Origin of the sequence: Pontibacter harenae (genome assembly GCF_020907245.1) — a bacterium.
GTDB lineage: Bacteria > Bacteroidota > Bacteroidia > Cytophagales > Hymenobacteraceae > Pontibacter > Pontibacter harenae.
Genome location: NZ_JAJJWH010000006.1, coordinates 115344 through 166517 on the forward strand (window position 1 = coordinate 115344; position 51174 = coordinate 166517).

36 protein-coding genes (1 of these 36 cut by a window edge) are annotated in these 51174 nt (G+C 44.2%); 19 read left to right on the top strand and 17 right to left on the bottom strand.

The features are described 5' to 3' along the window. Both LN893_RS05205 and LN893_RS05210 read right to left on the bottom strand, forming a co-directional pair. Window positions 1–997, bottom strand: partial view of a catalase gene (locus LN893_RS05205; protein WP_229968740.1) — the 5' portion only. 509 nt of this gene lie to the left of the window's left edge; the window shows 997 of its 1506 coding nt (coding positions 1–997); the start codon lies at window positions 995–997; its stop codon lies off the left edge, out of view. Between the two features lie 116 nt (window positions 998–1113). Then, entirely contained in the window at window positions 1114–2232 is a 1119-nt protein-coding gene (locus LN893_RS05210; protein ID WP_229968741.1) for a BamA/TamA family outer membrane protein, read from the bottom strand. 264 nt (window positions 2233–2496) lie between these two features. Here LN893_RS05210 and LN893_RS05215 point away from each other — a divergent pair, with 264 nt between their 5' ends. Together LN893_RS05215 and LN893_RS05220 are read left to right on the top strand one after the other, a co-directional pair. Further along, the gene (locus LN893_RS05215; protein ID WP_229968742.1) at window positions 2497–5520 is read left to right on the top strand and encodes an amidohydrolase family protein; all 3024 of its coding nucleotides are present in this window, start codon (window positions 2497–2499) and stop codon (window positions 5518–5520) included. A gap of 86 nt (window positions 5521–5606) precedes the next feature. Next, on the top strand, window positions 5607–6926 hold the full coding sequence (locus LN893_RS05220; protein WP_229968743.1) for an amidohydrolase family protein: 1320 nt from the start codon (window positions 5607–5609) through the stop codon (window positions 6924–6926). A 64-nt stretch (window positions 6927–6990) separates the two neighbouring features. Here the strand turns inward: LN893_RS05220 and LN893_RS05225 are convergent, their stop codons facing one another. Further along, entirely contained in the window at window positions 6991–8052 is a 1062-nt protein-coding gene (locus tag LN893_RS05225; RefSeq protein ID WP_229968744.1) for an alkaline phosphatase D family protein, read from the bottom strand. Between the two features lie 396 nt (window positions 8053–8448). Between LN893_RS05225 and LN893_RS05230 the strand changes: the two genes are divergently transcribed. From LN893_RS05230 to LN893_RS05240, 3 genes are all read left to right on the top strand, one after another. Next, the gene (locus LN893_RS05230) at window positions 8449–9498 is read left to right on the top strand and encodes a flavin-containing monooxygenase (RefSeq protein WP_229968745.1); all 1050 of its coding nucleotides are present in this window, start codon (window positions 8449–8451) and stop codon (window positions 9496–9498) included. A 202-nt stretch (window positions 9499–9700) separates the two neighbouring features. After that, window positions 9701–10654, top strand: a complete 954-nt coding sequence (locus LN893_RS05235) for a hypothetical protein (RefSeq protein ID WP_229968746.1) — start codon at window positions 9701–9703, stop codon at window positions 10652–10654. A gap of 94 nt (window positions 10655–10748) precedes the next feature. Continuing rightward, window positions 10749–11231: an META domain-containing protein gene (locus tag LN893_RS05240; protein ID WP_229968747.1), complete on the top strand. Its 483-nt coding sequence runs from the start codon at window positions 10749–10751 to the stop codon at window positions 11229–11231. Between the two features lie 39 nt (window positions 11232–11270). Here LN893_RS05240 and LN893_RS05245 read toward each other — a convergent pair whose 3' ends face one another. From LN893_RS05245 to glgX, 3 genes are all read right to left on the bottom strand, one after another. Then, window positions 11271–11672 (bottom strand): hypothetical protein, encoded by a 402-nt coding sequence (locus tag LN893_RS05245; protein WP_229968748.1) that lies wholly within the window; start codon window positions 11670–11672, stop codon window positions 11271–11273. A gap of 109 nt (window positions 11673–11781) precedes the next feature. Next, window positions 11782–12345 (bottom strand): heme NO-binding domain-containing protein, encoded by a 564-nt coding sequence (locus LN893_RS05250; RefSeq protein WP_229968749.1) that lies wholly within the window; start codon window positions 12343–12345, stop codon window positions 11782–11784. 293 nt (window positions 12346–12638) lie between these two features. Continuing rightward, window positions 12639–14777 (bottom strand): glycogen debranching protein GlgX, encoded by a 2139-nt coding sequence (gene glgX / locus LN893_RS05255; RefSeq protein WP_229968750.1) that lies wholly within the window; start codon window positions 14775–14777, stop codon window positions 12639–12641. Between the two features lie 211 nt (window positions 14778–14988). Between glgX and LN893_RS05260 the strand changes: the two genes are divergently transcribed. Next, complete coding sequence (locus LN893_RS05260; RefSeq protein ID WP_229968751.1) at window positions 14989–15948, top strand: CvpA family protein; 960 nt, start codon at window positions 14989–14991, stop codon at window positions 15946–15948. Window positions 15949–15959: 11 nt separating this feature from the next. On the opposite strand, the gene LN893_RS05265 is transcribed toward LN893_RS05260, so the two are convergent. Next, window positions 15960–16241, bottom strand: coding sequence for a GNAT family N-acetyltransferase (locus LN893_RS05265; protein WP_229968752.1), 282 nt, complete (start codon window positions 16239–16241; stop codon window positions 15960–15962). 138 nt (window positions 16242–16379) lie between these two features. Between LN893_RS05265 and LN893_RS05270 the strand changes: the two genes are divergently transcribed. The 3 genes from LN893_RS05270 (at window position 16380) to LN893_RS05280 (ending at window position 20691) form a co-directional block, all read left to right on the top strand. Continuing rightward, a complete protein-coding gene (locus LN893_RS05270; RefSeq protein WP_229968753.1) occupies window positions 16380–17612 on the top strand; it encodes a multidrug effflux MFS transporter in 1233 nt (410 codons plus the stop codon). A 155-nt stretch (window positions 17613–17767) separates the two neighbouring features. Continuing rightward, window positions 17768–19303, top strand: a complete 1536-nt coding sequence (locus LN893_RS05275) for a gluconokinase (RefSeq protein ID WP_229968754.1) — start codon at window positions 17768–17770, stop codon at window positions 19301–19303. 71 nt (window positions 19304–19374) lie between these two features. Continuing rightward, on the top strand, window positions 19375–20691 hold the full coding sequence (locus tag LN893_RS05280) for a gluconate:H+ symporter (protein ID WP_229968755.1): 1317 nt from the start codon (window positions 19375–19377) through the stop codon (window positions 20689–20691). 191 nt (window positions 20692–20882) lie between these two features. On the opposite strand, the gene LN893_RS05285 is transcribed toward LN893_RS05280, so the two are convergent. From LN893_RS05285 to LN893_RS20680, 4 genes are all read right to left on the bottom strand, one after another. After that, window positions 20883–21125 (bottom strand): DUF3820 family protein, encoded by a 243-nt coding sequence (locus LN893_RS05285; RefSeq protein ID WP_229968756.1) that lies wholly within the window; start codon window positions 21123–21125, stop codon window positions 20883–20885. Window positions 21126–21159: 34 nt separating this feature from the next. Next, window positions 21160–21606: a GNAT family N-acetyltransferase gene (locus tag LN893_RS05290; protein WP_229968757.1), complete on the bottom strand. Its 447-nt coding sequence runs from the start codon at window positions 21604–21606 to the stop codon at window positions 21160–21162. 136 nt (window positions 21607–21742) lie between these two features. Continuing rightward, complete coding sequence (locus tag LN893_RS05295; RefSeq protein ID WP_229968758.1) at window positions 21743–22714, bottom strand: aldo/keto reductase; 972 nt, start codon at window positions 22712–22714, stop codon at window positions 21743–21745. Between the two features lie 189 nt (window positions 22715–22903). After that, complete coding sequence (locus tag LN893_RS20680) at window positions 22904–23383, bottom strand: DUF4168 domain-containing protein (RefSeq protein WP_229968759.1); 480 nt, start codon at window positions 23381–23383, stop codon at window positions 22904–22906. A gap of 682 nt (window positions 23384–24065) precedes the next feature. On the opposite strand from LN893_RS20680, the gene LN893_RS05305 reads away from it, so the two are divergent. From LN893_RS05305 to LN893_RS05315, 3 genes are read left to right on the top strand one after another with little or no spacing between them, the layout of a single operon-like run. After that, window positions 24066–24581 carry an LVIVD repeat-containing protein gene (locus LN893_RS05305; RefSeq protein WP_229968760.1) on the top strand — a complete coding sequence of 172 codons (516 nt, stop codon included), beginning with the start codon at window positions 24066–24068 and terminating at the stop codon, window positions 24579–24581. Continuing rightward, window positions 24581–25339: an LVIVD repeat-containing protein gene (locus LN893_RS05310; RefSeq protein ID WP_229968761.1), complete on the top strand. Its 759-nt coding sequence runs from the start codon at window positions 24581–24583 to the stop codon at window positions 25337–25339. Before LN893_RS05305 ends, LN893_RS05310 begins: the two co-directional genes overlap by 1 nt. Continuing rightward, complete coding sequence (locus tag LN893_RS05315) at window positions 25339–26046, top strand: hypothetical protein (protein ID WP_229968762.1); 708 nt, start codon at window positions 25339–25341, stop codon at window positions 26044–26046. Before LN893_RS05310 ends, LN893_RS05315 begins: the two co-directional genes overlap by 1 nt. Window positions 26047–26147: 101 nt before the next feature. Here the strand turns inward: LN893_RS05315 and LN893_RS05320 are convergent, their stop codons facing one another. After that, window positions 26148–27041, bottom strand: a complete 894-nt coding sequence (locus LN893_RS05320) for a YihY/virulence factor BrkB family protein (RefSeq protein ID WP_229968763.1) — start codon at window positions 27039–27041, stop codon at window positions 26148–26150. Window positions 27042–27261: 220 nt separating this feature from the next. Here LN893_RS05320 and LN893_RS05325 point away from each other — a divergent pair, with 220 nt between their 5' ends. Then, on the top strand, window positions 27262–28242 hold the full coding sequence (locus LN893_RS05325) for a Kelch repeat-containing protein (protein WP_229968764.1): 981 nt from the start codon (window positions 27262–27264) through the stop codon (window positions 28240–28242). Between the two features lie 176 nt (window positions 28243–28418). On the opposite strand, the gene LN893_RS05330 is transcribed toward LN893_RS05325, so the two are convergent. After that, window positions 28419–28670 (bottom strand): hypothetical protein, encoded by a 252-nt coding sequence (locus LN893_RS05330; protein WP_229968765.1) that lies wholly within the window; start codon window positions 28668–28670, stop codon window positions 28419–28421. A 457-nt stretch (window positions 28671–29127) separates the two neighbouring features. On the opposite strand from LN893_RS05330, the gene LN893_RS05335 reads away from it, so the two are divergent. The 5 genes from LN893_RS05335 (at window position 29128) to LN893_RS05355 (ending at window position 40591) form a co-directional block, all read left to right on the top strand. After that, window positions 29128–32370: a SusC/RagA family TonB-linked outer membrane protein gene (locus LN893_RS05335; RefSeq protein WP_229968766.1), complete on the top strand. Its 3243-nt coding sequence runs from the start codon at window positions 29128–29130 to the stop codon at window positions 32368–32370. Window positions 32371–32414: 44 nt separating this feature from the next. Then, window positions 32415–34181 (top strand): RagB/SusD family nutrient uptake outer membrane protein, encoded by a 1767-nt coding sequence (locus LN893_RS05340; protein ID WP_229968767.1) that lies wholly within the window; start codon window positions 32415–32417, stop codon window positions 34179–34181. A 21-nt stretch (window positions 34182–34202) separates the two neighbouring features. After that, window positions 34203–35054: an endonuclease/exonuclease/phosphatase family protein gene (locus LN893_RS05345; RefSeq protein WP_229968768.1), complete on the top strand. Its 852-nt coding sequence runs from the start codon at window positions 34203–34205 to the stop codon at window positions 35052–35054. A gap of 502 nt (window positions 35055–35556) precedes the next feature. Further along, the gene (locus tag LN893_RS05350) at window positions 35557–38436 is read left to right on the top strand and encodes a PAS domain S-box protein (protein WP_229968769.1); all 2880 of its coding nucleotides are present in this window, start codon (window positions 35557–35559) and stop codon (window positions 38434–38436) included. A 181-nt stretch (window positions 38437–38617) separates the two neighbouring features. Beyond that, entirely contained in the window at window positions 38618–40591 is a 1974-nt protein-coding gene (locus LN893_RS05355; RefSeq protein WP_229968770.1) for a tetratricopeptide repeat-containing sensor histidine kinase, read from the top strand. 451 nt (window positions 40592–41042) lie between these two features. Here the strand turns inward: LN893_RS05355 and LN893_RS05360 are convergent, their stop codons facing one another. The 3 genes from LN893_RS05360 to LN893_RS05370 form a co-directional block, all read right to left on the bottom strand. Then, entirely contained in the window at window positions 41043–42050 is a 1008-nt protein-coding gene (locus LN893_RS05360; RefSeq protein ID WP_229968771.1) for a PorP/SprF family type IX secretion system membrane protein, read from the bottom strand. A gap of 3 nt (window positions 42051–42053) precedes the next feature. Beyond that, complete coding sequence (locus LN893_RS05365) at window positions 42054–47885, bottom strand: T9SS type B sorting domain-containing protein (RefSeq protein ID WP_229968772.1); 5832 nt, start codon at window positions 47883–47885, stop codon at window positions 42054–42056. A 500-nt stretch (window positions 47886–48385) separates the two neighbouring features. Beyond that, window positions 48386–49255 carry an SDR family oxidoreductase gene (locus LN893_RS05370; RefSeq protein WP_229968773.1) on the bottom strand — a complete coding sequence of 290 codons (870 nt, stop codon included), beginning with the start codon at window positions 49253–49255 and terminating at the stop codon, window positions 48386–48388. A gap of 243 nt (window positions 49256–49498) precedes the next feature. Here LN893_RS05370 and LN893_RS05375 point away from each other — a divergent pair, with 243 nt between their 5' ends. Then, entirely contained in the window at window positions 49499–49801 is a 303-nt protein-coding gene (locus LN893_RS05375) for a hypothetical protein (RefSeq protein WP_229968774.1), read from the top strand. Between the two features lie 13 nt (window positions 49802–49814). On the opposite strand, the gene LN893_RS05380 is transcribed toward LN893_RS05375, so the two are convergent. After that, window positions 49815–50942 carry a T9SS type A sorting domain-containing protein gene (locus LN893_RS05380; protein WP_229968775.1) on the bottom strand — a complete coding sequence of 376 codons (1128 nt, stop codon included), beginning with the start codon at window positions 50940–50942 and terminating at the stop codon, window positions 49815–49817. Window positions 50943–51174 lie beyond the last annotated feature (232 nt).

Sequence of the window (51174 nt, forward strand, 5' to 3'; positions counted from 1 at the left end):
TTTTATCAGGAGAGAAGCTGATACCATCTACAATATGTGCAGGAGCAAAGGCAGCCTGTTCCACATGTGCAAAGTAGTTATCTGGATTTTCATTCAGTTCCAGTACACCTACATCGATCAAAGGGAAATCTTTCTGCGACCATACTTTGGTAACGTCAAACGGATTCCATTTGTAGGTTTTAGCCTCTTCCTCTGTCATGATCTGTACTTTCACAGCCCATCTTGGGAAGTCGCCTTTGTCAATAGCTTCTACCAAGTCGCGCTGCGCCTGATCAGGATCTTTGCCTTTCATTATTTCAGCTTCCTCAGCCGTGAAGTTCTTAATACCTTGCAGTGTTTTAAAATGGAACTTCACAAAGTAGCGCTCATTGTCTTTGTTGATGAAAGAGAAGGTATGGCTACCGAAGCCATGCATGTGGCGGTAGGAAAGCGGCGTACCACGGTCGCTCATCAAAATAAGCACCTGGTGCAGGCTTTCTGGGTTCAGGCTCCAGAAATCCCATACCATGGTAGCGCTTTTGCAGTTGGTATAAGGGTCACGCTTTTGAGTGTGAATGAAATCGGGGAATTTTTTAGGGTCTTTGATGAAAAACACAGGTGTATTGTTTCCAACAAGGTCCCAGTTACCGTCTTCAGTGTAAAACTTAAGGGCAAAACCACGTGGGTCACGCTCGCTGTCGGCACTGCCTTTTTCGCCACCTACGGTAGAGAAACGCAGGAACACGCGTGTTTCTTTACCAATTTCGCTGAATACTTTGGCGCGGGTGTATTGGGTAATGTCGTGGGTAACGGTAAAAGTACCGTAGGCACCGCTGCCTTTGGCATGTACCACACGCTCTGGTATACGCTCGCGGTTAAAGTGCGCCAGCTTTTCATGCAGAATGTAATCTTCTAATAACACAGGACCGCGAGGGCCAGCTGTCAATGAGTTCTCGTGCTCGTAGTAAGGTCTGCCAGATGCAGTGGTCAGTTTTACTGGGTTTTGGTTCTCACTCATGGTTTGGATATGTAAAGGAGTTTTTTTCTTTAGTGATATCCAAAAGTATAGCGAAGAACTATATCTATCAAATTGATAGTATTTATTATACTATAGAAATTAACTATGATAGATAATTAAAATGCTTCTCCGATCACAATATAAAAGTTGATGCCTTCAGTACCATAGCCTACATCGGTTCTGATATTTAGTTTTTGCTGCTGATTTAAGGCATAGCGTAACCCTCCTCCAAACGAATATTTTATATTAGAAAACGAAATGTCCGCACTTTTCTCAAACACATCGCCAACACCAGCGAAGGTTGCGGCACCAAAACGTTTGTAGAGCGGGAAGCGGTACTCAACTTGTGTTCCAGCAAAATTGTCGCTCAGGAAACGGTTCCTGGCATAGCCTCGCAATATGCCATCGCCACCAGCGGTTGCCATTCGCATAACAGGTACGGTTCCATTGTTTAAGTTAAGTACTGTATTCGTACCAATTACGTGGTTCGGCTTTAGCTGAAAGTACTTGCTAAAGGCAGTATTTAAATTGCTATAGTTAAAGTCTCCACCAAAAGTATTACCAAAGTTATACCCAGAAATCTCTAGCAATATACCTTTGGAGGCAAATGCAACATTGTCGCGGCTATCGAACAAAAAAATAGCACCAACGCCTGAGTTTACCCCACCTCTATAACCTGGCACTTGTTCTGTTAGCAAAATGCTTTGGCCTGTAGCTTCACCTGCGTCTGTTTGTAAGCCGAAATAGTTAGTGAGCTGGTAATCTATACCCGCAAAGGTATACCGCCCAACTTTTCGTAGTAAGCCCAACTTGGCATTTACATAAGAGTATTCGTATTTCTCCTCGTTTGCTGCTAAAGATTTGTTGCCTAGACCATAAAAGCGATCAGTGTATTTCCTGTGTCGCAGCTCTCCTCTAAGCAAATACTTTTCCTCCCTAGAAAACACTGACCAAAGCAGTTGCTGGTCCATCTGCTTGTTCAGGGTATAGTCTGCTAGCAGCCGCACTGTTGAGAGGCGGGTGTAGCTGGAGTCTCTTTTACTTGGCAGTTGCATGTAGCCAATTACTGCTGCCCCAACGCCAAGTCGTGTATCGGGTGTGTAATACAATACTGGAATCGGAATCAGTCCCTTTATCACTTTTGGAGCCAACATAGGAGAGGAGGCAGAATCTGGTGTTTGTGCCCATAACGAAGTGTAGCCACTTAGCAGCAGGCACAATAAGGACAACCACACCGAAGCAAGGTTTTTTTCATGGCACAAATAAAGAGGAAGAATAAGTTAAAGGACAAACTATCAGTTAACTATAGGTAATTTAGTGCTAAATACTAGTTTATATGCCGAAAGTGATAAATATATTATTAGGTGTGCTAACACAGATCTAGTTGGATATTTCTTCTAGTTATTTGGGCGCTAGTGAACTCAGATGGAAATAGATGGGTTTTTATGAATCTATAGTTATATTTGAATAACTAAACTAATCATACCTTAATCTATCTAATGAAGAAAATCTTGATCATTGCAGCCTGTCTTGCCTGGGGGGCATCGGGCCGTGTAATGGCGCAGGAGACTTTTCCGCGCAACGGCGTGTACGATGAACGTTCAGGCCTGGTGGCTCTTACGAACGCTACCATCCACTCCGATTACAAAACGGTTATTCCTAATGCTACCTTACTTATAAGAGGCGGCAAGGTAGAAGCAGTCGGCACAAACGTACAGGTGCCTGCTGGTGCCGTGGTAGTTGATGCGAAAGGTAAGCACATCTATCCAGGATTGGTGGATATGTTCACAAGCTATGGTTTGCCAGAGGCTAAAAGTGAACGAAGAGGATGGGGCTCGCCGCCACAGATGGAGTCGGAAAAGAAAGGTGCCTACAACTGGAACCAGGCTATCCGCCCTGAGACAAACGCAGGCGAAATGTTTAAGGTTAACAGCAAGCAGGCAGAAGAGCTTCGTAAGCTAGGTTTCGGAACCGTATTGGCTGTAAACCGCGATGGTATTGCACGCGGCACATCGGCACTGGTAACACTAGCTGAGAAACGTGAAAACGAAGTGCTGGTAATGGATAAAGCAGCAGCAGCCTTATCTTTTGATAAAGGAACTTCAACGCAGGATTATCCAAGTTCGCTAATGGGTTCTGTAGCGCTGCTGCGCCAGACGTACCTGGATGCACAGTGGAACATGCAAAACCCTGATAAAGAGCAGAACCTTTCTTTGAAAGCCTTTACAGAAGCCAATAAATTTCCGCAGATATTTGAGGCTGGAAATAAGCTGAATGTACTTCGTGCCGATAAGGTGGGAGACGAATTCCAGAAGCAGTACATTATAAAAGGTAACGGCGATGAGTACCAGATGATCAAAGAGATCAAAGCTACAAATGCTCCGCTTATTCTTACCTTAAGCTTCCCTGATGCCTACAATGTAGAAGATCCGATGGATGCACGCCAAGTGTCTCTGGACGATATGAAGCACTGGGAAATGGCACCAGCCAACGCAGCTTTGCTTCATAAGGCGGGGGTTGTTTTTGCCTTTTCTTCAGCAGAATTAAAAGATAAAAAAGACTTTTTGCCTAACCTGCGCAAAGCCATTGAATACGGCTTGCCAGAAGAAGAGGCTCTAAAAGCACTTACAGCTACGCCTGCTAAGTTATTGAATGCTGATAAAATAGTAGGTAGCCTAAACAAAGGCATGCTGGCTAACTTTATCATCACTACCAATAACCTGTTTGCAGATGATAACATCATCTTGGAAAACTGGGTGCAGGGCAATCAATACAAAATAACAGAGGTGCCAGCTGATTACAGAGGCGTTTATACCTTTAAAATGGGTAACGAGGCTGCTAAAAAGCTAATGATCTCTGGTACGCCAGAAAGACCCGATCTGAAAGTGATTGGCCAGGATACTGTTTCTGGAAAAATTTCATTTACAGGAAACCTGGTTACCCTATCTTTCAAAAAAGATAAGAAAAGCAGCAAAAGCATCCTTTTGAGCGGCTGGTTAGCTGACAAGAACCTGCAAGGCGAAGGTCAGTTGCCAGATGCCTCTACGGTAAAATGGACAGCTACTTTTTCTGAAGCGATGAGCCAAAAGGCTAGAAGAGACAGTACCAAGACAGCTAAGCCAGTAGCGCTTGGTAACATGATTTACCCTTTCAAAGCCTTCGGACAGGCTGAGTTGCCAAAGCAGGAGACAGTGTTGATTAAAAACGCTACTGTTTGGACAAACGAGAAAGAAGGCAAGCTTGAGAACGCAGACGTATTGCTGAAGAATGGTAAAATTGCCAAAGTAGGCAAGAACCTGAGCGAATCTGGGGCCAGAGTAATTGATGGTACGGGCAAGCACGTAACACCAGGTATTATTGATGAGCACTCTCACATTGCTCTGAACGGAGTAAACGAAAGCGCACAGTCAGTTTCTGCCGAAGTACGTATGGCCGATGTAGTAGACAGCGATGACATCAATATTTACCGTCAGTTAGCGGGTGGTGTAACAACTTCTCAATTGCTGCACGGTTCTGCTAACCCAATTGGTGGTCAGTCTGCTATCGTGAAGCTGCGTTGGGGTAAGAGCCCTGAGGAGATGCTGGTAGAGAACGCAGATGGTTTCATTAAGTTTGCCCTTGGCGAAAACGTGAAACAGTCTAACCGTAGCAATGCTAACATTCGATTTCCGCAATCAAGAATGGGTGTGGAGCAGGTTTATGTAGATGCTTTCCAGCGTGCAAAAGAATACGAGCAAAGCTGGAATAGCTACAACAAGCTGTCTAAAAAGCAAAAAGCAAACACGCCAGTACCTCGCCGTGACCTTGAACTGGATGCACTGGTAGAGATTCTAAACAACAAGCGCTTTATTACTTGCCACTCTTATGTGCAGTCAGAGATTAACATGATGATGAAAGTGGCTGATGAGATGGGCTTTAAGATAAACACGTTTACGCACATTCTGGAGGGCTACAAAGTGGCTGATAAAATGGCGAAACACGGAGCTGGCGGTTCTACCTTCGGTGACTGGTGGGCATACAAAATGGAAGTTAAGGACGCTATACCTTACAACGCTGGCATTATGAATAGCCTGGGTGTAGTAACGGCTATTAACTCTGATGATGCTGAAATGGCTCGCCGCCTGAACCAGGAAGCTGCGAAGAGTGTGAAATATGCTGGTATGAGCGAAGAAGATGCCTTGAAAATGGTAACACTGAACCCTGCCAAGTTGCTTCACCTGGACGACAGAATGGGTAGCCTGAAAGCAGGTAAAGATGCTGACGTGGTGCTTTGGAACGACAATCCGCTTTCTATCTATGCTAAGCCACTGAAGACGTTTGTTGACGGAATTGCATACTACGATTTGGAGCAGGACGAAAAAATGCGCGTTGATTTGGAAAAAGAGCGTATGCGCCTGATGCAGAAAATGCTGAATGCCAAGTCGGGTGGTGCCAGAACACAAACACCAACCAGAGGCAGAACAATGGTACAGCACTGCGAAGAAGTAGAGCAGGATCAGGACTCTCAGTACTATGCATATTAAGTAATTGTTTGTAGCTGGTTGTTCGATTGCTATAATACTACAGCATGTAACAATCAGCAAAAGCAAAAACCATCAAATCTAAAATCATGAAGATAACAAAACGATATATTGGTGCTTTTGTCGCTTTATTGCTAAGCATGCCTGCCTTTGCACAGGTGCCAGCTCCTGCGGCCAAGCAAAGTAAGCCGATGCTACTAAAAGGAGCAACACTGCACGTTGGTAACGGCACAGTAGTAGAAAACGCTGCTGTGGGTTTCGATAACGGTAAAATTACGTATGCAGGACCTGTGAGTGGTGCCAGCAGCCTAAGCAACTACGAGGTAGTAGATGTAACAGGGCAGCACATTTACCCAGGCCTTATACAGCCAAATGCCAGCCTTGGCCTAAACGAAGTTGAAAGTGTGCGTGCCACCATAGACTGGCGAGAAGTGGGAGACTTTAACCCACATGTTCGCTCTGTAGTTGCTTATAACACTGACTCTGATATTATACCAACAGTGCGTGCCAATGGTGTGTTGATGACACAGGTGGCTCCTATTGGCGGTACTATAGCAGGTTCGTCATCTATCGTGCAGTTAGATGCCTGGAACTGGGAAGATGCCATTGTAAAGGCCGATGAGGGTATACACCTTAACTGGCCGTACATGCTTATACAAACGGGTGGTACCGTTAACCCAAGGTTAGCCAGCATGGGTGCTCGCCGCCAGGAGACTCTGAATGAATTAGAGCTTTTGCTGCGCGATGCTGCTGTTTATAAAAACCGAAAGCACGATAGCGAGAACCTGAAATTAGCTGCCATGACAGGCCTGTTCGATGGTTCTAAGAAGCTGTACATCCACACAAACTCTGGTAAGGAAATCATCGAAAGCGTAAACTTTGTTAAAGAGCGTGGCGTGAAAGATGTTGTAATAGTGGGTGCACGTGAGGCCTTGGCTGTCGTAGATTTTCTGAAGGCGAATAACATCTCTGTTATTTATTCTGGCGTGCATGCTTTGCCAGCACGTGCCGAGGAAGATGTAGATATGCCTTACAAAACCCCATATTTGTTGCAGAAAGCTGGCATTCCTTTCGCTTTAGACTATGACCTGAGTATACATGGTATCCGCAACCTGCCTTTTATAGCTGGTACTGCCGCTGCTCATGGCTTGGATAAAGAACAAGCACTGGCTGCTGTTTCGCTTAACACTGCTAAGATTCTGGGTGTAGATAAGCAAGTTGGATCTGTGGAAGTTGGTAAAGATGCTACACTAGTAGTTTCTACAGGCGACCTGCTAGATATGCGCACTAACAACGTAACAAAAGCTTTTATTCAAGGCCGTGATGTAGACCTTAATACAAAGCAGAGAGTACTGTATGAGAAGTTTGATGGCAAGTACAAAGCCCAGGCTAAACCATTAGCTAATTAAGCTATCCTATTTAGAAACAAAACAGGCTGTCAGAAATAACAGCCTGTTTTGTTTTAGGCACCTGTTATAGTTCAACTCGGGTATGTTTCTTAAAATCTTTCCTTGGAAAAACCACCTTCTCTTCCAACCAAACTTTGTTTCCTTCTCCTCTGATCTGCATTGTAACAGTTGCGGTATCCTCAGCCCAGGCAATATCAAGAATACCGAAGTTGAGTTCGCCAACTTGTTCTCCCACACGGTAGCTGTTGCCGGTTTTCTTTGCACGGCGGTGGTGTGTCATACCACTCGATTTAATTTCGTAGAGAGGATAAGCATAGCCTTTCAGGTTTATCTTTGATAGTTCGCCAACATGGCTGTCTCCTGTTAATAAAATGGGTACGGCTGGTTTGGTTTGCTCTATCAGTCTGAGTAGGCGGTTTCTGGCTACAGGATAATTAGACCAGTTTGTATAGCTGAGGCCATCGGGAAGAACCTGCAGGCCGCTTGCAATAATGTTCACCTGTGCATCGCTGGCAGCGAGTTCCTGTTCCAGCCACTGCCATTGTGCTTTACCTAGTACATCTGCAAATGGGTTAGGCAAATACAAGCCGAAAATATCTAGTAGAGGATCTTTAAAGTAGCGTACATCCAGCAGAAAGATCTTTATTTTATGTTCTCCTGCACCTAAGGTGTAACTACGGTAAGTTCCCTCTTGCTTTCGAATAGGCGCATCTCTAGGTTCACCCATAAAATCCAGAAACAACCGCTGGCTCTCTGCTTTCTTATCAAACCGCCTGTCCGAGTTGTCATAGCCAAAATCATGATCGTCCCAAGTGCCTGTAATGGGAGTGGTACTAAGAAGTTGCTGATACGGCTTGTGCTGTAGTTGCTTCTCATACTTCTTTTTCATTACCTGCATGTCTTTCGTATCGGCATAAATGTTATCTCCTAGCCAGACCCACAAATCTGGTTGAGTGGCAATTATAGCTGGCCATAATGGTTGCAACTCATCCTGGTTGTTGCAGGAGCCAAAGGCGATGTAGGTATGAGAACTATCTGCGTTGTTAGTTACAGTTCGCTGAAAAGCAATAGTTTGAGTAGCTGAGAGAAGCGAGAGGATAAAGAGTATCAGAATCTTAAAGCACATGTGGCCCAGCTTTGATTAGTATCTAGGGTTTTTACTAGATCATTGGAAGTAAAGGTTTCGACAGACTTTCTATATAGTGGATGAATGCATGAATCTCAGGTTAAAATCTGCAGCATTCTGCGCATCGGATACATAAGTCATTGGTAGGGTAACGAAAAAGCCCTGCTTTTGCAGAGGCTTTTGATGGAGTTTTAAATTTGATAACTAAGGAGACAAAAATGGTTTTACTTGAAGAAAAGCGGATTATGTTCAGCAATCAATCAAATTAGATGAATACGGATAACTTCTCGATAAAGAGGAATTTATTTTAGAAACCAACGCTATACCTTTGTGCAGGCAACAAGCCTATGCTACTAAACCTAGCTCTAGCCCATAAAACTAGGTAGAGCCAGCACTATGGAAAAAGAAATAAAAGAGTTTGAAGCTATCGTGGTCGGTGGGGGACAGGCTGGTCTGGCGATGGGCTATTATCTCAGGCAACTACATAAGCAATTTGTTATTTTAGATGCAGGAGAGAAAATAGGCGCCTCCTGGCAAAACCGCTACGACTCTCTGAAGCTTTTCACACTAGCGCCTTTCAATGGCTTGGCTGGCTTGCCTTTTCCTGGCAAAAGAGATTATTTTCCTTCTAAAGATGAGGTGGCGCAGTACCTGCAGCAGTATGCCAAGCGCTTTGAGTTACCTGTGGTTCTGCAGCAGAAAGTGACAGAAGTGCGTAAGCAGGGTAGCCAATATGTAGTTAAAACTGCTGACGAAACATATACCGCTGCTCAGGTTATAGTTTGCACAGGCGCTTTTCATGTTCCGTTCATACCAGCTTTCAAAAAGCAAATAAATCCAAACATCAAGCAACTGCATAGTGCTGACTATAGACGACCATCGCAACTGCTGCCAGGCAAAACATTGGTGGTGGGTGGCTGCAATTCAGGCTTCCAGATAGCGGAGGAACTGCTAATGGCTGGGCAGGAGGTTTATTTCTCCTTTAAAGGAAAGTTAATCGGCGGCAATACCAGTGCCCTTTTCTTTACATTTTTGTTTAATTCCGGTTTGCTGTCCTGCTCCAAGTATAGCTGGCTCGGTAACAAGATTCAGAAGCGGCAGGAGCCAATCATGAGCAGCAATCTGGATGCTGTGCTGCAACACCCAAAACTGCACCTGACTGGTGCTGCTCTAGGTGCTACAAAAGTGGGCATAATATGTGAAAGGGGAGTGATCCACGATGTGGAAAACAATATTTGGGCCACGGGTTATACTTCAGATTTTTCCTGGATAAAGCTTCCTGTATTTGATATGCTGGGCAAGCCTGTGCAGCATAGAGGAGTAACACAAAGCGAAGGTCTTTACTTTCTGGGTTTGCCCTGGCTGCACAGTCGTGGCTCTGGTTTACTAGGCGGTGTTTCAAACGATGCAGCTTATATAGCCAAGCATATAGCTGCTCACTTTTAAGTTTTATCAGTTCAAAACTCGGCTTTTCTGTCCTGCCATTGCCTGTATAAAAGCAGCTTTGGAGATGAAAGCGTTTTATGTAGCGTTGTGGTATGTTATGCTTTTAAATACGAATGGCGTTGTATACTTCTAAATAAAGGCAAACACTGTAGCCTGATGCACGTTTATAAGTATAAAGTTGAAACTATAAACTACTAAAGCTATGAATAGAAACGAGCAGTATTACGACAGATATGATCGAGACAAAAGGAATCAGGACCAAAAAAATGATCGTGACAGCCGCAAAAACTTATCTAATTACCTGAGCCGCTACGAAAGCCGTGGAAACTACTACGGAATGCCATCAGAAGATTATGAATACAGGAACGTACGAAGCAGCGAGCGCAGTGATTACGGCAATCAGACTTCTGGTCCTGTTTCTGTTGGCTATAATGCTGGCAGCAACCCAAGGTCTGGTGGAAATATCAATCAGTATAACAACCAGAACAGTTATGGCCGTGATCGTGATGACCGCGAAGATTATAACTATAACCGCTATAGCTCAGGCACACAGCAAGGCAACAGAGATAACGACGACCAATACCGCTACGGCGACCCTAATCCCTATATGAACAATAATCGCAACGGAGGCTATGAACGTACCCGTGGCACTGGTTGGGGACAAGAAAGCAATAGAGGAGATAACGATAACGACCGCTATTCCCGCCAAGACAATAGCTATACGTATGGTGGCCAGGGCAGAAGATACGACGACTTCGGCCGTGATGAGCAAAATAACTACGGGCACCAGAATGGCTATAACAAGGGCGATATTGATATGTATAACGACCGTGGTGACCATGACTATGAGCGTATGAAGCGAGACCATAGCTTTGGCAACACGCGCATGAGCAACTACTACGACCGCTACGACGAGGAGAGTGATGATTTCCGTTACAGCGGACGTATTCAAGACTCAAACGACAGCAGGAGCCAGCAAGATAACTATGCCACAGGCATGTATTCTTCTAACAGAGCCTACTTAAGCGATCAGGATTCACAAGACGATCAGTATAACAACAATTCTAGCAAACTCGACCGCAGACACAAATCAGGACCAGATTACTCTAAAAGTTCTTCTATGAGTGATTATGGACGAGGCGAGTTTAGAGGCTAGCGTCAATCTATTAAAAGCAAGAAGCCCGTGGTATAGCTGCGGGCTTTTTACTTTTTGGCTCTAACTGCGTATTACTACCACAAACGGAACTATCATGCTTAAAAAAATATACTTTCTACCGCTTCTTCTGGCATTGCTGCTGAGCGCCTGCACAGCTAAAGTTGCTACTACTGCTAACCAATCAGAAACTATTCTGGATGCTTATTGGATATTGCTTTCACTGGAGGGGCAGAGTGTGCAGCGCCCAAATAATACACAAACAGCTTACATTCGCTTTCAGGAAAACGACAACGACATAACTGGCTTTACGGGATGTAACAGGTTGTACGGAAAATATGAACTAGCTGGGAGTGTAAACGCTATACGCTTAACAAACCTAAATGCTGCAGAAGTAGCATGCAATAACTCAGAGCAGGAAGCGAAGATGCTGCGCCTGTTGCCGCAGGTAACTACCTACAGCATAACTGGCGATTTACTTACTTTATATGCAGGCGGCGGTAGAGCAGTAGCTACTTTCAGAACAGGTGCTGAACACATGGTTACTACACCAGCCCCTGTTCAAAGCAATCAAGATTAGTTGCAGCAGACTAGCTGACCTAGTGCAGTCAGTATACTTTTAACCTTTTCTAAGGAGCAGTTCATTAAACTTCTCTAGCAGCGCGATATACTTCTGTTGCAGCACAATCAGCTCTGCTTCACATTCTTTCAGAGAGCGGGGCTTTTGTTGTGGCTCAGGCTCTCTATCGAAAGGCAGCAGCAGGTTTTGGCTAGGGGGTGCTTGTGTAGAAACCAATTCTTTCTTTACAGTTTTACTCAGATTTGGAAATTCCTTTGAGAAGTCGTGGTGGATCACTTCGCCCAACTTTAAAATAAAGCTGTAGGGAATACTTGCCTCCTTAAACTTATTGTACAGCGTTTTTCTGCTGATCCCCATTCTTTCAGCTACCACACCTACGGCTAAACCACTTTCTTTTATAGCCTCTTTTATTTTTTCTCCTCTGTGTATAGTAGCTTTCATGTGCCGTATGTTTTACCTGTTTCTGTGTAATGCGGGTGCAAGTATACAAAAATTGGTAACATACGTAGCTATTTGTGTAAAACTAAGCTAAAAGCACGGGTGCTACTGGTTACGCAAACTCAATCCTTAGCTGTACACGCTCTGCATCGCGTGGAGTAACAGGTGTAACCGTTACGATGTCACTTTCCTGAAAGTACTGCGCAATGCCCTTGATAATACCGATGGCTACACTCGCCATCCTGCGCTTAGAATGGTAGTCAATAATCAGGAGCTTGTTGCTTACCTTAGATACAGATAGTATAGGAGGGTTTGTTCTACTATCCTCCCTTCTTACAGCACCATGCATTACAGCCTCTGTGTACTGAAGCATCTGAAAAGTTTTCCATTCAGGGTTTAGGTGCTTTCGGTAGATTAATAGCAGGTCTGGCACCAAAAACCGTCCGAAACTTTCCTGTAGTTCATCCACAGAGAGTCCTGTTAATTCAGAGGCTGTCGATACAATAGTCTGTAACTCTTTAGTAGGGTACATCCCATGCATCTGGTACGTTTCATGGTTTATACCTGCGGTATCTAACAACTTAATCCATGTACTGAAGTCGTAGCTGCTCTCTACAAATCTTTTTAAAAATACAAAGATGGAGCCATGCATTTTATCTTCTGTATTATTCGTCATTGTACTAATGCGGGTATACGGTAACTGTTGGTTGGTAAATAAAGGGCAATTTAAGCCTGAGAAGTTGAGGATAAAAAGTTTTTGCCAAATTTCGGATGCTGTATTTTAGTAGTTTTGTACTTGCTGATATACCTTTTTGGCTTCATTATTATTAGCTAAGTGGGTTAGCTTCGTGTAAGAAACACACAGTTAGTTATTTATATATTGGCAAATGTGCAGCAGTGTGCCTGTGCAACAATAGTATAAAAAGATGAGGTTAGGTATGCGATGGCTACCTAACCTCATCTGTAAGATTATGATTTTTGTTTTGGATGGCGCATTAGAACAACAGAACGACCTTCCACTTCTATGTCATCTCCAGGGTTATAAGTCACTCCTTCGTCCTCCACACGGTTCTCGCTGGTGTCCAGTGTTTTTATCCATGCGGTACCATACGGTTTAGGCGGTAATTTAAACTTCAGGGGCTCATGATAAGCGTTGAATATCACATAAAAGCTGTCGTCTATGATCTGTTCACCTTTAGGGCCTCTGGAGTGCAAGCCACGCCCATTCAGGAATACTGCCAAAGACTTTGCATAGTCATGGTTCCAGTGTTCGTCTGTCATTTCGGTGCCTTCTGGCAAGAACCAGCCAATGTCTTGTAGTTTAGTGCCTTTTATAGGCTGCCCCTGAAACCAGCGGCGTCGGCAGAAAACAGGATGCTCTTTGCGCAGCTTTATCAGTTTTCGGGTAAACTCCAGCAATTCTTTGTCGGCTTCTGCCCAGTTTAGCCACGAAATTTCATTGTCTTGGCAGTAGGCGTTGTTGTTACCGTTTTGGGTGCGGCTTATCTCATCACCCGCCACTATCATCGGCACACCCTGCGATAGCAGGAGTGTCGTAAGGAAGTTTCGTTTCTGTTTTTGGCGAAGCGCCAATACCTCTGGGTCGTCGGTTGGGCCTTCTGCACCACAGTTCCAGGAACGGTTATGGCTCTCTCCGTCGTTGTTATCCTCCCCGTTCGCCATATTGTGCTTCTCATTGTACGATACAAGGTCGTTTAGCGTAAAGCCATCGTGAGCTGTTATAAAGTTGATACTGGCAGTAGGGCGGCGGTAGTCGTCTTGGTAAAGATCCGAACTTCCTGTAAAGCGCTCGGCAAACTCGGCGAGCATACTGTTTTCACCGCGCCAGTAGTCGCGCATACAATCGCGATACTTACCATTCCACTCGGTCCAGCCAGCAGGGAAATTACCAACCTGATATCCGCCTTCGCCCACATCCCAGGGCTCTGCTATCAGTTTAACCTGAGAAATAATAGGGTCTTGGTGAATGATGTCGAAGAAAGAGCCTAGTTTATCAACTCCATGCAACTCGCGGGCAAGGGTAGAGGCCAAATCGAAACGGAAGCCGTCCACATGCATTTCCTGAATCCAATAGCGTAAGCTGTCCATAATCAGTCGGAGAACACTCGGCTGATTCGAGTTCAGTGTATTGCCTGTGCCTGTGTAGTCCATGTAGTAGCGCTGGTTGTCTGCAACCAAACGGTAATACGAGGCATTATCTATTCCTTTAAAAGATAGTGTTGGGCCCATGTGGTTTCCTTCACCTGTATGGTTGTAAACCACATCCAGTATAACCTCTATACCTTCTGTGTGTAGGGCCTTTACCATGTTTTTAAACTCCGTTACCTGCTCGCCAAGCGTGCCCGTGCTGGAGTAGCGTACATCTGGAGCAAAAAAGCCGATGGAGTTGTAGCCCCAGTAATTTGTAAGTCCTTTTTCTGCCAGGTATCTGTCTGTAATAAAGTGGTGCACTGGCATCAGTTCTACCGCAGTAATACCCAAGTCTTTAAAATATTGTATGGTTACTGGGTGAGCCAAAGCGGCATACGTTCCCCTAATTTCCTCAGGAATATCGGGGTGCTGCATGGTAAAACCCTTAACATGCGTTTCGTAAATGATTGATTTATAATAAGGAATCTTGGGTGATTTGTCCTTGCCCCAATCGAAATTAGGATCAATCACTACAGCCTTTGGTATAAAAGGTGCGCTGTCAGTTTCATTAAAGCTAAGGTCCCCCTCTGGGTCGTCGAATTTATAGCTGAACAGAGAGTCGTGCCACTCAATGGTGCCTGATATAGCCTTGGCATAAGGATCTATCAGAAGCTTGTTCGGGTTATAGCGTTGGCCGTTTTCTGGCTCATAAGGCCCGTGCACACGGTAGCCGTATAGCTGTCCAGGTTTTAGGTCTGGCACATAAGCATGCCAGACCTGGTGCGTCCGTTCTGTCATTTTAATCTTGTCCGACTCAGTTTCAGACTCTGTTGAGTCGAAAAGACAAAGTTCTACGCCGGTTGCGTTGTCAGCATAAAGTGCAAAATTTACTCCCTCTCCGTCCCAGGTGGCACCAAGTGGGTATGGACTGCCAGGGTATACTGTCGATGTTTTCATATATAAATAAGCAGGCTCGCTAAAGCTGGTTTTAAGTTAGTTGTGTACTATTTTAAATCCTCCTCATGTACGCATATCTTTTTAAAATGATATGCCTGTTTTCAAAACAAAATGCTGTAGTGCAAAGAATCAGTGAGATTCAAAATTTAAAAACAAGCTTTAGCTGTAGCTCTGCTATAATTCGTAGTGAAAAAAGTAATACAAAACGGATATGATTAATTTGATAGATATACTTTTTGTCATAGTTATAGTGGCTAGCATTGTGTCTGGGTGGCATCGCGGTTTTTTGCTGGGCATGCTCGACCTGGTGCGTTGGGTGGGTAGCCTGCTGCTCGGCTTGCACTTTTACCCGCAGGTAGCTGCGTGGCTACAGCATGTGGTAGACTGGAGCGAACTTTGGCTATTGCCAGTCTCTTTTATACTCGTCACCATTGTGGCAAGCATCCTAATCCAAAGCCTCGGCGATTTGCTTCTGAAGAGAGTGCCAGCGCATGCACATCAGACAAAAGAAAATAAGGTTTTTGGTACAGTGCCTGGCTTGTTCAACGGCTTTATAACAGCTGCCATTATTGCTATATTGCTTATGGCTTTTCCGTTGCCAGAAGGTATGGAGCGAAGTGTGCAGAACAGCAGCCTTGCAAATAGGTTTGCTTCCTATACCGAGCAAATAGAAACAGCGGCGGCACCCATTTTTGAGAAGGCAGCGCAGCGAACCCTGAATAAGCTGACGGTAAGCCCTGGATCGGATGAGTTTGTGGAGTTGCCTTATAAGGTGACGGATGCCAAACCAAGGCCAGACCTAGAGGCGCAAATGCTAGAGCTATTAAACGAAGAACGGGTGGCAGAAGGGCTACAACCTTTGGAAATGGATACAGCGCTTACGCGAGTGGCACGTTTGCATTCTGCAGATATGTTTAGCAGAGGTTACTTTTCACACTATACACCCGAAGGCGCTGATGCTTTTGACCGCATCAGGAAAGGGAACGTGCGCTTCAGGACGGCTGGCGAAAACCTGGCCTTGGCTCCAACGCTAAAAATAGCCCACGAAGGACTGATGGAATCCCCTGGACATAGAGCAAATATTTTGCGCCGTCAGTTTGGTAGAGTAGGTATAGGCGTGCTGGAAGGAGGCAGGAGCCAACTCATGATTACCCAGAACTTCAGAAACTGAAACAGCTAACCTTATATCTTTAGCAGACTTTTGTACTCGTCGTGTTGCTCAACATATTTAGCCACGACAGGGCATGTCGCAATTACCTTCAGGTTGTTGCTTTTGGCATATTGCATACCTGCTTCAATCAGTTTATTGGCTAAACCTTTACCTCTTGCTGCTACAGGTACGTAGGTATGCGTAAAGTCCAAAGTATTTTCGGCGGGAGTGGAGTAGGCTAGTTCTGCGTCATCTTCACCTAGCGCGACAGTAAACTGCTGGTACTCCTTATCGTGTGTTACAGTTGTTTCCATAGTTGTTTATGCTTGAGGCTTTTGTTACGCATAATCCATCGGACGGTTTATGTCAGTTAATGTACGTACACCAATTATTGGCAAGATATAAGTCCAAGTTTAAACAATGGTGGTATCTTTGCAGCTTAGTTTTTGAAGATGACAGGTAAACAACATTTCATACTTATACTTATTCTTGGATCGTTATGTACTATCAGTCCTTTTGCTATTGATATGTACCTGCCAGGCTTTCCTGCCATTGCAGCCGACCTCGGAACAACCATTGAGCAGGTTCAGCTTTCCTTAACAAGTTATTTGATCGGTATTTCGGCTGGCCAGTTGCTCTACGGCCCCTTGCTCGATCGTTTTGGCCGAAAAACGCCACTATATGTAGGACTAGCTATTTACATTCTGGCCTCTGTAGGCTGTGCCTTTGTTGATTCGATAGATACCTTAATAGCCATGCGCTTTTTGCAGGCTGTGGGTGGCTGTGCAGGTATGGTGGCAGCACAGGCACTGGTGCGCGATATTTTTCCTGCTGATAAAACGGCTCAGGCTTTTTCGCTTCTGACCTTGGTGATAGCGGTGTCGCCTATGATTGCACCTACAGTAGGAGGCTATGTAACAACAGCCTTTGGCTGGCATGCTGTTTTTATTGCACTGGCAGTTATCACGGCTTTTATTATGCTGGGCGTATACTTCTTTCTGCCAGAAGGCAGACAGCCTGACCCAACTATTTCTTTGAAGCCGAAACCCGTGCTGAACAATTTCCTGATTGTGTTGAAGCAGCCGCAGTTTCTTCTGTATATGTTGGCGGGTGGTATAGCCACAGCAGCGCCCTTTGCTTATATAGCAGGTTCCGCCGATGTGTTCATGAACATTTATGGGGTTAGCGAACGGGAGTACGGCTGGATTTTCGCTATTCTGGCGTTTGCGATGATTGGTTCTACGCAGCTAAACCATGGACTACTGAAGCGTTATAAAAGCGAGCAGATCGTGAACTTCACCCTCTTTTACCAAACAGCCGTCGGAATAGTATTGGTAGTAGGTAGCTGGTACGGTTGGTACGGCAAGTACAGCCTTATTGTACTTATGTTTATCTTCCTAACGGGCCAGGGGCTGACAAATCCAAATGCTACAGCACTGTCGCTGGCACCTTTCAGCAGGTATACTGGTAGCGCAGCTGCTTTGATGGGAAGTTTTAGAATGGCCATGGGTGGGTTAATGTCTGCCGCTATAAGTGTGCTCCATAACGGTACCACCTTACCTATGGTAAGTGTTATGATGATGTGCGCGGTTAGTGGCCTGATTATCCTTCAGATTGGCAAAGGCACCATCCGATACAGAGCCAGAAGGAGAGTAGTGGAAGAAGATAATTCCGTTTTGCTATAACGAATTATATCAGCAACGCCTTTCATAAAACCCGTCAGTTAGCTAAAACTGGCGGGTTTTTATTTTAACCCAACTCCGTGCTGCTTTCATCTGTATACATTAATCATTATCTTAAAATCTTAAACTCACAATTAGCCTAAAACTCGCTACAATACATGGTGCAGCAAGCTGTAATTGGTATAGACATAGGTACAACCAGTACCAAAACAGTAGCTTTTAGTACAGCAGGTAAAGTCCTCTTCCAGCAAACGGTGGAGTATCCTACAATTACGACCGACAGCGGCCTTGCAGAGCAGGACCCTGAATTGGTTTTCAGAGCAGTACTGGAGTCGCTGCGCGTGGTATTAGGGCAACTGCACATCGGGAAGTTTGCAGTAGAAGGTTTCAGCTTTAGCAGCGCCATGCACAGCCTTATTGCTGTAGATGAAGCGGGAAACCTGCTTACCAACTGCATTATCTGGGCCGATACCCGAAGCAACAGTTATGTAGCCGAACTTAAAGACACCGAAGTAGGGAGGGATATTTATGCCAGCACAGGCACACCGCTACACCCTATGTCGCCCTTGCTTAAGCTGTGCTGGATGAGAGACCATTTAACTGATGTCTTTTACAAAGCTGCCAAGTTTATAGGTATAAAAGAATATGTGTGGTATATGTTCTTTGGCGAGTACGTTACTGATTATTCTATCGCTTCGGCCACAGGCTTGTTTAATATTTATACTTTGCAGTGGCATGCACCAGCTTTAGAAGTGGCAGATATTTCCGCAGAGAAACTTCCGACTCCTGTACCCACCACCCACACCTGCCGAAACTTAAATCCTGTTTTTGCCGCTGAGTTAGGCCTTGCCGCCGATGTGCCGTTTGTTGTAGGTGCCAGCGATGGTTGCCTTGCTAATTTGGGTACTGGTGCCATAAGATCAGGGCACACAGCGGTAACTATCGGTACGAGTGGGGCCATTCGGGTGGTGTCAAACAAAGCAGCCACCGATCCGCAGGGTAGAATATTTAGCTACATACTAACCCCAGGTCATTTTGTGCTGGGTGGTGCCGTGAACAACGGAGGGGTGGCTTTACGCTGGTTTCGTGATAATTTTGGAGAGACTGAAATGGTAGAGGCACTAAAGCAGCAGGTTAATCCTTATGTGTTGCTTTGCAACGAAGCCGCTACGGTGCCAGTTGGTGCCGATGGCCTTATTTTTCTGCCTTACCTGTTAGGAGAACGGGCACCTATCTGGGACGCAAATGCCCGCGGATGCTTTTTTGGAGTGCACCTGAACCACAAACGGGAACACTTTATCAGAGCTTTGCTGGAGGGCGTCATCTTTAGTGTGTACAGTGTGGGTAAGGCTTTAGAAGAAACAGTAGGACCAGTATCTGTTATTTATGCCAGCGGCGGCTTTTCCCGTTCTGAAGTATGGGTACAGATGCTGGCTGATATTTTCAACAAGAAAGTTTTGTTAGCGGAGACGCCAGAAGGTTCTGCTTTTGGGGCAGCCATAATGGGTATGTATGCCTTGGGCATCGTAAAAGGCCTAGAAGAGGCAGAGCAGATGGTGCACATTACCAGAACTTTTGTGCCTAATGAAGCAGTGCACCAACAGTATCAGAAAAACTTTAGCATATTTGAAGCACTCTATCCTAAGCTAAAGGATAGTTTCAGCCAGATCAGTAGTTTGCAGGCAGAAGAGTAGCGAGACAGTGGCAGAAGGCATTGGCTGCACGTTTTATAGTTCAATCAGTTTAAGATCCTAACCTATTCCTCATGTCTCTATTAATTGTTGTTGCGGGTATACTTATCCTGCTGCTCCTAATCCTGGTTTTTAAGCTTAATACGTTTATTTCTTTAATTGTAGTAGCGCTTGGTATAGGCATTGCCGAGGGAATGGCCGTGAGGGATGTGCTGGCATCGGTGCAGAAAGGTGTAGGAGATACCTTAGGCTCCTTGGTGCTGATCTTGGGTTTCGGGGCAATGCTGGGTAACTTGGTGTCGGAAACAGGGGCTGCCCAGCGCATAACATATGGACTGATTAACCGCTTTGGCAGGAATAATGTGCAGTGGGCAATGGTGCTGACTGGATTTGTAGTCGGGTTACCCATGTTCTATAATGCTGGCTTTATCATTCTGATGCCGTTGGTTTTCTCAGTGGCAGCCTCCGCAAGGGTTCCTTTGTTATATGTCGGTTTGCCAATGGCGGCATCTCTATCAGTTACGCATGGTTTTCTTCCGCCGCACCCTGGCCCTACAGCTATTGCTGTTATGTTTGAAGCCGATATTGCCCTGACTTTACTCTATGGGCTTATCCTGGCTGTGCCTACCATCATTGTAGCAGGGCCTTTGTTTGGGCGTCTCCTCAAAAATTTTGAAACCTCTCCTCCAGAGGGCCTTTTTACGGTAAGGCAGTTTTCTGACGAAGAAATGCCAGGTTATGGCGTGAGTGTTTTTACGGCGCTTGTGCCAGTGCTGCTTATGGCTACGGCTGCTGTTATTTCCTTAGTGCTTCCTCCCACATCTTTTATAAGAGAAGTATTTGAGTTCATCGGTGACCCTGTGATGGCGCTTCTGATTTCGGTACTGGTGGCTATGTTTACCTTAGGCTTGAACCGAGGCAGAAGAATGGAAGAGGTTATGAAACTTTACACCGATTCCATTGCAGGCATTGCCATGATTCTGCTGATAATTGGCGGAGGTGGTGCCCTGAAGCAGGTACTGGTTGATAGTGGTGTTAGCAACGTGGTGGTGGGGATGATAGAAGGCACCACTCTATCTCCTTTATTTCTTGCCTGGCTAATTACGGCATTGCTGCGAGTGTGCCTGGGTTCAGCTACGGTAGCAGGACTAACGGGAGCTGGTATTGCATTGCCACTGCTGGCTAGCACTGGCGTAAGCCCTGAGTTAATGGTGTTGGCTATAGGCTCAGGTAGCCTTATGTTCTCGCACGTAAACGATCCTGGCTTCTGGATGTTCAAAGAGTACTTCAACCTAACGCTTCCTCAAACTATAGCTACTTGGTCTATTATGGAAACAATTGTTTCTGTGATGGGGCTGATTGGTGTGCTGGTGTTGGAACCGTTTGTGTAAAGGCTAAATAAGGAATTACAGATATTTAGGCAGTAAAAACTATAAAAACAGAAAAGGCTCCCGTAAAACAGGAGCCTGATCCGATATCGAAAATTAACTTTTCAACTTTTAGCCATTCATTATTACGGTAGAAGTTGATGCTTGGTTTTAGGTTTCTTCAAAATAATTGAAATATTTTTTACTCTGCGGCGTTACCTATAGTTCTGGTTACGTTTAAGTGGCTCCAGCAAATGTTCCAGCCCGTTAGTTTTTATTTCAAAGATGGTAGCCAACTGCATACCAAGCTTCCCCTCAGGAAAGCCCTTGCTATAAAACCATTCGAGGTAGGAGACAGGCAAATTGCAGAGAATAGTGCCTTTATACTTGCCAAACGGCATTTTCATCTTCACGAGGTCTTTCAGAATATCTGAATTTGGTTGGTTGGGTTCTGCCATAAATTTTAATGCTTTATACTTTCTTATGGCTGCCTCAGGCCTTTATCATGTGGATGTGGTCAATACCGTCCTCATCATAAACTTCGCTGGACTGCTCAAAGCCAAACGATTCATAGAACTTCTTGGCATATAATTGTGCGCCTATTTTGATCGGACCTTTACCAAATAAATTGTAGCAGGCATCAATGGCGTAATCTACCAGTTGTTTTCCAACGCCAGTACCTCTTACCTGCATGCTGGTTACTATTCTGCCAATCGACATTTCGGTATAGTACAAGCCTGGTGGAACTAGCCTTGCTGTTGCCACAAGAGTATTATCCTGGTAAAAGAGAATGTGGTGGCATTTCTGGTCTTTATCGTCCATATCCAGGAAAATGCAGGTTTGCTCTACTACAAATACCTCGCTGCGCAGCCGAAGCATGTCGTAAAGCTCGGTAGGGGTAAGGGAATTAAAATCTTTACAGATCTTTGTGAGTGCCATGTATAACTGTTCTTTTTATGCTAAATTTCAAGAGTGCCCTAGTTACTAAAAAGAAGCTTAAGAACCATCTATAAAATCAAAAAGCCTCCGAAAGTATAAATTTCAGAGGCTTTTTGATTTGATAATACTAACGATCTTACTGCGACCACTCTGTTGGTTCCCGATCCCAGCGGTGCTGCTTTAGCTCTTCCAGTAGTTCAGTTGGTAAGCCTTTGCCGTCACTGGTGCTTAGGTTAGCTTTAACGTGGTGTTGCTTGCGCATACCTGGTATAGTGGTGCCAATGCTCTTATTGCTGAGTATAAAACGTAATGCCATTTCAGCCATGGTCATGCCTTCTGGTACCAAAGGCTTCAGGCGGTCGGCGTGCTCTACGCTAGAGTTCAAGTTTTCGGGCACAAAATATGTGCTGCGCCAGTCGTCTTCAGGGAAAGTGGAATCCTTCGTCAGGTTACCCGTTAGTGTACCTTCATCGAAAGGCACACGGGCAATAATGCCTACATCCAGTTTCTCACAAAGCGGAAATAACTTGTCTTCTGGAGCCTGATCGAAAATGTTATAGATTACCTGCACGCTGCTGATGTGGCCAGTCTGAAGCGTGTTCAGAACATTTTCAGGTTCCCAGCGGTTTACGCTCACGCCCATGTGCTGAATTTTTCCGTCAGCTTTCAGCTTTTCTACCGCACGCTGCCACTCCTCATTTTCTGCCCAAGCATCTTCCCACACATGAAACTGCTGCAGGTCAATGGTTTCCACGCCCAGGTTTTTTAAGCTCTTTTCAGTATACTCTATAATATGATCTGCTGGAAAACAATCTTCTAGTTTACAGTCTGGCTTAGATGGCCATTTAAAGTTCTTCGGCGGGATTTTGGTGGCAACATACAGGCGCTTGTCCTGCTGGCGTTTCAGTAGCCTGCCCAGAATCTGCTCGCTCAGGCCAGCCCCGTAGCCCCAGGCAGTATCAAAAAAGTTGCAGCCGTTTTCTACGGCAATGTCCAGCGAGCGGTCAGACTGCTCTTCATCAGAACCAGTCCAGCCTGCCATGCCCCACATGCCGTAGCCGACCTCGCTTACTTGCCAGCCCGTACGGCCAAATCTTCTATATTCCATAAGTTTTCTTTAGAGTGAAATTGAAAATGTGAAAAGTAAATATAAGAAATCATCTGCTCAATAGCAGGTGCTGTGTACACGTATGAGAGCCGTTAAGGCTAGTCAATTTTGTAATGTCTATCTGGTGCAACAATAAAAAAAGCTTCGGTCCATCAGAACCGAAGCTTTTTTTATTGTTGCTATCTCAAATTACTGTTGTATGATTGCTTGTACTTTTGCCTTTACTTCTGGGTCTTTTTCGTAGGCTTCCAATATCTCTTCATATCTTTCTACGGTAAGGCCTTCTGCTTCAATGGCATCATCTACTTCTTGCTTAGCTGTTGGTTGCATTTCTACAATCTGCTGAGCTGCATTGTTGAAAGAAGTCATTTCTTCTTCACTTACTTCCAACTCATCTATTGTTTGCTGTCGGTGTGCCTGTGCAATCTCGTTGAACCTGCTCACCTCCAGGTCTTCTTCTTTAATGATGTCAATCATTTCCTGTTGGTGCTCCTTGGTAATGGAGGCCGTTTTTGCATTTGCTTTTACAAATTGCTGCAACTCTTGATCGGTAAAGTTGTTTTGCTGCTGCGTTGTTTCTTGTTGTGTTGGAGTAGCCTGTTGTGCAAATGCTGCAGGACCAAAGCAAAGTGCGGCAACTGCAAAAACAGGTACAAAATTCCTTTTCACTTTCTTCATTAATACCATAAGGAAGGATCTTGAATTGGGTTGAAGGTTAAAAAATTGATTAAGCTTGGCTTGAGCCACAGGAGGGTATTAACCTCTATAACGGAGATAAACAAAGAACGTTTTCTCCTGAAGGCTGAAAACACCTGTGTTGTTATACGGGAACAAAGTTAGAAAAGGCTACAGCTGTATATTTATAGGAAAATCTTAGGCAATGGTTCAGATCAATATTTATTAACTACTGCTTTGAAAATTTAACCAGCCCAACCCCTCCCGAGTTACTCTTGTAGGAAAGCATACAGGCTTACTCATCTTGCCTTTACACCCCAGACTTATGCTTCAAGTTTTCAACTTGGAGCTTTTCATGAGGCAAGTTTTCAACTTGCGAATCAGGATTAAAGCTTACATACCTCCGCCTTTACTAACTGACCTTATGTACAACCACAAGTTACGCTATCGCTAAACTTGCGGCATATTTTGTTTTTCAATACAAGATGAGTTACCCAGAGGGGAGTTTTCTGCCGTTACCAATTCTCCTCCTCGGAGGGTTAGGGGTAGGGCCACAGCTAAGGAAGTTATTCAACTTTTAGTATTGCAAAGTGAGCTGAAGATTCAGTATAACTAATATGGTTTTCTAGCTTAAAATTATTAATTTTAGTAAAGGATATGTAACAAACGAAGCTGTATGAAAAAGTTCTATCGTATTCTGTTGTTCGGGCTAATGCTACCGTTGCTTACAGCATGTCCTGCCCCCGATGATTTCTGGGGTTATACAGCTTACCAGCCCATCTTAATGAGTCGAAGCCAGTTAGAAACCTCGATTCTTAGAAAAGAGCCCCAACCAATTGTTAACCCAGGAAAGCTGTACCGTTTTCAGCACTACATTTTAATAAACGAGAAGTACAAAGGTGTACATGTTATCGACAATCAGGATCCAAAGTCGCCGCAGAATATAGCCTTCATACAGGTGCCTGGCAACATAGATTTTGCCGTAAAACAAAACGTACTGTATGTAGATAATGCAGTGGACTTGGTGGCTATAGACATAAGCAATCCGCAAGACATACAAGTTGCTAAACGCATACGCTTTGCCCTGCCGCCGCTTTCGCCTCCTGATAACCTCTCGGGGGACGTTGATATGGGAAATGTACCTGCTGATGCAGTTGTAGTAGGTTGGGAATTAAAGCAAAACAAAGAATAATGAGGAACTTACTACATATTACAATAGCTGCTTTTGTTGGAATATGCTTGTTTGTGTCTTGTACCGACAGTGATAGCAGTATGCCTGCCCCAGGTGGTTCGGAAGTAGGTACAGGTGGCTCCATGGCACGTTTTACCATAAGCGGTGACTATCTGTATACTGTTGATAACTCTTCTTTAAATCTTTTTGACATAAGCAGCCCCATAAACCCGCAAGCGAAAGGCGAGGTGCATTTGCCTTTTGGGGTTGAAACCATCTTTCCTTTCCAGGACAAGCTATTTATAGGTACGCAAACGGGTATGCATATTATGAGCATACAAAATCCTGCCGCACCAAAACACATCTCTACCTACGAACATGTGGTAAGCTGCGACCCTGTTGTGACGGATGGGGAGTATGCTTACATCACACTCCGAAGCGGAACTACATGTCGGCAGGCTGTAAATCAGCTACAGATTGTAAGCCTGGAAGATATAACCCAGCCTAAATTGCTAACGCAGTATGATATGGTGCAGCCAAAAGGCTTGGGCATCGACAACAATAAGAACTTGTTTGTGTGCGACGACGGCCTAAAGATGTACGATGCTACGGATGTGATGTCGTTGCAACTAAAGCAGCATTTCAAGATTGATGCGTACGATGTAATTCCGTACAACAACCACTTGCTGGTGGTTGGCAGCGACGGCTTTTACCAGTACCAATACACAAACGAATCGCTGGAACTGCTGAGCAAAATAGCAGTGGAACCAGGTTTATAATGTTCAACTATAATCTGGTCATGTTGCAGAAGTTTTTTTGCCTCGCGCTTGTGTGTGCTTTTTCTGCCCTTTCATTTTTTGCCTCCGCTCAGTCTGACACTGCTCGTGTTAGAAACTACAGCCTAAAGTTTAGTCCGCAGCACCTGATCTTAAATGGTGTGCACCTGGACCTGGAGAAAAGATTGGAACCGCACGGGTATCATAGCCTAATACTTTCGCCGCGCTTCTACTATGGGAATACTCAAAACATTGACGGCCTTTCGAGGCGCTCTAATGAGGAAAAAGACTGGGGAGAAGTGTCTGGGTACGGGGCAGCGGTGCAGTATCGGGTTTACCTTACCAGGCCTGCAAAACCTACTGGTGAACAATTTTACACCTCCTTCGGCATTAACTGCCATCATTTTAAAATAGATTTTGTGAGGCAAGGATGGGTAGAGGAAACAGCTGATGATGGTTTGCTTTATTACAGGTACAAAGACAGGTCTTTCACTGAAAAGGTTGACAGGTGGGGCGGTGTGATTTTGTTAGGTGCACAAGACCCTGTTATCTCCGATAGGGTGGTATTGGATGCATATGTTGGTTTGGGGTATAAAAGCAGCAGCATTGAAACTGACTACACCGAACCACGCTATAACTATAACCTGCTGGACTTTGGCTTTACAGGCGCACACCTACTTCTCGGTATGAAACTGGGAATTGCTTTTTAGTTTATCCCATATTATAAACGTTGCGGCTAAGCTATGTTTATAATATGTTTGCTGGCATCTAACTTAGGGAGTTCCTATCTTATTAATTTTCTTTGCTAGCTTCAATCGTTTTTATCTGCTATCTCGTTTGGCTCTATTTGCCTGCCACTATTATTGGCATAGGCTTTTGTTACTTCTGCTCCCAGCATTAGGATGATAGAAGAATAAAATACCCACAACAACACAATTACCAAAGAGCCAGCAGCCTCATAAATGCCCACTACTTTTATACTTCCTAAAATGTAGTTGATAATCTGCTTTCCGATCATGAAAAGGATTGAGGTGATAATTCCTCCAGCCAGTGCGTCTTTCCAGGCAACTTTTGCATCTGGTAAAACCTTAAGTATGGCAGTAAAGAAAGTCAAGACAACAGCCAGGTAGAAAACTGTGTTCACTGTTCTGATGGCAGGGGTAAGATACTCCTCGAACAGGCTTTGAAGTTCTTCGCTGTAAAGAGCTATTACTGTATCTAAAACAAGGCTTAGCAACAGCAAAAAGCCTAAACCAACAACTATAGCTAGTGTGGCAATTCTGTATTTCAGCAGTTTTAAATAATTAACCTTCGGCTTTACCTTTACCTGCCACACAGAGTTGAGGGCTTTCTGAATGATAAAGAAGATGATTGTGGCACTTTTAACAACAACAGCAACAGCTATTAAAATGCCCCAGAAGCCAGCAGGAACCTCGGTTGCGTTTTCTAAAACGGTGTCAATCTGGTTTGCTGCTTCGGTGCTTATTAAGCTTTCTACCTGCCCCACAATTTGATTTCGCACACTTTCTTCAGAGAAAAAAGAAGAACCTACCAACGTAAGTATAATTAGTATGGCTGGAAGCGAAAAAATAGTAAAAAAAGCGATGGCAGCACTGTAAATGATGGGTTCTCCACGCTGAAAATTCTTTTTAGCGTCCTTTAAGATGTCCCAGGTTTGTTTAAAAAAGTTCTTTATCCACAACATGCACTCTTGTTTTGTCTTTTGTAGGTTGTTGAAATAACGCTCAAAGAGCAGATAAGTTAAGCTATGCAGGATGGTAGCGTTTTTTTAAACCAAAGTGACAGGCAAAGCCTATGCATGTTTTAGTGAAGACGCTTTGTTATGTTGCTAATGCATGAACGAAGCAAAAACGGGAACGTAAACAAAATTGTACCATTTCTTTTTACAATTTAACTATTAAGCTATGAAAAAACATTTATTGTATCTGTTGGCCATACTTCTGGTCAGCACTTCCTGTAAGGAGACGCTCTGTGAAAACGACATTTATCCTTTCTGTGAACAGGAAGAGGAGCCTGTAACCCTAGGTACTATAACTGAAAAGGGAAAATCTCCCTCTGGGATTCACGCTGTAGTTTTTTCTTTGCAAGGCAAAGGCTACATGGCCACAGGAAGTTTAAGGTTTCCGCCTAGCGATGGAGGTGCAAACCAGCTAATCGCTTATAACGCATCTGAAGATAAATGGACAAGGATGGCAAGTATGCCTGACAGGGGTAGATTGCGCGCCGTTGGTTTTGCAACAGATACGAAAGGTTATGTAGGTGGCGGGAACACAATAACAGGGCATGATGGAAATACCTTTGTGGTTGGAGATTTAAAAGATTTCTGGGAATATGATCCTAAACAAGATAACTGGACCCAGAAAGCGGATTTGCCAGGAGGGGAAGGAAATTACGATGTGGGGTTCAGTATATTAAATAAAGGTTATGTGGCAAAGGATAACAAGTTATGGGAGTACCATCCTGGCTCTGACACATGGGTATTGAAAGGAGACTTCCCCTTCAATGCTAGAGTTGAGATGTTCATTATAGGTCCGCTTGCCTATGCAGTGGAAGAAGGCAAACTTTGGGAGTATAATCCACATGTAAATAAATGGAGGGCTCGGGCTGACTTTCCTGGAGGTGGTGCTTCTACTGCCTTTTCTACGACCACAAAAGGATATGTAATAAACGGATATGCTATATGGGAGTATAACCCCTACAGCAACAAATGGTATGAAAAAGTGGGAACACCTATCATCGGAAAGGATTCTAATATACCGCCTCAAGGACAGCCAAATGATATATACCCAGACTACGCTTTTGAAGTAGATGGTAAAGGATATTTTGGCCTTTACTACCGTGGAGGGTTTGCGGAACACTTCTATGAATATGATCCTAATAATTAGCCTTACCACAGGATTATAACAGCTAAAGAAGCTTTGAAGTACTTCAGTTGCTGTACAATTGTTGTTTAGCGTGCAGTAAAGTTAAGCTATGGCGCTTACAACAGTAGAAGCTATGCAAAGCCAAACGCATATAGTAAGTCTTTGCAGATATAAAAAAGAAAAGCTTATTTGGAAAGCTATACGCTTGCAAGCATCTTGGCCTTTACCTTAACAGGCTTGCCATCCAAAGCTTTAAATGTTTCATTTAAAATTCGAATCGAGAAGCAGCTTGTTTTTCGGTTCGAATTTTTGTTTTGTACCTTATTTATGGCAACTCCACGCTCATTGCTTAGGTTCGTTGCCCAGTCCTTTACTTGAACTTCATCCTGAACAGAAAGATCTAAGCCTTTGATGGAAGCATATTCCTTAACAGTATAGTAATAAGACATAGCTGTATATAGATAAAGGTTTATGTTGCGACTCCTTACGTAGGATTGTAAAAAAGGGTTTATGTTTTTTTTGCGTGTAGGTTAACTATGAACGCGTTAACTGTGTTAAGGCTAGCTAAAACGTTATATTTCCTCTCGATAGCCTATTCTTCTTAGGCTCATAACAAATGTGTTTTCATAGTGGCGCCATAAATAAGTTGTTGCTGTTGTGTTAAGATACCCTTCGCCAATTCCCTCATAAATAATACTTCATTCATCTTCAGAAAACATTTAGGTAAAGCTAAGGCGCTTCCTTTGTGACGAAGCAAAGTTCTTGTATTGCAGTGGGAATATTTCATGTCTTCACACAGAGTTTTCTTATGGTTAATCAACTAAATATCTGTATAGGATGAGTTCAAAACTACCAATCAAAAGCAAAAGAGGATATCGTAGCAGATGCTCTTTATTACTGATGGCCATGCTTGGTCTGACATCGCTAGAAGGCATTACAGGTGGACAGGAGGCATTCGCTAGCAACCTGAAAAGTCTGCGGATGGCCGATAGCTCTAAACAGGATGGGCCAGTAACGGGGCAGGTAAAAGATGCATCAGGTCAGCCGTTACCTGGCGTGTCTGTAAGCCTGAAAGGTACAGCTACTGGAGCTGTAACCGATGCTGAAGGCCGTTTCACCATCAACACCACAGGTGTTTCGCAGCCCGTGCTGGTTTTCTCCTACCTAGGCTTCACAACGCAAGAAGTAAGCATCGGGGGCAAAAGTACTTTGGAGGTATCTTTAAAAGAAGATACGAAGAGCCTGAATGAAGTGGTAGTGGTAGGTTACGGTACCCAGAAAAAAGTAAACTTAACAGGGGCTGTAGATCAGGTAACGTCTGAAGTGCTGGATAACCGCCCGCTACCTAACCTATCGCAGGGGCTGCAGGGGGTAATACCAAACCTAAACCTGGTGCCAACCGACGGCAAACCTATACAGTCGCCGAGCTACAACGTGAGAGGTACCACATCTATAGGCCAGGGTGGTAGCGCTTTGGTGCTTATTGACGGTGTACAAGGTGATCCTAGCTTATTAAACCCGAACGATATTGCCAGTATCTCTGTGCTGAAAGATGCTGCTTCTGCCGCTATTTATGGAGCAAGAGGAGCGTTTGGAGTGGTGCTCATCACAACTAAAAATCCTACTAAAGACCGAACAAGTGTTACCTATTCGGCTAACCATTCTATCAAAAGCCCGACAGCTGTTCCAGATTATGTAACTGACGGATATACATTCTCCAAGTACTTTAATGAAGCCTGGAGTGCCTGGAACAATTATTCGCAAACGCCACAGAATGCAAACAAAACCGTAAGGTTTTCGCCTGAATATTTAGAGGAACTGGAAAGGAGAGCCAATGACCCAAGCCTGCCGAAGGTAGAGGTAGGACCGAACGGGGAGTACGTTTACTATGATAACACTGACTGGTTTAAGCATTTGTACAAAGACCGCAACAGTGCCACGGAACATAATATCTCGGTTTCAGGTAGCAACGGAAAAGCCAGCTTTTATGCCACTGGCAGGTATTACGGTCAGGAAGGCTTGTTTAGGTATAATTCCGATGATTATAAGATGTATAACTTCCGAGCGAAAGGTTCTGTAGAGCTTTTCCCGTGGTTACGCATTGATAACAATACCAACTACTCTAAAATGACTTACCATAACCCACTGAATGTGGGTGAAGGCGGTGGCATCTGGCGTAACATAGCAGACGAGGGGCATACCATGGCACCGATGTTTAATCCTGACGGCACACTTACTTATTCTGCTGCTTATACAGTAGGTGATTTTTGGTACGGCAAGAACGGTATCGATATGAATGAGCGTGAGATCAGGAACACGACTGGTTTTACGGCAAAGTTACTTCAAGACAAGTTCAGAGTAAACGGCGACTTCACGTTCCGGAACATCGATAATGATGAGACACAGATACGCGTACCAGTGCCTTACAGCAGAAAGCCAGGGGTAATTGAATATGTAGGTACCAACACCAACGATATACAGGAGAGGTTCCGTGAGACGCAGTACATTGCAACAAATGTGTACAGTGAGTACGAGCCAAACCTAAGCGATGTGCATTACTTCAAAGTCATGGCTGGTTACAACTATGAGCAATCGACGCATCGGGCGCTACGAACGCAGCGTAACGGGCTTATTTTTGAGGGAGCCAAAGATATTAACCTGGCGTTGGGCCAATCTATCGGCACAAACGGCGGTTGGGAAAGATGGAACATTATGGGTGGCTTTTACAGGCTGAACTATGCTTTCAAAGACCGCTACCTTTTTGAAGCGAACGGTCGATACGACGGTTCTTCTAAATTTCCTGAAAACGAACGTTTTGCTTTCTTCCCTTCTTTTTCTGCAGGTTGGAGGCTTAGCAACGAACCATTCTGGAAAGTATCTCCCGATTTAATCTCAGAACTTAAGTTCAGGGCTTCCTATGGCTCTTTGGGTAACGGAAACATCGGTTCTTATGCCTTTCAGGAGCAGTTTAGTATTTCGCAGTCGGGTAGGGTGCTAAACGGCATCAGACCGCAGCGCACAAGCCAGCCTGGTGTTATTCCTGATGGTCTTACCTGGGAAACCTCTACTACACAAAACATTGGCCTGGACTTAGGCATGTTCTCAAATCGCCTCACATTTAACGGCGATGCCTACATCCGTAAAACCACCGATATGTTTACAGTAGGCATGAGCTTGCCAGCTGTGTTCGGTACTGCTGTGCCTAAGGGTAACTATGCCGATTTAGAAACGAAAGGATGGGAGCTATCTATGAACTGGCGCGATATGTTTACGGTAGGTGCTAAGCCATTTAACTATGGCTTAAGGTTAACCTTAGCAGACTATAAAGCTAAAATAACAAAGTATAACAACCCTGATAAGAAACTGAGCGACTACTACGAAGGGCAGACGGTAGGTGAAATATGGGGCTACGAAACTGCAGGCTTCTTCTCTTCGCAGGAGGAAATCGAGAATTCTCCATCTCAATCTTTGATTAGAGCCTCTACCAGTGGCCAACTGCTGCCAGGCGATATCAGGTTTGCAGACCTGAATGGTGACAATGTGATCAACAACGGCGACAACACGGTTGCTAACCCAGGAGACAGAAGAGTTATCGGTAACTCGACGCCGCGCTATACCTATGGCGTGAAACTGGATCTGGACTGGAATAACTTCTTCTTCTCTACCTTTATGCAAGGAGTTGGCAAGCAGGACTGGTACCCTGGTGGAGAGGCCAGTACATTCTGGGGCCAGTACAACAGACCTTACAACAAGTTGCCAAAGTGGCATTTAGATAACATGTGGTCAGAAGATAATCCAGATGCTTACTTGCCAAGGTTAAGAGGTTATGTAGCCCAGAACGGTTCTGGAGAACTAAGGCAAGAGCAGACAAAATACCTGCAGAACGTGGCGTACATCCGCATGAAGAACATCCAAATCGGTTATATACTCCCTCAGTCGCTGATTGGCAGAATAGGTATGAGCAACGCGCGTGTCTTCCTGTCAGGAGAGAATCTTTGGACATGGTCGCCGCTTTACAAAATAACCCGTGATCTGGATGTGGAAAGTATAAACGGCTCTGATAGAGTGCTTACCAATGGAGGCAGCGGTAATGGCTACAATTATCCTACCCTCAAAAGTGTAACCATGGGCTTATCCATTGGCTTCTAAATCACAACCATCCTAAAAAGAAGATTGATTTAAATTAAGATATCATGAAGAAACAGTTATTATGGCTTATCTTTTTTTGCGCTGTGTTCTCCAGCTGCGAAAAACTGGACCAGGCCCCTATGGCTACAGCTACTAAAGAAGCTGTATTCAGCAGCGAAAAAGGTCTTGAACTTTACGCCAATTCATTTTACGATGTGCTACCTAGTGCCAACGACGTGCACAGGGGAGATGCCATGTCGGACTACGCTGCCAGAACCCAAGTACCTGATTTCCTGAGAGCAGGTGCTTTTGGTCCACGCCAGAGCTCTGGCTGGAATTGGGATCAGCTCCGCAACATCAACTACTTTATCGCTAATTGCAACGACCCAAGCATCGCTCCTAGTGTAAGAGCGCACTACATCGGCATAGCAAGGTTTTTCAGAGCCTGGTTTTATTTTGATAAAGTAAAACGCTTTGGAAATGTGCCTTGGATAAACAAACCTATGGGAGTAGATGATCCTGCTTTGTTTAACGAGCGTGACGCTCGTACCATGGTGATGGATTCTGTTTTGGCAGATTTAAATTACGCCTGCGCCAACATCAACACCACCAACGATAATACCCGCAGCCTGATTACGAAGTATGTGGCTTATGCTTTCAAATCAAGGGTTTGCTTGTACGAGGGCACGTACCGCAAGTACCACGATGTGATGGCCAATACGGCTGATAAATGGCTGACGGAAGCTGTTTCGGCTTCGGGAATGGTGATGGAGAACGGCGGTTTTAACTTAAATACAGCAGGAGGTAGTGAAAACGCTTACCGCCAGTTGTTCATCAACCCAACCCCTGTCACTTCGGAGATTATACTTTCAGCAGTGGTAGACCCTAACCTGAACGTGTTTAACGATGCCAACTGGTGGTGGACAAGTGCAACCTATGGTGCAAGGGTTAGTCTGATCAGAACTTTTGTAAACACTTACCTGAAACTGGATGGCACTCCTTTTACCAGCACACCAGGTTACGAAACGATGGTATTTGCCGATGAGGTGAAAGGCCGCGATAAAAGATTGCAGCAAACTATCCGCACAGGCAACTATAAAAGAATAAACGGTGGTGCCGCAGAACCTGCTCCTCCTATTTTCTCTTATACCTACACAGGTTATCAACCAATAAAATGGACACTAGACGACATGTTCTATGATGGAGGTAGCAGGAACATTAACTCTATCTCTATTATACGCTACGCAGAAGTGCTGCTAAACCACGCAGAAGCAAAAGCTGAACTAGGAACTATGACCGATGCAGATTGGGCGACTACGATAGGCGCTTTACGAAAACGTGCTGGTATCTCGGGTGGCACAGAGGCTAAACCAACTACGGTTGATTCATACTTGCAGGCTAATTATTTTCCGTCTATCTCTGACCCTGTACTACTGGAAGTGCGCCGCGAGAGGGGTATAGAACTGGCTTTGGAAGGGCTTCGGTTTGATGATTTGGTAAGGTGGAGGAGAGGCGAACTGATGGAGATGGAGTGGAACGGCTTTTATGTACCTGCCCTTAACCAACCAATAGACTTGAATGAAGATGGAGTGCTGGATGTTAGCTTCTACAAAACCATGCCTGCTAACCCCGTGGCTGGTGTTACTTACATCAATGTTTCTGAAACTATAAGCGGAGGTGTAAACCCACAGCAGTTGTCAGAAGGTAGCCACGGAAAGCTAACCTGGCTGAACAATATACCTAGAAATTGGGAAGATAAACATTATCTTTATCCTATACCTGAAACAGATAGATTAATGAATCCTAAGCTGGGGCAAAACCCTGGATGGTAACATAAGTAAATAACCTGTATTATGAAACTAAAGTATCTATTACTTTCACTCTTAGTAGTTTGTAGCATTGTAAGTATGGCGCAGGCGCAAAAGCTTTTGGTTGGCAGTTACAACGTTCGGTACGATAACCCTAACGACACAGGCAATTTGTGGAAAGACAGAGCACCTGTTGTGGCATCGTTGCTGCGCTTCCACGATTTTGATGTGTTTGGAACGCAGGAAGCGCTAAAAAACCAGTTAGATGACATCAACAACGCGCTACCTGAATACGCACGTTATGGCAAAGGCCGTGACGACGGAAAAGAGAAAGGCGAGCACTCCGCTATATTCTATAAGAAGGATAAGTTCAAACTACTCGATAAAGGTGATTTCTGGCTTTCAGAAACACCAGACAAGCCTTCGTTAGGTTGGGATGCTACCTGCTGCAACCGTATCGCCTCCTGGGTGTATTTGCAGGATATGAGTAGCAATAAGAAGTTTTACTTTTTTAATGTACACTACGACCACCAGGGTGTGCAGGCCCGTAAAGAAAGCAGCAAATTGCTGCTGAGCAAGATTAAGGATATTGCTGGTAAAGAACCTGTCATCTTAACAGGCGATTTTAACGGAGACCACAACAGCGAATGGTATCAGACGGTTGCCAACTCTGGCGTGTTGAAAGACACCTATAGAGAAGTAAAAATGCCTTACGCCAGCAACGCCTCTTTTAATGGCTTTGGTAGAAAGACGGATGGGAATGAAGTTATAGACCACATCTTTACCACCGGTAATTTCAAGGTTAACAAGTGGGGCATCTTAACCGATACGTACCACGGCAAATACCCGTCAGATCATTTCCCGATTTTGGTGGAACTGAATTACGCTAGTAAATAACTAAATAAGGACCTATCTATAAAAGAGGGGCTGCCGTGGCAGCCCCTCTTTTATTATGCTGTTTTGTAACGTTTTCTGTTTACACATAGTCTGTTTTTTGATTCGTTGATTATAAAAGAAGGTCTCTTGTTAGTAATGTTAATTGTAATATTTAAACAAAATATATTTTAAAGGTGGTAGTGATGCTAAATTGCAAGGTTCCATGTTTTGGGTTGGTACTAATTTAAGTAAATTGTTTTCATTTATTTAGGCTTTTCTATTGCTGATTTACCTAAGATGTGTTTATTTTATGGACTTTATGTGCCACGACTCTGATTTATAAGCTTTCGTGTGTTATTATAAATTTTCTAATAAGTTGAAACCTTTTTATAGCCATGTTTTATTTTGGTTAAAAACGGTGGTGGCTGAAAGCGGCCGTTGAACGATGATGTGTTTTTTTGAGGAGCAGGGAACATCCCTGAAATAGATGGTACAGGACCGAAGTATTGGGTTTTACGAGAACATGATAAACTGTTCTCTGGACATGATTTGCACCATCGATTGTAGCGGCTATTTTACTTATGTAAGTGCCGCTAGCAAACGCATTCTAGGTTACGATAGCGTAGAAATGATTGGCCGTAACTTCTTAGACTTTGTTGTGCCAGAAGACAGAGTCCGCACTCGAGAAATGGCTCATAAAATTCTTTCAGGTCTAGAAACTACCATCTTCGAGAATAGCTACATACATAAGTTAGGTCATGTAGTTCCTGTTTTGTGGTCTTCGGCTTGGTCTGAAGAAGATGGCGTTGTGTTCTGTACAGGGCGTGATGTAACAGAACAAAAAGCTTTATTGCAAGAGCGGGACGAAAGGGAGAATATTTTTCAAGCACTTATTGAGCATGGAGAAGATATGCTCGCACTTGTCGATCTAGAGGGCCATTACACTTACAGCGGAGGGGCTGCTTTACGGGCACTCGGGTATAAGCCAGAAGAACTTGTTGGTATTAACGCTTTGGATCATATTCACCCAGAGGATGTTCCTAGATTAACAGAGGCAGTGGCCTTAATATTAAATAGCGATGGCCATGTAAGTAAGCAGGAATACCGTTACAAGAACTCATTTGGTGAGTGGCGGTGGCTTGAAACTGTGCTTAGCAATCAGATGGGCAATCCTGCCATAAAATCTTTAGTAGCAAGCTCCCGAGATATAACGGAGCGTAAACACCATGCTCAGCAATTGCAGGAGAGTGAGCAGCGTTTTAGGTCTTTATTTGAAGATAATCCAGATGCGGTGTTTATTGAGAATAAAGAAGGGATAGTACTTGATGTGAATTGTGCTGCTGAATCTCTTGTGGGTTTGCCTAAAGCGGACATAGTAAATTGTCCGTTGGTTGCTTTTGTTCCAGCAGAAGTGGGAGCCGTTTGTCTGGAGCAATTACAGTTAGCTTTTGAAGGGCAAACTGTAAAGTTTGAGATGGAGTTGCGGCATGAGGTAGAAGGGGAGAAGGTGCTTGATATTACCAAAGTTCCTGTTAAGGTAAATGGTGCTGTTGTAGCGGTTTACTCTATCGTGAAGGATGTTACGGTGGTGGCCAAATATCATAAAGATGTAGAGGAGCATGCCCGAAAGCTGAATACTGTTTTAGAAAGCATAACGGATGCTTTTTGTACGATTGACAAAAACTGGAACTACACTTACGTTAACAGCGAATATGAAAAACTTACCCAAAGTAGCCGATACTATTACTTGGGGAAGAGTTATTTTGAAATGCATCCAGATTTCTTGAACAGTGTATTTTATAAGCAATACCTGTTTGCAATGGAGACTGGAAAGAGCCTTGATTTCGAGGCTTATTCACAGGAAGTAGATTTGTGGCTGTCTGTAAAAGTCTTTCCTTCAGAAGAAGGGCTATCTATTTACCTTAACGACATTACAGAAAAAGTAAAAACGCAGCAGGAACTAGAAAAGCTGTCGTTGGTGGCAAGTAAAATTACAAGTGGCGTAATGATTACCGATGCCGACGGCGTTACAGATTGGGTAAACGAGGGTTTTACCAACCTTACAGGCTATGGCTTTTCTGAAGTTGTTGGCAAATACCCAGGCTCCTTTTTGCATGGGCTTGAGACAGATTCTGAAACAGCGCAAAGAATTGTGGCAAAGCGAAAGCAAGGCAAGCCCTTTTCCGAAGAAATCCTTAACTATACAAGATCAGGAGATAAGTTGTGGCTGTTATTGGACTTTACTCCAGTGCTCGACGATGATGGTAAGGTTTCGAAGTTTGTCATTATCCAAACAGACATCACTGAAAAAGTTGAAGCGAAACAAGAGCTTCAAAAACTTTCGCTTGTTGCTAGCAACACAACCAATGGGGTGCTAATTACAGGTGCAGACAGAAGAATAGAGTGGGCGAACAAAGGGTTTACCAACTTAACAGGTTACAGCCTGGAGGAAGCGGTGGGCAAAAGAGCTTCTGAACTGTTGCACAACAGTAAAACAGATGCAACAGCTTTTGAACTAGTGAAAGATAAAATGATACAGGGAGAACCCGTGTCATTCGAAATCTTGAACTACACGAAAAATGGGGATGAAGTGTGGATGTCTGTTCAGGTAAACCCTATCCATGATGAAAGAGGAAAGCTGGTAAACTACGTTACCACGCAAACGGATATCACCGCTATAAAGAAGTCGGAGTTAAAATTGTCTCAGCTAACCCGAGACTTGTATAAGCAGAACAGAGATTTGCTGCAGTTTACCTATATCGTTTCCCACAACCTTCGGGCGCCTGTTGCAAATGCTTTAGGGCTTACAAACTTATTGACCAGGGTCGACAGGAATTCTGAAATCTTTGAGCAGTTTTTAGAAAAGCTTAAGTTTAGTGTAAGCAGGTTAGATACTATTCTAAAAGACTTGAACACGATCTTGACAATCAGAGACAGTAAAGACACTTTGTACCAGGAAAAAGTTGACCTGTGGGTTAAGTGCAATCAGGTGATGGAGAGCCTGCAGGAGTCGTTAAAGGCTTGCGGGGGAGAGGTGCAGATGGATATAAACGAAGGTACTTATGTGCAAGGCAACGAGGCCTTCTTGTACAGTGTTGTTTATAATCTGCTATCCAATGCTATTAAGTACAGGTCACCTGAGCGCCCTTTGCAAATATGTATTAAGAGCTATGGCAGCACTGGTTTGGGTACATTTATCTCTTTTTCTGATAATGGCTGCGGCTTCGATATTAGCAGAGTCGGGAAAGATGTTTTCAAATTGTATAAAAGGTTTCATGTGCACACCGAAGGCAAAGGTATTGGACTGTTTCTGACGAAGATGCACCTAGAAGCTATGGGAGGATACATTAGTGTAAACAGCCAGGTAAACGTGGGAACAAGGTTTCTGGTGCTTTTGAAATAGAACTTTTATGGTGTGTATTTGTTAGCCCATAAAGATACAAATTTTACATGTAAACAATGAGCAGCTGTTTTTGCAGAACCTGAAAATGCATGCAAAATGTTGACCATTACAAAATGGGATGCCTTAATCCTGGCGGTATAGCTACATGTCTTTAAACTTACAAAGTACCAAACCAACCAGAATGAGATTTACTCTTTCAGTCATTTTTTGCCTAATTGCGCTAGTGCTGTCACTAGAGCCTGCGCATGCTCAATTTGGCACAGAGAAGGCTGTAGAGCCTGACTCAAAAGCTCATAAGTCTGTAGATTCCTTGAATGAATTGGCATTTGAGGTAAAACGGCACGATGTAGAGCAAGCCCTCTCCCTTTTAAACGAAGCTTCCAGGTTAGCGGTAAGCAGTGGTTATAAAAAAGGTGAGGCAATAAACTATTTATACGAAGCGGGTATATACCAGCAGTTCGGTTACGACCGTAAAGCGCTTCCGCTGTTTTACAAGTCTTTGGATTTAAGTAAACAGATAAATGACACTTTTAACATAGCCAGGGCTAACCAGCAAATCGGGAATGCGCTTATAGAAGCAAATGATTTTACTGAAGCCGAAAAGGTTTTTAAAGAGGCTATGAAAAACTATGTCGTGCTGAAGAAGCGGGATGATATAGTAAACACAAAAAACAGTTTAGGTTTGATTAAGCTAGAGCAAGAAGAACTGCTCTCAGCTGAAAGATATTTTACGGAGGCCCTAAAAGAAAGCGAGCAGATAAACTATGGCTATGGCCTGAAAAAATCGAACTATAACTTAGGCTTACTTTATCTTCAGGCAGACGACCTAACAAGGTCTAAAGTTTATTTTACGGCTTCGCTGATGTACGATATCCAGAAGAATGATAAGTACGGGTTGTCGCTGACAAAGAACAAGCTATCGCTAATTGCAGCTCGAAAAGGCAACTACTCCGAGGCTATAGAACTGGCAGAGGCTTCTTTAAATGATGCTAAGGCTGTTTCGGCTAACCAACTTATAGTAGACGCCATAGAGAATGCGGCAAGTGTATATGCGTTGCAAGGTAACTATGTTAGGGTAGCAGAGCTACAGAAAAAGCTGATATCGCAGCAGCAACAGGTTATGGAGCAGGAACGAGATTCTGCCCTTGATTTTATTGACATGCTGAGGCAAAAGCAGGAGGAACAGCTGGTTTTTGAAAAACATGCTTTACAGGCCGAACAAAAGGCAAGGTTAACTTCTTTCATGCTACTGATTGTCGGTGCGGCTTTGCTGGTACTTTCTGGCCTGGCATACATGTGGTACCGCAACTACAGGAAGGCAGAACTGTACAGCAAAGAGCTTTCTTCCAAGAACGAACTAATAGCTCTGAATGCCTTAGAACTTCGAGAACTTAACGAAGCTGTATCGAAACAGAATATGAGCCTGGAAGAGACTAACGAGATGAAGGACAAGCTCTTCTCCATTATCTCTCATGATTTAAGAACGCCTTTCTCCTCTGTTAAAAGCATCTTGCAATTGGTGCATAATAGAAAGCTATCGGAGACAGACCTAATGCGTTATTTGGATCTGGTAAACAAGGAGATGGATGTAATGATGGATATGCTGAACAATCTTCTTGTTTGGTCTAAAGCCCAGCTGAAAGGTTCTTCTGTTGACTTAAAACCTCTAAACCTGCACCAGCTTACCGCCGAGACTGTAAAGTTTGCTGCGCGACAGGCCGAACAAAAAAGTATCAGTTTAGTTAACACAGTTCCCGAAAATGCTTTGGCTTATGCTGATAAAGAAAGGGTGAATTTCGTGCTGCGCAATCTGTTGCTAAATGCCATTAAATTCACTTACGAAAACGGTGAGGTTAAAATTAGTTTAGAAGAGGCTGGTGAAAATATATCCATCGCTGTAACTGATAATGGAAAAGGCATGTCGAAAGAGAATGTTGCAAAGCTGTTTACTAAGCAGCGTTTTACATCGGTAGGTACAGCAAAAGAAAAAGGTACAGGCTTAGGCCTTATGCTGAGCAAGGACTTGATAAACAGTATGCAAGGTGCCATTACTGTTGAAAGTGAAGAAGGAAAAGGCAGTACTTTTTACGTTACGCTTCCGAAGGCTTCATTAGATACCATGTACGAAGCAGATATGCTGGTGGAGGTGAACTGATGATGACTCAGCTGTTAGGAAATAGCCGCTAGTGCTGCGCCGAATTAAATCGATAAAGCGCTAGTGGTACCAGTTAGTATTTATTAGCTTCCATATCAGTATAACAGATAAGATTTTACATTTCTCCTACAGAGCATAAAGCTTTTGCCAGGTGCACCAATGACGATTTTTTGTTTGAGCGTTCAGCGAGTTCAAAATTGTCTTGATTCTTTTGCTTACTTTTCTCATCAAGGAGAAAAGTAAGGCCCCGCTGGCGAGGCGAAAAGCCAGCAGGGAGCAGTGTACTTCACCAGTTGCAGAGGGACTTGTAGGTTTGTAGAATATTTGGAGCAATGGAAGCTCCTTTATGATAAAGCATAACTGCTTTATCATAAAGCGAGGAGGGCCTGATGAAAGTTAATGTACTTTCATCAGGCCCTCCTCGCTTTACAAGTCTATAATGTTACAAACTTTACCACACCCATTGTGGGCACAAAATCTTCTGAGGGTTATTGAGCTTGAAGCCTATCATTACTTCATGGCTGTTAGCACGTGCTTTGCTCATTTCTGATGTAACAAAGTCATAAGAATAACTTACGTCTACCAGGTGGTTTAAATAAACACCTGCCATTACAGCAGCAGCATCTTTATGCCTATATGACACGCCACCCCAAACCTTTTGTGCATAAAGTGCTTTTACATTTAAATCTACGGCAGTTTGTTTATTTGCCGCAACTTTCATCATCACAGATGGTGTCAGGTCCAGGTTATACGATATAGGAAGCCGATATCCTCCTGTAACATAATAGTGCGGCTGCATCATTCCCCGCGGTCCGTCCTCTACGTTATACACATCGTTGCCGCTATGAACCAGCTGCGCTCCTGAAACCCCTACAAAGAAACTAGAGCTGTATAGCCATAACCCAACACCTAAGTCAAGTTTCATCATATTCAAGTCATCGGCATTCAGAAAGGGATCATCGGTTGTTTGCAGGACCATGTTCTTCCTGTTGATATGAAACTGTGTAAAACCACTGTAAATGCCGCTGGAAAGATTAAGGGTACGGGTTATCGGTAGGTGGTAAGCATAGTTCACGTTTAGCGCCGAAGTGTTTAGTAAACCCGCTCTGTCTACTTTTGCTACGGCTCCGAGCCCGTGGTGAGGAGCTACACGATAATTACTGCCCCCACCGCTTTTTACTTTATGGCCGTTCTTCTTAAAGTGCTTGATCGATCTGGTATTCCTGTCGGGTTTGTTAAGCGCAAGGTTTATGCTAGTATAAAATGTTACAGGAGCACCCTCCACGCCTACCCATTGGTTACGAAAAGCAGAGCGAACATCTGCGTAACTTTCTATGCCAGCCACGGCAGGGTTAATCAGAAAATTGTTCTGCATGTACTGGCTTAACTGCGGACGTTGTTGCCCGAGTGCTGTGATAGCCAGCGTACACAGTAAGGCTAAGGTAAATAATACTCTCATACGCTATTTGATTATGGTAATGCTTCCTGTAATAGGATCTTCTGTTTTGGTCAGTTTAATGACGTAGTAATAAGCGGCCATCGGTAACTGCTTGCCTTGGTGCGTGCCATCCCACGGTACTTTATACCCAACCGATTCAAAGACTTTCGCTCCCCAACGGGTAAAGACTTGCACATTACAGTCTGGGTAATGCTCTATGTTTTCAATGAACCATGTTTCGTTCAGGCCGTCACCGTTCAAGGTAAGTGCGTTCGTAACCAGTACGGCAGGCAGCACTGTTACTATCACTTCATCAGTTATAACACAACCTTCGGCAGTGGTAATGGTGACTTTATAAGTAGTTGTTTCAGTTGGTTTGGCTACAGGGTCAGCAATATTAAGCTCTGTTAGTCCATCGGCTGGTGCCCAAGCGTACGTTTGCCCTCCTCGTGCACGTAACTGTGCAGGCCGTCCCTTAATGATGGTAATGTCAGGGCCAGCATCGGCCTGAGGCTCTATTACAGTAACTGTTACTCTTGTTCTTTCACTGGCACAACCGTACTGGTTTACAGTTTGCACATAAAAGTCGGTTGTGGCAAGAAGTGGCTCTGTTGTATAAGACGGACCGCTCTGCAACGGAACGCCTCCAACTTCCTGATCAAACCACTCTAGCCTGTCGGTGGCTGCCAGGGCTGTGGCCGAAAGGGTAGCTGTTGTTCCAGGACAAATGCTGACGCTCCTTGCCTGCGGAGCAGCAGGTTGTGGCTGTACGGTAACAAGCACTGCATAGCTGATGCTTTCCTGGCATGGCAGTGATACAACTTTGCGTCGGAACCAGGTGGTGCGTTGCAGCACATCGGGTTCGTAAGTGGCCGTGTTATTCGTGCCTGGTGCTGGCGAGAAACCTGTAATGGCGCTGGTTGTGCTAAACTCCCAAAGGTAACTATAGGTGCCACTGCCACCTGTAGGTGCAGAACCGTGTAAAATGCCTGGCTTAGTGCCCGCACAGATTAGCTGTTGTGAACCTATTGTGTTATTAGCGACAGGTGCGTTCACTGCTATTTTCACAGAGGCGCTAACCGACTCAGCACACGGACCAGCTACCACTACGCGTCGGAACCAGGTATTGGCATTGAGCGGCCTCGGAGTATAGTTGGCCTCATTTGAAACACCAGGAGCAAGTGAATAGCTAACGTTGTCCCTGCTGATTTCCCAGCGGTAAGTGTAGTTGCCGTCACCACCTATAGGCGTGGTACCCTGTAAGGTAGCAGGCATGGTATCCATACACACCAACTGCTCCGAACTGATATTGTTGTTGGCGATTGGTTGAACTACGGTGATCTGTACGGTTGCCGATACGCTGGTACATCCTTCAGAGTAAATAATTCTTCTGAACCAGCTTGTTACAGGCACCTGCCCAGGAGCATAGTTTAACTGATCGTTTACACCAACAGCTGGGCTAAAGCCTCCATTCGGACCAGTGGTGCTGCTTTCCCACACATAGGTATAGGTTCCGTTGCCGCCTGTTGGTGTTGTGCCTCGGAGTGCAGCAGCCGTGGTGCCTTCGCAAATTGCTTGTGGCATAGAGATATTGTTGTTGGCGATAGGAGGCGTTACCGTTATCTTAACTGCGAAGCTATAACTAGCATCACAAGGCCCAGCCGATACTACCCGTCTGAACCAGGTGGTTTGCGTGATAGCGGTAGGTGCATAATTTATACCTGTGTTGGTGCCCTCGGCAGGAGCGAAACCTGTGTTTTCGCCTGTTGTGCTGCTTTCCCACAGGTAAGTATAGTTACCATCGCCTCCCTGCGGATCAGAACCAAACAATTCTGATGGAGTAGCCCCCACACATATTAGCTGATCCTGCGTTATCGTGTTAGCTGATATTTCCTCGTTGACGGTTACAATAATAGGATCGCTTATCTGAGAACAACCACCTGATGTTACCACACGTCTGAACCAGGTAGTCTGCGTTAAGGCTGATGGCTGGTAGCTTGCTAGTTTGTTATTGGCAGATGCTTCAGCGAATGTTGCTCCGTCTGTACTGCTTTCCCACACATAGGTATAAGTTCCGTTACCGCCTGTTGGAGTAGAACCTGTTAATGCGCTTGGTGTTGAACCCGTACAAATTGTTTGCGCACCACTAAGTACGTTATCTGCTACAACAGGGAAGACAGTGACTTTAATAGAATTGCTGGCTAAGGCTGTACAAGGGTCGGAGAGAACAGAGCGTCTAAACCAGGTAGTTTCTGTTAATGCTCCTGCTTGGTAGGTTTCTCCGTTGTTTACACCTGCAGCTGGGCTAAAGTCTGCGTTCGGACCAGTCGTGCTGCTTTCCCACAGGTATACATACACGCCGCTTCCGCCTACAGGAGTAGAACCTGAAAAAGCCAGAGGTGCTGAGCCTGAACAAACACTTTGCTCGCCGCTGATTGTGTTTTGGCTAATAGCAGCGTTTACAGTTATTTTTACTGGTGTACTGTATTGCACTGCGCAGGGTGCTGATGTTACGCGTCTTCTAAACCATGATGTTTGGTTAAGAGATGTTGTGGTATAATTTTGCTTGTCATTTTCACCAGGTGCTGGCACAAAGCCATCCTGATCGCTTAGCGTACTAACCTCCCAAATGTAAGTATAAGTGCCGCTGCCACCAGTTGGCACACTGCCCGTAAGGATGGCAATGCTTCCAAGGCATATCGTTTGCTCTCCTGTAAGTAGGTTATTGCCGATATTATCATTTACTGTGATTTCTACCGCGGTTGATGGATTAGAGCAAATGTTAGAAACCACCACACGTCTGAACCAAGTGGTTTGGGTAAGCGCTCCAGGAACATAGCCTGCTTTGTCGTTTTCACCTGGTGCAGGTGCAAATATGCCCGTCGCACCATTTGTGCTAACTTCCCAACGGTAAGTATAGCTGCCATCTCCACCTGCAGGTATGCTTCCGTTCAAAGCAACAGGAGTGGTGCCTGTGCAAATGGTTTGAGGAGCGCTGATGGTGTTGTTTGTGATAGAGCCGTTCACCACTATTTGTACAGGATCAGAAACGCTTTCGCAGCTTCCTGATATGACGCGGCGTCTGTACCAGGTTTCAACCACCAGAACACCTGGTTCATAATCCTTGGATGTGTTTACACCAGCTGCAGCCGTAAACGTTTGGTTATCGGTGCTCTGCTCCCAAAGAAAGGTGAAAGTGCCCGTTCCTCCCGCAGGGGTGGAGCCAATTAGGTCTTGTGGTTGCTCGCCTGTACAAATAGCCTGGTCATCGGTAATGGTATTGGCTGTAATAACAGGGTCAACTGTTACGGTAACAGGAACTCTTTGGCTTGGGCAGCCCTGGCTTCCTTGGGTCTGTACATAATAGGTAGTGGTAGCTTGTAAAACAGGTGTTTCATAGTTAGCGCCAACATGTACTGGTGTGGTGCTTGTGGCATCGCTGAACCACTCATAGGTGCCGTTAGGGTTTTCTACTTTAAGATCTATGATACTGCCTGCGCATATTGTTTTCCCCGCTACTGTTGGTGCGGCTGGTGTTGGTGTCACCGTTATCTTGACAGCGTCTGATATCGCGTCACAGCCTCCTGCATTTGCTTTTCTTCTAAACCAGGTTGTTTCGGTGAGTGCCTGCGGCGTATAATCGCTACCTGTAGCACCACTTATCTCCTGAAATCCTGAAGTTGCACTTGTAGTGCTGTATTCCCATACATAAGCTACAGTTTGTCCGCCAGCAGGTACATTTCCTACAAGCTTAGCGGGTACTGTGCCAGCGCATATAGTTTGGTTGTCTGTAATAGTGTTGGCAACGGCTGGTGCTATGGTTATGGTTTGTGTGGCTGGTGCAGAATCTCCACACTCATTTGTAGCTACCAGAGTTACTGTGTAAGTTCCTACATCAGGAAAATTGATGGCAGGGTATTGTGAGGAAGCTGTGGTGCCATCCACAAAAGTGGCGTTACCAGTTACGGTCCATATATAGGCAGAAATATTGCCATTATTTTGAGTGAAAGTAGGCGTGTGCTGCGGATTTGAACTGTCGAACTTTATAGTCAGCGGATTACAGTAGCCCTGGTTTTCAGGTAATGAAACAACAGCCTTATCTCTTATGGTTATTGTTTTGCTTACTATGTTTTTGTTGCAGTCGTTAGAGGCTTCTAGTGTAACTGTATAAGTGCCGATTTCTGTAAAATTGAACACAGGGTTAACGCTGGTCAGAGTACCGCTTGTAAGGGTGTAGCCTGTGGCAGGACTTACTGACCATAGATACTTGAGCTCATCGCCAGTAGAGGTATTGGTGGTCGAGACGCTTAAATCTTTACAACCATCTTCTGATGAAAGTGTAAAGGCTGCGGTTGGTGGCGTAACAACTCTAATGCTTTTGGTTTCAGTAACAGAGCCACAACCGTTGCTTGAGGAAAGTGTTACCTGGTATGTGCCTGGCATTGTAAAGGTTAGTTCAGGATCTTTAGAAGTGCCACTTGTGCTAGAGGTGAAGTTCCAGCCAGTTGCGGGAGAAACACTCCAGCTATAGTCAGATGAGTTGTTACAGGTTCCAGAGTTAGTAAAATAGCTACCGTTAACCGTTGTATTAGAGAGTATTGTAGCTTGGTTTGTGCAGATAACTTCTAAGGGCATGGTAAATCCTACTACAGGAGGTGATGCGATCTTTATGGAGCCAACTGTTATAGGGGTGGTACCACATGGGTTCTCAGCTGTTGCTACCAAAGTGAAAGCATTCGCGGATGTGTTGCCACATGATCCTTTTGTAAAGGTGTGGGTAAGGCTAGTTGGTATGTTTTCCTGTGTGAAAATGTAAGGAGCCGAGCCATCATCGAACTGGAAAACGTACCTGGTGGCAGGCGAATTATCCGCAACACCGCTTATAGGGAAAGTGTACGTTACTGGAGCACACCCAACTGTATTGCCTGGGCTACCTACAGACAAGCTTGGATTGCTACCGTTGTAGGCGTCGTACGTAGTAGTTGATGTGCATCCTGTACTGCTCGTAACTGTGTAAACAATCTTGAAGGCTCCTCTTTTCGTGAAGGTGTGAGAAGCGGTGGTGAATGATTTAGGAAAATTCTCTGTAGCAGATCCATCTCCCCAGTTTATAGAGTAGGTTTGATTTATGTTACCAGTAGTAGATTTGTTTTCTACATTAACGGTGTAGTTTACGTCTGTTGGGTTAGAGGCACATCTTACAAAAGGGGTATCATAAGCACCTGCATCTACATCTATGAGCGTAGCATCTGGACCCTCTTTTATTACAACCTCCTTCTCAACCATACGTTCGCATCCTGTGCTATTCGTAACAGTTAGCTTCACTTTAAACTTTTTGGTATTACCAATAAATCCCTTGTAAACATGTGTTGGCGAAGCAGCTGTACTAGCGTTTTTGTCTCCTGATTCTGGGTCGCCAAAATCCCACTTGTACGTAAGATTGTCTCCTGTAGAAGCGTTTGTGAATTTAATAGCATTACCTGCGCATTGTTCACCAGAAGGCAAGGTGAAGTCAGCGACAGGATAATCTGCTACGGTAACTTTAGTTTTTGCAGATAAGGTGGTTTCTGGTTTGCAGGTTGGGTGGTTATCGATTCTGACAGTATATTCGCCAGTTTCTGTAACTGTTATAAACTCACCTTTTTGTCCGCTTATTTCATTTCCGTCTTTGTACCAGGTGTAGGCATGTCCGTTCTGATTTACAGTAAGTTTAACGCTTTGGCCAGCACAGAAGGTTAAGGCGGATTGTGCACTTATGGTAGCTTTGCATTGCGTCTGGTTCTGTCCTTGAGAGGAAAAAGTAATTAGAACAAGTGAAGCAATAATAACCACTACTCTGAGTAATAATTGACTCATACTGGAAAACTTTAAGAATTTTATAAAGGTGAATTGTGATTTAATGATGCCTGAAAGGTACCGACGGAGTCATAAATAAAATATATGGTATTATATTAATAAAAACTTGATTAATGCGCATATTACAAGAAAGGTATGTGTATAGCTATCAGTGCTTTATAATAATTGTGAACACGTCTGTTGGATGGGTGAACAGCTGCTTTAATCAGGTGATGGTATTGAGGTGGGAATAACTATTAATTTAAGAAGAAGCAAAGTGTTTGGGGAAATGAATAGATGAGGAGGAGTTGCCAGAGGCGCAGTATTTTTGTGTTGAAGAGGAAAAAGTAAAGCTGCTTTCTTGACTTTAAGTAGTTGTAGAAGGGTGCTGGTATTAACGGTTGTTTTGTAACTGCAACACAAACAGGAAAGCCTTGCATATATGACAAGGTTTTCCTGTTTGTGTTTGATTTATAGATGATTATGCTCTAAGTATTGTCGGGCCCTTTTAAGTTTTAATGTTAAATGGTAGGAGTACCTCCCGTAACCTGTACAGTGGAGCCAGTCATATAACTCGAATCTGAAGAAGCAAGTAATACATAAATAGGAGCCAGTTCTGCTGGCTGACCTGCTCGCTTGAGCGGTACACTCTTTCCAAACGATTTAACTTGATCTGGAGGCATGGTAGATGGTATAAGCGGAGTCCAGATAGGACCTGGCGCAACACAGTTTACTCGAATGCCTTTTTCAGCTAACAGCTGCCCGAGGTTGGCTGTAAAATTCTGAATGGCGCCCTTTGTGGCTGCATATGCCAGTAGCATTGGAGCAGGCTTGTATGCATTTACAGAGGTGGTGTTCACAATTGTGCTTCCTGGCTTCATGTGTGGTTCGGCCGCTTTGCATAAGTAAAACATGGCATAGATGTTTGTGCGGAACGTACGATCCCATTCCTCGCTCGGTATTTCCTGCAGTGATTCTCGAGCCATTTGGAAAGCAGCGTTGTTTACCAGCACATCTATCTGTCCGAATTCTTCTACAGCTTTAGCTATAACTTTTTGGCAGTGCGCTTCATCGCTTATATCGCCAGGCACCAGCACCGCTTTTCGGCCAGCTTCTTCTACATATTTGGCTGTTTCTTTAGCGTCTTCGTCCTCGCTGAGGTAAGAAATCAACACATCTGCACCTTCCCGTGCAAAGGCAATGGCAACAGCCCTGCCGATGCCAGAATCTCCTCCTGTGATGATGGCTTTTTTCCCTTCCAGTTTTCCAGTACCCTTGTAGCTTTCTTCTCCATGATCGGCCTTCGGTTGTAGCTCTTCCTCTGTTCCTGGTACTTCCTGTTCTTGTTCAGGAAAAGGTGGCTTAGCGTGTTTTTCTTTAGGGTCTTGCATATTTTGTTTGTTTTCTTCTGTGTGATTGATGATTGTACAAGTTTTTTCTTAATCAGTTTAGACGGCTCAGCAGAAAAGCGGTTTAAGAAAGTAAGGTATACTTAGTAAAGACAGGTATTTTTTACGAGAAGCTGATTTATCTCAGAGAGTACTGTTTTAGAAGGGCTTTCTGCTGAATTGCTCTCGTCTTCCATTGCTTAACAGAGGTTACTTGCTTCGTTTTTTCATGCTATCTTTGTAAGTATGAATTCTGTTAAACTGCAGTCTTATTACCGCCTCTATGCTTTTTCTGATTACCAAAGTATGAAAGCAGCTTTACCTTACATGCGAAATGTGGTGCTGGCAAAAGCTTTTGTAGAAGTGCAGGAGCCAGAAATTAGAAGTTATGTGTGGCGCATGCGTGGGCTGGGGTACAGGAATTATCTGGAGCCGGTAAGCCATCAGAATACGCTTAGGTCGGCCATAAGATCACTTATTACAGCGCTGCAGTTGCTTTATAAAAGCAATGGTTATTCAGCAAAGTATATCGTAATAGAGCGGGGGTAGCAACAGTAAAACGTTATAGTTTCAGAATTTTTAGCGTTTGCCTGTTATTAGCCGACTTAAGCCTTAAAAAGTATAAGCCAGCGGCACAGTTTTTACCTAACTCTACGGGTACAGTGTTTTCTCCCTCATGCAGTTTAACCTTCTTCTCGAACACACTTTTACCGAGCGTATTCAAGATACTTACGTTAATATATTCAGCTGTTTTGGAAGTTGTTTTAAACGAGAAGCTACTCTCAAAAGGATTTGGATAAACAACAGTGGTTTGATCTTGAAACTCAAATTCAACTGCTTTTACAGCTGAGTAGGTTGTTTGGCCATCAAGATCGATTTGCTTAAGGCGATAGTAGTGTGTGCCGTTGTGGTAAGCTTCTTTGTTTAGGTAAGAGTAAGAAGTGGTTTGCATTGAATTTCCGCCAGCCAAAGACTCTACAAAAGTTAAGGGTTTAAAAGACTTTGCATCATTATAGTATACCTGCACCTCAAAACCTGCGTTATTTCTTTCTGAGGCTGTTTGCCACGTTAGCTGTACATGGTTTCCTTTCTGCACAGCATTGAAATGTGTAAGCTCTACTGGATATGTTTTGGTAGAGAACTCTAATACTGTGATGGATGCAGGAGCGGTTTTAACGGTATAAGTATTATCTGCTGCAGTTATGTTGCCGATAGAGTTGAAGATGGGAGCTGTATCATATATGCTAGTTCCTTTATACTCAGACACAACTGCTACACCATTACTGCTGAAGTTATCTAGACTAAGGCTAATTGTTTTGGATTCTGAGTTATGCTTGTTAAGCAGGAACACATTCAACTTATCATTAGACGATGTTTTAGTGGCATACGTCACAACATACGAACTGTCTGCCCCATCCGAGACTGCGCCAACGTTGTCTAACAAATATTTGCCCCAGATAGATAAGGCTAGTCCGTTTGCTTGTGAGCTGCCATCACTTGCGAGAGCGTTGTAAATAGGAACGTTGTTTTCGTCTTTATAATCAAAGAACCTCGTGTTCCAGAACAATGTGAAATCAACTTTATCATTTACAACATGTTCTCCTATGATGTCGAAAGCTATCAAGGCATGGGCCACATCATTTTCTATACTTTTCCAGCCTTTATCAGTAAAGACTGGGCCCCAATCCATTGAGTTTGTTTCTGTAACTAATATTCTGACTTTATCTTTTGCATACGAACTGTTGTTGATGGCCTTTGTAGCTTCGCTTATTTCAAAGGTAAAATCAGGTTTAGTTAACTTGTAACGGTTGTAGCCGTCGGCCCATTCATATACTGGAAAAGAGTTGATACCAACGTAATCTATTAGAGAAACAAGTTCCTCAGTTGTGGTTCACAATGTATGATGTTTGCATTTTTGTTTG

Bases quoted from the DNA above. Each gene is read 5' to 3' on its own strand.
- LN893_RS05215 (WP_229968742.1), top strand. From the start codon at position 2,497: ATGAAGAAAATCTTGATCATTGCAGCCTGTCTTGCCTGGGGGGCATCG.
- LN893_RS05220 (WP_229968743.1), top strand. From the start codon at position 5,607: ATGAAGATAACAAAACGATATATTGGTGCTTTTGTCGCTTTATTGCTA.
- LN893_RS05225 (WP_229968744.1), bottom strand. From the start codon at position 8,052: ATGTGCTTTAAGATTCTGATACTCTTTATCCTCTCGCTTCTCTCAGCT.
- LN893_RS05230 (WP_229968745.1), top strand. From the start codon at position 8,449: ATGGAAAAAGAAATAAAAGAGTTTGAAGCTATCGTGGTCGGTGGGGGA.
- LN893_RS05235 (WP_229968746.1), top strand. From the start codon at position 9,701: ATGAATAGAAACGAGCAGTATTACGACAGATATGATCGAGACAAAAGG.
- LN893_RS05240 (WP_229968747.1), top strand. From the start codon at position 10,749: ATGCTTAAAAAAATATACTTTCTACCGCTTCTTCTGGCATTGCTGCTG.
- LN893_RS05245 (WP_229968748.1), bottom strand. From the start codon at position 11,672: ATGAAAGCTACTATACACAGAGGAGAAAAAATAAAAGAGGCTATAAAA.
- LN893_RS05250 (WP_229968749.1), bottom strand. From the start codon at position 12,345: ATGACGAATAATACAGAAGATAAAATGCATGGCTCCATCTTTGTATTT.
- glgX (WP_229968750.1), bottom strand. From the start codon at position 14,777: ATGAAAACATCGACAGTATACCCTGGCAGTCCATACCCACTTGGTGCC.
- LN893_RS05260 (WP_229968751.1), top strand. From the start codon at position 14,989: ATGATTAATTTGATAGATATACTTTTTGTCATAGTTATAGTGGCTAGC.
- LN893_RS05265 (WP_229968752.1), bottom strand. From the start codon at position 16,241: ATGGAAACAACTGTAACACACGATAAGGAGTACCAGCAGTTTACTGTC.
- LN893_RS05270 (WP_229968753.1), top strand. From the start codon at position 16,380: ATGACAGGTAAACAACATTTCATACTTATACTTATTCTTGGATCGTTA.
- LN893_RS05275 (WP_229968754.1), top strand. From the start codon at position 17,768: ATGGTGCAGCAAGCTGTAATTGGTATAGACATAGGTACAACCAGTACC.
- LN893_RS05280 (WP_229968755.1), top strand. From the start codon at position 19,375: ATGTCTCTATTAATTGTTGTTGCGGGTATACTTATCCTGCTGCTCCTA.
- LN893_RS05285 (WP_229968756.1), bottom strand. From the start codon at position 21,125: ATGGCAGAACCCAACCAACCAAATTCAGATATTCTGAAAGACCTCGTG.
- LN893_RS05290 (WP_229968757.1), bottom strand. From the start codon at position 21,606: ATGGCACTCACAAAGATCTGTAAAGATTTTAATTCCCTTACCCCTACC.
- LN893_RS05295 (WP_229968758.1), bottom strand. From the start codon at position 22,714: ATGGAATATAGAAGATTTGGCCGTACGGGCTGGCAAGTAAGCGAGGTC.
- LN893_RS05305 (WP_229968760.1), top strand. From the start codon at position 24,066: ATGAAAAAGTTCTATCGTATTCTGTTGTTCGGGCTAATGCTACCGTTG.
- LN893_RS05310 (WP_229968761.1), top strand. From the start codon at position 24,581: ATGAGGAACTTACTACATATTACAATAGCTGCTTTTGTTGGAATATGC.
- LN893_RS05315 (WP_229968762.1), top strand. From the start codon at position 25,339: ATGTTCAACTATAATCTGGTCATGTTGCAGAAGTTTTTTTGCCTCGCG.
- LN893_RS05320 (WP_229968763.1), bottom strand. From the start codon at position 27,041: ATGTTGTGGATAAAGAACTTTTTTAAACAAACCTGGGACATCTTAAAG.
- LN893_RS05325 (WP_229968764.1), top strand. From the start codon at position 27,262: ATGAAAAAACATTTATTGTATCTGTTGGCCATACTTCTGGTCAGCACT.
- LN893_RS05330 (WP_229968765.1), bottom strand. From the start codon at position 28,670: ATGTCTTATTACTATACTGTTAAGGAATATGCTTCCATCAAAGGCTTA.
- LN893_RS05335 (WP_229968766.1), top strand. From the start codon at position 29,128: ATGCTTGGTCTGACATCGCTAGAAGGCATTACAGGTGGACAGGAGGCA.
- LN893_RS05340 (WP_229968767.1), top strand. From the start codon at position 32,415: ATGAAGAAACAGTTATTATGGCTTATCTTTTTTTGCGCTGTGTTCTCC.
- LN893_RS05345 (WP_229968768.1), top strand. From the start codon at position 34,203: ATGAAACTAAAGTATCTATTACTTTCACTCTTAGTAGTTTGTAGCATT.
- LN893_RS05350 (WP_229968769.1), top strand. From the start codon at position 35,557: ATGATAAACTGTTCTCTGGACATGATTTGCACCATCGATTGTAGCGGC.
- LN893_RS05355 (WP_229968770.1), top strand. From the start codon at position 38,618: ATGAGATTTACTCTTTCAGTCATTTTTTGCCTAATTGCGCTAGTGCTG.
- LN893_RS05360 (WP_229968771.1), bottom strand. From the start codon at position 42,050: ATGAGAGTATTATTTACCTTAGCCTTACTGTGTACGCTGGCTATCACA.
- LN893_RS05365 (WP_229968772.1), bottom strand. From the start codon at position 47,885: ATGAGTCAATTATTACTCAGAGTAGTGGTTATTATTGCTTCACTTGTT.
- LN893_RS05370 (WP_229968773.1), bottom strand. From the start codon at position 49,255: ATGCAAGACCCTAAAGAAAAACACGCTAAGCCACCTTTTCCTGAACAA.
- LN893_RS05375 (WP_229968774.1), top strand. From the start codon at position 49,499: ATGAATTCTGTTAAACTGCAGTCTTATTACCGCCTCTATGCTTTTTCT.
- LN893_RS05380 (WP_229968775.1), bottom strand. From the start codon at position 50,942: ATGGATTGGGGCCCAGTCTTTACTGATAAAGGCTGGAAAAGTATAGAA.